Annotated in this window: 58 protein-coding genes and 1 pseudogene; 33 read left to right on the top strand and 26 right to left on the bottom strand. The window is 67.1% G+C overall.

All coding sequences use genetic code 11. The features are described 5' to 3' along the window. Window positions 1-5: 5 nt before the first annotated feature. The 16 genes from GO308_RS14690 to GO308_RS14615 are packed head-to-tail and all read right to left on the bottom strand — an operon-like array spanning window position 6 to window position 14,029. Entirely contained in the window at window positions 6-1,892 is a 1,887-nt protein-coding gene (locus tag GO308_RS14690; protein WP_240885996.1) for a conjugal transfer protein TraN, read from the bottom strand. Continuing rightward, on the bottom strand, window positions 1,889-2,635 hold the full coding sequence (gene trbC / locus GO308_RS14685) for a type-F conjugative transfer system pilin assembly protein TrbC (RefSeq protein WP_240885995.1): 747 nt from the start codon (window positions 2,633-2,635) through the stop codon (window positions 1,889-1,891). The genes GO308_RS14690 and trbC overlap by 4 nt, the downstream gene beginning before the upstream one ends. Window positions 2,636-2,645: 10 nt before the next feature. Then, on the bottom strand, window positions 2,646-3,662 hold the full coding sequence (traU, locus tag GO308_RS14680; RefSeq protein WP_240885994.1) for a conjugal transfer pilus assembly protein TraU: 1,017 nt from the start codon (window positions 3,660-3,662) through the stop codon (window positions 2,646-2,648). Next, window positions 3,662-3,931, bottom strand: a complete 270-nt coding sequence (locus GO308_RS14675; protein ID WP_240885993.1) for a hypothetical protein — start codon at window positions 3,929-3,931, stop codon at window positions 3,662-3,664. The genes traU and GO308_RS14675 overlap by 1 nt, the downstream gene beginning before the upstream one ends. Next, window positions 3,931-4,605, bottom strand: coding sequence for a type-F conjugative transfer system protein TraW (traW, locus tag GO308_RS14670; protein WP_240885992.1), 675 nt, complete (start codon window positions 4,603-4,605; stop codon window positions 3,931-3,933). Before traW ends, GO308_RS14675 begins: the two co-directional genes overlap by 1 nt. Next, entirely contained in the window at window positions 4,602-5,135 is a 534-nt protein-coding gene (locus GO308_RS14665) for a S26 family signal peptidase (protein WP_240885991.1), read from the bottom strand. The genes traW and GO308_RS14665 overlap by 4 nt, the downstream gene beginning before the upstream one ends. Beyond that, complete coding sequence (locus GO308_RS14660) at window positions 5,116-5,808, bottom strand: type-F conjugative transfer system protein TrbI (RefSeq protein ID WP_240885990.1); 693 nt, start codon at window positions 5,806-5,808, stop codon at window positions 5,116-5,118. Before GO308_RS14660 ends, GO308_RS14665 begins: the two co-directional genes overlap by 20 nt. Further along, the gene (locus GO308_RS14655; RefSeq protein WP_240885989.1) at window positions 5,801-6,160 is read right to left on the bottom strand and encodes a hypothetical protein; all 360 of its coding nucleotides are present in this window, start codon (window positions 6,158-6,160) and stop codon (window positions 5,801-5,803) included. Before GO308_RS14655 ends, GO308_RS14660 begins: the two co-directional genes overlap by 8 nt. 5 nt (window positions 6,161-6,165) lie before the next feature. Then, the gene (traC, locus tag GO308_RS14650; protein WP_240885988.1) at window positions 6,166-8,757 is read right to left on the bottom strand and encodes a type IV secretion system protein TraC; all 2,592 of its coding nucleotides are present in this window, start codon (window positions 8,755-8,757) and stop codon (window positions 6,166-6,168) included. Between the two features lies 1 nt (window position 8,758). Next, window positions 8,759-9,799: a TraV family lipoprotein gene (locus GO308_RS14645; protein WP_240885987.1), complete on the bottom strand. Its 1,041-nt coding sequence runs from the start codon at window positions 9,797-9,799 to the stop codon at window positions 8,759-8,761. After that, window positions 9,796-10,674, bottom strand: coding sequence for a DsbC family protein (locus GO308_RS14640; protein ID WP_240885986.1), 879 nt, complete (start codon window positions 10,672-10,674; stop codon window positions 9,796-9,798). Before GO308_RS14640 ends, GO308_RS14645 begins: the two co-directional genes overlap by 4 nt. Next, window positions 10,661-11,989 (bottom strand): TraB/VirB10 family protein, encoded by a 1,329-nt coding sequence (locus GO308_RS14635; protein ID WP_240885985.1) that lies wholly within the window; start codon window positions 11,987-11,989, stop codon window positions 10,661-10,663. Before GO308_RS14635 ends, GO308_RS14640 begins: the two co-directional genes overlap by 14 nt. Before the next feature lie 3 nt (window positions 11,990-11,992). Beyond that, window positions 11,993-12,796, bottom strand: a complete 804-nt coding sequence (locus tag GO308_RS14630) for a type-F conjugative transfer system secretin TraK (RefSeq protein ID WP_240885984.1) — start codon at window positions 12,794-12,796, stop codon at window positions 11,993-11,995. Further along, window positions 12,793-13,359 (bottom strand): type IV conjugative transfer system protein TraE, encoded by a 567-nt coding sequence (locus tag GO308_RS14625; protein WP_240885983.1) that lies wholly within the window; start codon window positions 13,357-13,359, stop codon window positions 12,793-12,795. The genes GO308_RS14630 and GO308_RS14625 overlap by 4 nt, the downstream gene beginning before the upstream one ends. A 1-nt stretch (window position 13,360) precedes the next feature. Beyond that, entirely contained in the window at window positions 13,361-13,651 is a 291-nt protein-coding gene (gene traL, locus GO308_RS14620; protein ID WP_064311467.1) for a type IV conjugative transfer system protein TraL, read from the bottom strand. 57 nt (window positions 13,652-13,708) lie between these two features. After that, complete coding sequence (locus tag GO308_RS14615; protein WP_114688912.1) at window positions 13,709-14,029, bottom strand: TrbC/VirB2 family protein; 321 nt, start codon at window positions 14,027-14,029, stop codon at window positions 13,709-13,711. A gap of 351 nt (window positions 14,030-14,380) precedes the next feature. Here GO308_RS14615 and GO308_RS14610 point away from each other — a divergent pair, with 351 nt between their 5' ends. Both GO308_RS14610 and GO308_RS14605 read left to right on the top strand, forming a co-directional pair. Further along, entirely contained in the window at window positions 14,381-14,830 is a 450-nt protein-coding gene (locus tag GO308_RS14610; protein WP_114688911.1) for a hypothetical protein, read from the top strand. A gap of 78 nt (window positions 14,831-14,908) precedes the next feature. Next, window positions 14,909-15,463 (top strand): XRE family transcriptional regulator, encoded by a 555-nt coding sequence (locus GO308_RS14605; RefSeq protein ID WP_240885982.1) that lies wholly within the window; start codon window positions 14,909-14,911, stop codon window positions 15,461-15,463. A gap of 13 nt (window positions 15,464-15,476) precedes the next feature. Here GO308_RS14605 and GO308_RS14600 read toward each other — a convergent pair whose 3' ends face one another. Beyond that, entirely contained in the window at window positions 15,477-16,607 is a 1,131-nt protein-coding gene (locus tag GO308_RS14600) for a lytic transglycosylase domain-containing protein (RefSeq protein WP_239017971.1), read from the bottom strand. On the opposite strand from GO308_RS14600, the gene GO308_RS14595 reads away from it, so the two are divergent. Continuing rightward, on the top strand, window positions 16,597-17,892 hold the full coding sequence (locus tag GO308_RS14595) for a hypothetical protein (RefSeq protein WP_240885981.1): 1,296 nt from the start codon (window positions 16,597-16,599) through the stop codon (window positions 17,890-17,892). The two genes, GO308_RS14600 and GO308_RS14595, sit on opposite strands and share 11 nt — an antisense overlap. A gap of 4 nt (window positions 17,893-17,896) precedes the next feature. On the opposite strand, the gene GO308_RS14590 is transcribed toward GO308_RS14595, so the two are convergent. The 3 genes from GO308_RS14590 to GO308_RS14580 all read right to left on the bottom strand — a co-directional run bounded on the left by GO308_RS14590 (window position 17,897) and on the right by GO308_RS14580 (window position 20,213). Beyond that, window positions 17,897-18,166, bottom strand: a complete 270-nt coding sequence (locus GO308_RS14590) for a hypothetical protein (RefSeq protein WP_240885980.1) — start codon at window positions 18,164-18,166, stop codon at window positions 17,897-17,899. Between the two features lie 275 nt (window positions 18,167-18,441). Next, a complete protein-coding gene (locus tag GO308_RS14585; protein ID WP_114688907.1) occupies window positions 18,442-19,359 on the bottom strand; it encodes a nucleotidyl transferase AbiEii/AbiGii toxin family protein in 918 nt (305 codons plus the stop codon). Further along, complete coding sequence (locus GO308_RS14580) at window positions 19,356-20,213, bottom strand: type IV toxin-antitoxin system AbiEi family antitoxin domain-containing protein (RefSeq protein WP_114688906.1); 858 nt, start codon at window positions 20,211-20,213, stop codon at window positions 19,356-19,358. Before GO308_RS14580 ends, GO308_RS14585 begins: the two co-directional genes overlap by 4 nt. Before the next feature lie 853 nt (window positions 20,214-21,066). On the opposite strand from GO308_RS14580, the gene GO308_RS14575 reads away from it, so the two are divergent. Both GO308_RS14575 and GO308_RS14570 read left to right on the top strand, forming a co-directional pair. Continuing rightward, window positions 21,067-21,408: a hypothetical protein gene (locus GO308_RS14575; RefSeq protein WP_147276294.1), complete on the top strand. Its 342-nt coding sequence runs from the start codon at window positions 21,067-21,069 to the stop codon at window positions 21,406-21,408. Between the two features lie 394 nt (window positions 21,409-21,802). Next, complete coding sequence (locus tag GO308_RS14570; protein ID WP_114688904.1) at window positions 21,803-22,048, top strand: hypothetical protein; 246 nt, start codon at window positions 21,803-21,805, stop codon at window positions 22,046-22,048. On the opposite strand, the gene GO308_RS14565 is transcribed toward GO308_RS14570, so the two are convergent. The 3 genes from GO308_RS14565 to GO308_RS14555 all read right to left on the bottom strand — a co-directional run bounded on the left by GO308_RS14565 (window position 22,045) and on the right by GO308_RS14555 (window position 25,754). Continuing rightward, the gene (locus GO308_RS14565) at window positions 22,045-23,070 is read right to left on the bottom strand and encodes a ParB/RepB/Spo0J family partition protein (RefSeq protein WP_114688903.1); all 1,026 of its coding nucleotides are present in this window, start codon (window positions 23,068-23,070) and stop codon (window positions 22,045-22,047) included. The genes GO308_RS14570 and GO308_RS14565 overlap by 4 nt on opposite strands. Window positions 23,071-23,115: 45 nt before the next feature. Continuing rightward, window positions 23,116-24,315, bottom strand: coding sequence for an AAA family ATPase (locus GO308_RS14560; RefSeq protein ID WP_114688902.1), 1,200 nt, complete (start codon window positions 24,313-24,315; stop codon window positions 23,116-23,118). 164 nt (window positions 24,316-24,479) lie between these two features. After that, entirely contained in the window at window positions 24,480-25,754 is a 1,275-nt protein-coding gene (locus GO308_RS14555) for a replication initiation protein (protein WP_239017970.1), read from the bottom strand. 471 nt (window positions 25,755-26,225) lie between these two features. On the opposite strand from GO308_RS14555, the gene GO308_RS14550 reads away from it, so the two are divergent. The 11 genes and pseudogenes from GO308_RS14550 (at window position 26,226) to GO308_RS14500 (ending at window position 39,157) form a co-directional block, all read left to right on the top strand. Next, the gene (locus GO308_RS14550) at window positions 26,226-27,089 is read left to right on the top strand and encodes a toprim domain-containing protein (RefSeq protein ID WP_114688901.1); all 864 of its coding nucleotides are present in this window, start codon (window positions 26,226-26,228) and stop codon (window positions 27,087-27,089) included. 35 nt (window positions 27,090-27,124) lie between these two features. Then, on the top strand, window positions 27,125-31,345 hold the full coding sequence (locus GO308_RS14545; RefSeq protein WP_240885979.1) for a strawberry notch family protein: 4,221 nt from the start codon (window positions 27,125-27,127) through the stop codon (window positions 31,343-31,345). A 65-nt stretch (window positions 31,346-31,410) separates the two neighbouring features. Continuing rightward, entirely contained in the window at window positions 31,411-33,552 is a 2,142-nt protein-coding gene (locus GO308_RS14540; protein ID WP_240885978.1) for a ParB/RepB/Spo0J family partition protein, read from the top strand. 89 nt (window positions 33,553-33,641) lie between these two features. Next, window positions 33,642-34,598, top strand: a complete 957-nt coding sequence (locus tag GO308_RS14535) for a zincin-like metallopeptidase domain-containing protein (RefSeq protein WP_240885977.1) — start codon at window positions 33,642-33,644, stop codon at window positions 34,596-34,598. Further along, a complete protein-coding gene (locus tag GO308_RS14530; protein ID WP_240885976.1) occupies window positions 34,595-34,912 on the top strand; it encodes a hypothetical protein in 318 nt (105 codons plus the stop codon). The genes GO308_RS14535 and GO308_RS14530 overlap by 4 nt, the downstream gene beginning before the upstream one ends. A 23-nt stretch (window positions 34,913-34,935) precedes the next feature. After that, window positions 34,936-35,205, top strand: a pseudogene (locus tag GO308_RS14525) (hypothetical protein); the annotation flags it as partial. 612 nt (window positions 35,206-35,817) lie between these two features. Then, on the top strand, window positions 35,818-37,740 hold the full coding sequence (locus tag GO308_RS14520) for a reverse transcriptase domain-containing protein (protein WP_240885975.1): 1,923 nt from the start codon (window positions 35,818-35,820) through the stop codon (window positions 37,738-37,740). Then, window positions 37,737-38,102: a hypothetical protein gene (locus tag GO308_RS14515; protein ID WP_346769093.1), complete on the top strand. Its 366-nt coding sequence runs from the start codon at window positions 37,737-37,739 to the stop codon at window positions 38,100-38,102. The genes GO308_RS14520 and GO308_RS14515 overlap by 4 nt, the downstream gene beginning before the upstream one ends. Before the next feature lie 40 nt (window positions 38,103-38,142). Continuing rightward, window positions 38,143-38,346 carry a hypothetical protein gene (locus GO308_RS14510; RefSeq protein ID WP_240885974.1) on the top strand — a complete coding sequence of 68 codons (204 nt, stop codon included), beginning with the start codon at window positions 38,143-38,145 and terminating at the stop codon, window positions 38,344-38,346. Next, window positions 38,337-38,873 carry a thermonuclease family protein gene (locus tag GO308_RS14505; protein WP_240885973.1) on the top strand — a complete coding sequence of 179 codons (537 nt, stop codon included), beginning with the start codon at window positions 38,337-38,339 and terminating at the stop codon, window positions 38,871-38,873. Before GO308_RS14510 ends, GO308_RS14505 begins: the two co-directional genes overlap by 10 nt. Then, window positions 38,870-39,157, top strand: a complete 288-nt coding sequence (locus tag GO308_RS14500) for a hypothetical protein (RefSeq protein ID WP_240885972.1) — start codon at window positions 38,870-38,872, stop codon at window positions 39,155-39,157. Before GO308_RS14505 ends, GO308_RS14500 begins: the two co-directional genes overlap by 4 nt. Here GO308_RS14500 and GO308_RS14495 read toward each other — a convergent pair. After that, the gene (locus GO308_RS14495) at window positions 39,111-39,608 is read right to left on the bottom strand and encodes a hypothetical protein (RefSeq protein WP_240885971.1); all 498 of its coding nucleotides are present in this window, start codon (window positions 39,606-39,608) and stop codon (window positions 39,111-39,113) included. The two genes, GO308_RS14500 and GO308_RS14495, sit on opposite strands and share 47 nt — an antisense overlap. Before the next feature lie 106 nt (window positions 39,609-39,714). Between GO308_RS14495 and GO308_RS14490 the strand changes: the two genes are divergently transcribed. From GO308_RS14490 to GO308_RS14470, 5 genes are all read left to right on the top strand, one after another. Further along, entirely contained in the window at window positions 39,715-40,317 is a 603-nt protein-coding gene (locus GO308_RS14490; protein ID WP_240885970.1) for a hypothetical protein, read from the top strand. Further along, window positions 40,314-41,327: a hypothetical protein gene (locus GO308_RS14485; protein ID WP_240885969.1), complete on the top strand. Its 1,014-nt coding sequence runs from the start codon at window positions 40,314-40,316 to the stop codon at window positions 41,325-41,327. Before GO308_RS14490 ends, GO308_RS14485 begins: the two co-directional genes overlap by 4 nt. A 75-nt stretch (window positions 41,328-41,402) precedes the next feature. Continuing rightward, complete coding sequence (locus GO308_RS14480) at window positions 41,403-43,895, top strand: DNA cytosine methyltransferase (RefSeq protein ID WP_240885968.1); 2,493 nt, start codon at window positions 41,403-41,405, stop codon at window positions 43,893-43,895. Next, window positions 43,892-44,149 carry a hypothetical protein gene (locus tag GO308_RS14475; RefSeq protein ID WP_240885967.1) on the top strand — a complete coding sequence of 86 codons (258 nt, stop codon included), beginning with the start codon at window positions 43,892-43,894 and terminating at the stop codon, window positions 44,147-44,149. The genes GO308_RS14480 and GO308_RS14475 overlap by 4 nt, the downstream gene beginning before the upstream one ends. Before the next feature lie 24 nt (window positions 44,150-44,173). Continuing rightward, window positions 44,174-44,668, top strand: coding sequence for a hypothetical protein (locus GO308_RS14470; protein ID WP_240885966.1), 495 nt, complete (start codon window positions 44,174-44,176; stop codon window positions 44,666-44,668). Here the strand turns inward: GO308_RS14470 and GO308_RS14465 are convergent. Continuing rightward, entirely contained in the window at window positions 44,665-45,300 is a 636-nt protein-coding gene (locus GO308_RS14465; protein ID WP_240885965.1) for a hypothetical protein, read from the bottom strand. The two genes, GO308_RS14470 and GO308_RS14465, sit on opposite strands and share 4 nt — an antisense overlap. Window positions 45,301-45,512: 212 nt before the next feature. On the opposite strand from GO308_RS14465, the gene GO308_RS14460 reads away from it, so the two are divergent. The 10 genes from GO308_RS14460 to GO308_RS14415 all read left to right on the top strand — a co-directional run bounded on the left by GO308_RS14460 (window position 45,513) and on the right by GO308_RS14415 (window position 53,415). Continuing rightward, entirely contained in the window at window positions 45,513-46,157 is a 645-nt protein-coding gene (locus tag GO308_RS14460; protein WP_240885964.1) for a hypothetical protein, read from the top strand. 11 nt (window positions 46,158-46,168) lie between these two features. After that, window positions 46,169-46,633 (top strand): hypothetical protein, encoded by a 465-nt coding sequence (locus GO308_RS14455; RefSeq protein WP_240885963.1) that lies wholly within the window; start codon window positions 46,169-46,171, stop codon window positions 46,631-46,633. Beyond that, window positions 46,630-47,091 (top strand): hypothetical protein, encoded by a 462-nt coding sequence (locus GO308_RS14450; RefSeq protein ID WP_240885962.1) that lies wholly within the window; start codon window positions 46,630-46,632, stop codon window positions 47,089-47,091. The genes GO308_RS14455 and GO308_RS14450 overlap by 4 nt, the downstream gene beginning before the upstream one ends. Window positions 47,092-47,093: 2 nt before the next feature. Further along, window positions 47,094-48,401: a hypothetical protein gene (locus GO308_RS14445; RefSeq protein WP_240885961.1), complete on the top strand. Its 1,308-nt coding sequence runs from the start codon at window positions 47,094-47,096 to the stop codon at window positions 48,399-48,401. A 10-nt stretch (window positions 48,402-48,411) separates the two neighbouring features. Further along, on the top strand, window positions 48,412-49,248 hold the full coding sequence (locus GO308_RS14440) for a hypothetical protein (RefSeq protein ID WP_240885960.1): 837 nt from the start codon (window positions 48,412-48,414) through the stop codon (window positions 49,246-49,248). Beyond that, on the top strand, window positions 49,245-49,442 hold the full coding sequence (locus GO308_RS14435) for a hypothetical protein (protein WP_240885959.1): 198 nt from the start codon (window positions 49,245-49,247) through the stop codon (window positions 49,440-49,442). Before GO308_RS14440 ends, GO308_RS14435 begins: the two co-directional genes overlap by 4 nt. Before the next feature lie 72 nt (window positions 49,443-49,514). Beyond that, window positions 49,515-50,726: a DUF87 domain-containing protein gene (locus GO308_RS14430; protein ID WP_240885958.1), complete on the top strand. Its 1,212-nt coding sequence runs from the start codon at window positions 49,515-49,517 to the stop codon at window positions 50,724-50,726. A gap of 1 nt (window position 50,727) precedes the next feature. Further along, the gene (locus GO308_RS14425) at window positions 50,728-52,131 is read left to right on the top strand and encodes a hypothetical protein (protein WP_240885957.1); all 1,404 of its coding nucleotides are present in this window, start codon (window positions 50,728-50,730) and stop codon (window positions 52,129-52,131) included. 13 nt (window positions 52,132-52,144) lie between these two features. Beyond that, window positions 52,145-53,056: a hypothetical protein gene (locus tag GO308_RS14420; RefSeq protein ID WP_240886056.1), complete on the top strand. Its 912-nt coding sequence runs from the start codon at window positions 52,145-52,147 to the stop codon at window positions 53,054-53,056. Further along, on the top strand, window positions 53,056-53,415 hold the full coding sequence (locus GO308_RS14415; RefSeq protein ID WP_240885956.1) for a DUF3768 domain-containing protein: 360 nt from the start codon (window positions 53,056-53,058) through the stop codon (window positions 53,413-53,415). Before GO308_RS14420 ends, GO308_RS14415 begins: the two co-directional genes overlap by 1 nt. A 16-nt stretch (window positions 53,416-53,431) precedes the next feature. On the opposite strand, the gene GO308_RS14410 is transcribed toward GO308_RS14415, so the two are convergent. Continuing rightward, window positions 53,432-54,151, bottom strand: a complete 720-nt coding sequence (locus GO308_RS14410) for a type II CAAX endopeptidase family protein (RefSeq protein ID WP_240885955.1) — start codon at window positions 54,149-54,151, stop codon at window positions 53,432-53,434. 75 nt (window positions 54,152-54,226) lie between these two features. Here GO308_RS14410 and GO308_RS14405 point away from each other — a divergent pair, with 75 nt between their 5' ends. Beyond that, window positions 54,227-54,424, top strand: coding sequence for a hypothetical protein (locus GO308_RS14405; RefSeq protein ID WP_240885954.1), 198 nt, complete (start codon window positions 54,227-54,229; stop codon window positions 54,422-54,424). Beyond that, window positions 54,421-54,741, top strand: a complete 321-nt coding sequence (locus GO308_RS14400; RefSeq protein WP_240885953.1) for a hypothetical protein — start codon at window positions 54,421-54,423, stop codon at window positions 54,739-54,741. The genes GO308_RS14405 and GO308_RS14400 overlap by 4 nt, the downstream gene beginning before the upstream one ends. Window positions 54,742-54,908: the final 167 nt, after the last annotated feature.

Here is a 54,908-nt window from a genome sequence, read left to right as displayed (position 1 = left end):
CCCGATCATGGCTGACCCCCGTGCAGGTCGTAGTAATTCTGGATCTTCTGCTGGATCTCGGTCATCGTCTGGACCTCGTCCGGCAGCTTCGCGGCGTCGATGAACTCGGCGTAGACTTCGGTGAAATCCATCACGGACAGGTCCAGCCGAGCGAACTCGTCAATCGTGAAGCCCTTGCACTGCTCCTTCTTCGGGGCACCCCAGGGCTTGTTGATCTGGGGGCGGCCCTGCTCCTGAAGGATGCGGCTGAGCTTGCTCTCGAAGCAGCAATAGGCGGTCGACTTGGAGGTGCAGACGCCAAGGAAACTGTCGCTGCAGTAGGTGCCGACCTTGTGGCAGAACCCCATGCGGTCCTTGATGTCGAGCTGCATCTCCTTCTGCGAGCACATGAAGGTCGTGAGGAACGGGGTCGCGAGCGCGGCGATCGCCGCCGGCCCGCCGGCGAGAGCGGCGCCGCCTGCTGCGGCGGTCAGCAGTCCGGACGTCTTGCCGGCACAGCAATTGACGAGACCGAACACCGGCTTGTGGCAGGTATTCCGCTCACCGGAGAAGACCGTCAGGTTGTTGGGGTCGAACTCCTTGCCGGCCTGGTCGATCGAGTGGAGCGCCACCAGCGCATCCTTGAACTCGGTTGAGGCCTCATGCGTGATCGGCTCGCAGTCCCCGTTGATGCAATAGACGTCGTCGCCGCAGATATACTGCTTGTCGGCGGGGTTGGCGCCATCCGGGATCGGGCACTTGTAGACCTTCTCCGTGACCTTGCACGGCCCGTCCTGCGGATCGTCGAGGCACTCGTCGCGAAGGTAGGTGCATTGGCGGTTGCCCTCGAGATCGCCGCAGTCGTTGCCCGCGGTGAACACATGGCAGGAGAAGTCCCGCTTCCACGCCCAGCACGCCTGGGTGACGGACACGCCGTCGAAGACCCGCGTTTCCGGTCCCTCGGTGCAGACATCCTCGCCCGAGGTCTGGGTACACATGCCGTCGGAGGCCAGGGCGGCGCAGCCGCTCTCCTCGCGCGTCACCGTGACGGAGGATTCGCCCTCCTTCTTGTAGTATTTCGTGCCGGTCTTATAGTTCTGGTGGGCAGGGATCTCGCCGTCGGGGATAGCGGACGAGCAGGAGTAAAGCTGCGCCGGCCCCTTGTTCATCGAAGACAGCCGCTTGCAGTAGCGCCGGTAGCCCTCGACGTCGTCGCCACCGGCCCCAAGCTCGATCTGCGCGTCGCAGACGTGCATGGAGACGGGCTCCGAGCGGCAGATCCCCTGCGCGACCTTGGCCTGCATCACCGAGTTCTTCGCGAACCCATTGTCCTCGTTCGAGTCCGGCGCCCCGAAGTAGAACCAGCGCTCCGTGTTCACGATATGCGGAACCATGCGGATGCTGCAGGATCGCGGCTCCTCCGTGACCTTGGTGCCCTGGTTGCACGTCGCCTCGTAGTAGCCGTTGGTCCCCGATCCTGGCGGCAGCGGCTGGCACTGCCCGCTCTCGGAGCCGATGCTCTGACCCTGCAGATAGGCTTGCGGATCGTTCTCGACCGCGGTCGCACGGCTGGTCGTCGCGAGGATCTCGGAGTTACTGAACGTCGCGCGCGTGTGGCCCTGGTCGGTGGCCGTCCGGTAGGCGTCGTTGGTCGACCGCTGCGCCGTGCCGGCCGCGACGAGCGCGTCCGGATCGTCGAAATAGGTGCTCTGCGGCTGGTCGGTCCCGGTATAGCCCGGCACCGCGCTCGCCTGGGCGTCGGTGGTCGGGACGAGGCTTCCGTCCTGCCGCTTGGCGTTGCCGAGCGCCTTCCCCTCCTCGCGCGCCTGCTCGGCCGTCATCTGCTGCGCGGCTGCGGGACCGACGACCAGGCAGATGCCGAGCAACGTGCTGAGGAGTGGGCGGAGCTTCACTGCTGGCGGCTCCGCGCGAGATTGCCGAGCGCCACCGACGCGATCCGCGCGCCTGGCCCGTTCGCACCCGCGAAGGTGTTGAGCGCATAGTCGACGGTGACGTTGCCCTCGATACGATCGTAGGGAGGCACCTTGGTCTGGCAGTGGAAGCCGGCGCACAGGTCGAACGTCGACGACACCGCCACATAGGTCGGCACGGCCTGGACGTTGAAGGCACGGAACAGCCGGGGATCGATGCCGATGTTCGGCATGTCGTCCTTCTGGACCACCTGGCCAAGGCGGTTGACGAACTCCTTGGCCGAGTTGTTCGGGAAGCCGCGGAAGACGACCACGCCCCCTGCCCTCGCCGTGTCGGCGATCAGCTGCTTGAGCGACGCCGGCGGCATGGAGAGGCTCGCAAAGACCATGAACTGCGGAGCGTCCCCGCCCGGCGTGTTGGCGTTCGATGCCGCGCCCTGCACCAGCTCGTCGAAGTCGATCTTGCCGTCAGGTCCCTTCGGAAGGTCGGTCGCCGCGACCCGCTGCATGTTGTCCATGCCCGACTTGCGGACGACGGTCGCCTGCTCGCGGAACTCGTCGCCACGGTCCTTCACCTGGTCGACGAAGGCCTGCGCTTCCGCCTGCAGGTCCGCCGCGCGCTTCTTCACCGCCTGGACGTCGAGCCCGTCCACGGTCTGCGCGAGGATCGCGGACACGCCCGCGGTGCCGAGAAGCGCGGCGAGCCCTAATGTCAGAAAGCGCATGCTTCTCTCCTCACAACACGCAGCAGTTGCGCTTGCGCCAGACGAGGTAGCCCATGTCCTCGCCACCGGCCGGGAAGGCGCGACCGGCCTCGGGCGGCATCGTCGACGCGCCGATCGCGGAGCAGGCGAACCGCCCGCTGACCGTCGGGATCGGGTTGACCATCTGGAAGCGGTATTGCTGCTTCCGCATGATCGGCATGAGGTACTTCTTGCAGAGCCCCTCCGAGCCCATCGTCCCCCACGCGAGACCCTCGCGGTGCATCTTGTAGGCGAACCGCGAGAGCGCGAGCCGCGACGACTGGACGTGGCCGATGGAGGCCGGGACGTTGCCGTTCAGCGGGTACATCGGCCCCTGACAACCCGCGCACCAGAACAGCGAGTCCAGCGGCAGGTTGGCGGTGCCGGCGACGCAGTCGCCCGCGCATGCCGCCTGCGCGATCGGGTTGGCGAAGACGATCGCCTCCGGATTGATGATCGCGGTCAGCGAGTCATCCTGCCAGAGGGGGTCGACCTCCGTCATGTAGGCGATGTCGAACGACGCCTGCTCGAAGCAGACGAAGTCGGTCAGGATCTCCATCCAGTAGAGCAGCGGGTAGACGTACCAGTGGATGTGCCACTTGGCGGTGCTCTGGGAGCGTCCCCCGACCATCGATGGCCCGGCGAGATAGCCTTGGCCGATGTCGAAGCCCGGGGCGATCCGCATCCCGCCCAGGTTCGAGAAGCACCACGGCTTCATCGTCACGTCCGCGAGGCGCGCCGGCTCCCAGAACCCGACCGAGATGCCGATGCGCGGCAGCGGGTCGGCGCAGGCGCAGATCGGGGAGGCAGGGTTCTTCGGATCGGGGCGGTTGCCCGGCCAGATCTTCGCGCCTCCGATCGAGAGCGGGAACAGGCAGCTCCAGCAGACGTCCGTAATCGGATTGACGAATTTGCCGGTGCAGGTCGGCGCCGCCTCGGCACGCGGCGTCAGCGCGACCGTCACCAGCAGCAGTCCCAGGACGCCCATCAGGGCACGCAGCCAGCGCATCAGCCCGGCTCCCCTGCCCGCTCGAGGAACGCGGTGTCGGCCGCGTTCTTCCGGCGGAGGTAAAGCGCGGTATAGAGGCCCGCGCCGACGAGCAGCGCGGCCGCGAAGCACGGGGCGGCGCGGCCGATCGCAGCGTGGATCTGCGCGAAGAAGCCGACCATCAGCGCGACCGATAGGCACAGCCCCTGCCAGGTGCGTCGCATCCGGCGAAGCGCGGGCGTTTCCGGAGCAGCCATGGGCGTCCGGAGCAGGTCCAGCCACAAAGGCATCAGCTCTTCGCTCCCGGCTTGAGGACGGTCTCTGAGACGTGCAGCAGCTTGCCCGTCTGGACGACGACCGCCGGCGTGTGGCGGATGCCGAACTTGCCGGTCAGGCGGCCCTCCTGGTCGAAGAAGAACCGACGCTTGCGCGAGGTCATGGACTCAATCGGCGAGCCGCTGACGAAGATGATCTTCGCGTTGAGCTCGGTGTACCGTTTCGTGGCCCAGTCGACCTGCGCGGCGTCATCGCCGTCCACGAAGACGAGGCTCTGGCGCATCGAGACGAAATCGAGCGGGTTGATCCGCTGGCCCGCCGCCGCGATCAGCTGGCCCTTGTGATCGCGGATCTCGCGCTCGAGGGTGATGGTCGGGTCATAGTCCCAGGTCCGCGGCTCTTCGGCCGCGGTGATGCCTGCAACAGCGGCCGGACGCCGCACCTTCGCCTCGACCCGCTTGGCGAACGTCGCATTGACGCGGTCCATCTCGCCAGACGCCTGCGCCCGCTGAAGGCGTGCCTCGATGGTGGTGAGGAGATCGGCTTCGGCGATCGGGAATGTCTGCCCGAGCTGCCCGAAGTCACGGGCTTGGCCGGGCACCGCGCCGACCAGCAGAAACGCCGCCGCAAAGAGCAGCCCGCCGCCAAGGCCGGTGCCGCCGAGGTACAAGAGCGTTGACCGCTTCATAGGATCGCCTCGCCGGTGCCGACGATCTGGCGCTGACACGCGAACCCGATCGCCGCGTACCGGGAGTCGAAACCGTCCTTGTGCGGTGTCCCGACGTAGTAGCAGCCCGACGGGATGACCCCGCTCGGACCGATCGCCAGCGGCTCACCCGCCTTGGTGAAGGGCTTTGTGTACGCGACGACACGGTGGTTGACCGTGACCAGCCTGCCCCAGTGCCGGACCGTATCCCCGGGCATCCCGTAGACGATCTTGCCGAACATCTCCGGCTTGGAGCCGAAATGCCGGCGGACGAGGTCGCTCCTGGGAGGCAGGAAGAAGACGTATTCGCCGCGCGCCGGCACTTGGTTCTTGTGGATGACAAACGCCCAGTTCGGCAGCGAGTCCGTGGTGTTGATCAGGAGGGCGTGCTTGTCGCGCCAGTCGCCGATCGCACCGAGGATGACGCTGCCGGCGACGAACGCGCCGAACAGACCCCAGAGCAGCTTGCGGCCGCTGGCCCGGGGCGCGAGGTCACTGACCGCCGTTGCCATTGGGACCTCCGAAGGTCGAAGTCATCGCCGCGGGCACGCCCGAGGGCACCCCCTGCATCGCCGACGGCATCTGCATCGGCTGCTGTCCGCCGGAGACAGGTGGCGCCGCCGACATCGGATCGATCGTCGCGCCGGCACCGGCCGTCGCGGGCGGGACGGCATAGGCCTGCGGAACCGCCGCCGCGGCCGGGGCGAGCTGCTGCTGAAGCTGCTGCATTTCCTCCGCGCTCGCCGGACGCGGCTGACGAATGCCGCTCGCATAGACCGCCTTTTTCAGGCTGTCGGTGATGTCCGGCACGTTTTCGGTGAGCACCGCCTCGCCGACGAGAACCACCTGACCGTTGGCGCTGCGCCGCTGGATCTCGTGCTTGAGCGACGACATGAAGGTCCGCATCTCGGCCTCGACCTGCGCGGGTGGCGACGCGGCGCGGGCCTGGGCCGTCACATACTCGCCGACGATGCTGGAGAGGCTCGCCTTGACGATATGCTCCTCGCGCGGCGCGACGAGCGCCTTCGTCACCCACATCGACCAGATCAGCGCGACCACGAGCGCTGCGCCCAAGACGAGCTGCGCGCGGGTGAACCCGCCGAACCCACGCTTGGCGCGGACGACCGGCGCCGGGGCGGCGGAGGTCGCGGGGGAAGGGAGGTCGAGTTCGGGCTGGTCAGCCATTGGCCTTGCTCCGCTTGGGGTCGCGCGAGGGGAGGATGCTGTGGCGGCGGAAGAAGATGACCGCGGCCGACAGAGCCAGGTGCGCGACGATGAGGACGTGCTTGAAGGAGGCAATACGCGCCGCGTCGGCCGCGACGTACCGGCTCGCCATGTTGTTGAGCTGGTGCATCATGCCGTCGACCGAGAGACCGCCGATCGCGAGGAAGAACAGGACGAACAGCCCCCAGGTGATCAGGAGCGTGGTCGCCAGGAACCCCGCCATGTGCAGGTAGAAGTAGAGGAGGAAGCCGACGTCGACCTTGGGCCGGGAAGCCTTCGTCGCGCCGTCGAAATCTGCCGGGATCGTCGCCATGAAGATCACTCCGCCGCGATGGCGGCCGGTTCATCGGCAGGCACCGCCCATTTCTCGGGGTTGTCGGGGTAGGCGATCCGCTCGATCGCCTGGTCCATCGTGAGGCCTTGCGCCACCAGCGCCTCGATCGCCGCGAACGTGCGCGGGCTCGACGAGAACAGCGCGGCCGAGAAGGGGTCGAGGACGAGCCGGCCGACCGCCAGCGTCTCCGGCCCCTTGATCATGATGTCCGAATATTCGAAGCCGTTGCGCTTGAGCGAGCGCAGGAGTGCGTCCGTATAGTCGTCCATCTCGAAGCGATCGTGCTTCTTGAAGTCGGCGATGGTCTCCGGCTTCTGCTGGAGGATCACGAACCAGTCGCTGTTCTCCAGCGCCGCGATGCTGCCCGCCGACTTGTAATAGTCGTTGAGCGACTGGGTGGCGGTGACGAGCGACGCGCCATACTTGCGGCAGGTACGGGCATAGGTCTCGATGAAGTCGGCCATCGCGCCGCCCCGCAGCATCTGCCACGCCTCGTCGAGGAGCAGTGCCTTGGGGATCGAGCGATCGACCTTTCGCATCATCTGCTGCGACATGAACATGATCGCAGTCAGGACGACGCTGCGCAGTTCCTCGCGCGAGGACAGGTCGGACAGCTCGAACACCGTGAGCTGCGCCTGCAGCTCGAAGGACACCTCGCCCTTGAAGAACTTGCCGTAGGTGCCCGCGCTCGAGAACGGCATCATCGCGATGGCGAGATGCGACGCCAGCTCGTTGCCGGTCTCGTTCAGTGCGGCGATCACGTCGTCGATCGAGCCGTTCCGCCCCTTCGCTTCCCAGACCCGGTTGACCGCGCCGTCGATCAGGCCGCGCTCTGTGTCGGTGAGCCGGTCGATGTGGCGGGACATCTGGTTCACGATCGCCTTGAGCATCGCCATGCAGTCGAGGAGGTAGTCCTCGTCCTCAGCCGCCTGACGCTCGTCGATCATCGAGAACGGGTTGAGGCAGAAGCCCGAGCTCATCGTGAACTCGACAAAGGCCCCGCCCTGGAGCTTCGCCGAGTGCTCGAAGCTACGACCGTCGTCGATCACCACCACCTTGGAACCGGCGCCGCACAGGGAGGCGCAAAGCTCCTGCAGAGCGACCGACTTGCCGCTGCCGCTCTTTCCGAACACGGCGACGTTGTGGTTGCCGGCGGCGTTCTCGAACGGGCTCCAGAAGAACGGTTGCCCGCGCCGACCGATCAGGAGCAGGTGCGGCGTGTGGCCGCCCAGATACTCTCCCTGGATCGGCGCGAGATTGGCCGCGGTCGTGCTCAGCATCGTCCGCATGCGCTTCATGCGCTCGAGGTCCTTGGATAGCCCGTTCGCCATCGTCATCGGCATGGCGCAGAGCAGCCCCATGACCTGCAGGTAGCGATCGTCGAGGAGGTCCCAGCCCGCTGCCCGGTACACCGACTTCAGGATGCGCTCGTTCGAGTCACCCTTACCCTTCGGCGAGAAGGACGTGACGCTGTAGAACAGGCGCACCAGCTTGCGACCCTGCCGGATCTCGTCATTGACGAACTTCCACTCCTGCGACTGATCGCGGAGCTGCGGGAGGAAGCGGGCGGACTTCGAATCCGCGAGGCTCGTCGTCCGCATGAACTTGTAGCTGGCCTTGTTGGTCGTGGCCTGCGGGTCGGGGAAGTCGAGGCACAGGTTCGTCGACACCGGGCACGGCATGCGCAGCTTGTCCGCGAACATATCGCCGATCAGGCGCGCGCAGTCCCAGGGCGCCCAGCGCTGGGGCAGGTTCCGAACCGAGAAGGACCGGACGTCGAAGACGTCGGGATAGATCTCGCCGATCTCCGGCGCGCCCTCGATCTCCTTGCCGGTCGGCCGGAACCGCTCGGTGCGCAGCAGGATGCGGTCGGGATCGATCTTCATCTCGATGTCGCGCCGCACTGCCTGGTCGGAGATCGGATCGAGGGGGTTGTAGCTGACCACGTCCTCGCCGGCCGCGGTGGTCGGCGACGTAATGTCGTCGATCCAGCCGATCAGCGCGACCGGATCCATCTTGCGCGCGGAAACGCCGATCGACCCGAGAACCGAGATGAGGCCTTCCATCACGGCCACGATCTCCTCGTTCGACACGCTCGAATTTTCAGGCGTCGAGTAGGAGATCGCTACGCGGTGGTTGCGAAGGCAGAACGGCGCGTCCGCCGAGAGCGAGTTCCAGACGCCGTCGGTCAGGAAGTCGACGCGGTGCTTCGCCATGCGCTCGTACACGCCGCTCGCGGAGTAGCGCGGCAGATACCACTTCGAGAGGCGCTCGCTGATACGCGGGCTCATCCAGTCGTGGAACTGCAGGCACCCCGGCGCCGGGATGCCTTCCGAGAGGAACTGCGTCAGGATCTCGCCTGTCCGCTCGTCCGCCCCGACCAGCGGCGACACCTCGATCACGAAACCGCGCGACGCCGAGTTGTAGAAGATGCCCGTCTTCGGATCGTAGCTGCGGTAGGGCAGCCAGTGCGCGAGCATGGGCACCGCCAGGTCGGGCCGCTGCGCATCGGGACGCTTGCTGTCTCCGAAGACGCCGGAGAGCAGGCTGTCGAAGAAGCCGGGCTTCTCGCTCATCTCACTTGTCCTCCGGAACCGACGCGGGGAAGCTCGCGGCGCGAATGGTTGGGCTGGCCAGGCTCTTGAGCCCGGCCGCGGGGTCCGCGGCGCCAGCGCTGCGCGCCGTCTCCCCGACCTGCTGCTGTGCGGTGCGGTACGCCTCGCTCGCCTTCACGCGCTCCACCGCCGCGGCCCCGACCGTGGTCTTGGGCGCTGGGGCGAGCGGCGTCTGCTGCCCGGTCGACGCCGGGGCTGAACCGCGATGGACGGTCACGCCGCCCTGGTTGGCGACCTGAAAAGGCTTGGGAGCAGGCTCAGCGCGAGCGGCGACCGGGGCTGGCGCGCTCGCCATCGGCCGGACGACGGGGACCGCCGACGACGTGCGCGTGCCCGACAGGGGCGCCCGCCGCCTGCCGCGCTGGCCGAGACGGGTCTGGACGTCCGCCTTGATCGCCTCGACCGGGTCCGGCTTGCGCGCGCGGGCGGCCGCGACCACCGCGGGGTCGGGCAGGTTGGGATCGATCGCCGCGACGTCGAGATAGCCGGGCGCGTCACGGTCGACGGCGTCGGCCAGGCTCATTTCCGTCGCGCGCGCCGCAGGGTTCCGGTCGGGGATGGCCGTCGCGTCAGCGAGCGCCTGTGCCTGCCATTCCGACTGGACGACGGTGTGGACCGCGGTCGCCTCATGCAGCCTGCCGCGATCGTCGATGTAGGGCTGGAAGACGACGCGCAGGACCTTCTCGCGGGTCCGCGACGCAGCGGCAGCGCTCCGGTCCGCCATCGGCGCCGGCGTCGTCATCGCGGTCCGCATCGCGCGGGGCTGCGGGGCGGGAGCCTGGTACGGACCCGCCGGGATCACCGTGTCGCCCGCGTCGCCCGAGATCATCGCCAGCGCGCGATCGTCAATCGTCGAGGACGGCGCGCAGATGCCGTCCGGCGCCTGGCACGAGAAGCTCCCCTTAACGTTGCCGCCGAGGGTGGCGCAACCATTGAGGGCGGCGAGCGCAGCGAGGCTCACAGCGGCGAGGGCGACCTGACGGCCGTGGCGACGCCCGCTCACGAGCGACCCCCCTTGATCCAGCTCTGCAGGAACTCTTTGGGCCGGTAGCCCTCGAGCATTGCCCCGTCGGCCCGGACGATCACCGGCGTCCCGCTGAGCCCGTGCTTGTGCGCGAAGGCCTCGTTTGCATCGAGCCCCGAGGTGTTGCAGCTCGCGCCAGTCTTGAAGGGCTCGCCGGCATAGGCCGCGTGGAGCGCCTCTTCGCGGTTCTTGGCGCAGTAGACGCGATCGGCGATGTCGCGACTGCCGAGCACCGAGATCGGCCGCTCCACCACCCGCACGTTCATGCCGCGCAGGACGTTGGTGAGCGCGCGGCAATAGCCGCACCGGAAATCCGTGAAGACGGTGACGGTCTCGCCAGCGGGGTTGCCCCACACGATCGCACCGTCCTTCGGAAGCCCGTCGAGCGAGAGGACAGCCGGTCGGGTCGGCACGGAGGTCTTCTGGACCTTGCCCGGCGTCGGCGCGATCGCGCCTTCCGCGTCCCCGCCCCCTTCGGCTGCTGCGGCGTTCGCCTTTGCCGCCCCGCCGACCAGCATGTCGGGATTGATCTCGAGGAGACGCGCCGCGGTCAGGTCCTGGCGCGTCTCCATGTCGTAGACGCGCCCGATGATCAGGTAGCGCGCGCCCGCGTCGACATAAAACAGGTTCGACCCGGCCGTGACCTCGCAGAGGCCATGCACCTTCTCGCAGTTGACCTGGCTCAGCTGCGTCTTGGGCAGACGCGTCTTGAGAAGGTTCGTGACCTGAACGCTGCTCGGGCTGGCGATCTGGCCGGCGACGGCCATGCTAGCGGCGCCGATCACCGGCACGGCAACGAGCAACGCCGCCACCTTGGTCGGCAGGCGCCGACGGAGTCGATCAATTCCGAACATAGACACCCTCCAGGAAGACAATTTCCACGTCGATTCCGGTCGGCATCTCGATGACCGGCTGGTACTGCTCGGCGCGCTCGATCAAGTATTTCGAGACCATGTCGCCGCTCTGGGAGACGCCTTCCCCGAACCCGCCCTGGGCGATGTCGCCGAGACCGAGCTGCTCGCGCCGGCCGTTCACGGTGACGTTGGGCTGCGTCAGCAGGGAATTCGCATTGGCCGAGAAGCCGCGGCCGAAGCCGCCGACCAGACCGGCGATGAAGGCCTGGCTCACCAGCCCGCCCTCGCGGGACACGACCCGACCGCGCACGCCCGTCTTGCCACCGAACGCGATGAAGCCCTTGACCTCGGAGACGGCGTAGCGGCCGCCCGGCTGCGGGCACGTCATCTTCTGCAGCTTGACGTACACCTTCTCCGAGCTGAGCTCCCCACGGGCGGCACCGTTGATCAGGCAACCCTGGATCTTGGTGGTCAGCAGCTTGCCGTTCTGGAGCACCGACCGCGCCGGCCCGGTGACGCGAAGCACGACCGGCAGCGGATCGGTCTGGCTGTTGACGCCTGCTGCGGCGTCGACGCCGACGATCACCTTCGCCGACGCAAAGCTGTTGGGCGGCAGGTAGTTCGGGCTGTCGGTATAGACGGTGTTGCCCTTGGCGACCTTCGACGCGGTGCCGGTGTCGGTGGTCGAGAAGCTGACCATCTTCACCTCGGCGGGTCGGCCGACCGGCACCGCGCTGTCGCCCCCGGCCCCCGCCCCGTCCGGCCGCTGATAGGCCTGCGGACCCCGCGGGCCGTACATCGCGGCAGGCCCGGGGGCAGGCGCCACGGCCGCGGGACGATCGTTGATCTGCTTACGGAGCTGCTCGTTCTCCGCCTGGTAGGCCGAAAGGACGCGCTGCCCGTCGGCCTGCATTGCCTGGTTCTGGCTCTTCAGCGCCTCGATCTGCGCGGCGAGGTTGTCCACGCGCGCCGTCTGGCCGTTGACCGACTTCAGCTGGTTTTCCGTCGACTGAAAGCGATTCTCGGAGAGCGCCATCCACTCCTGTTGCGACAGGTTGCGGTTGACCATGTCCTTGGTCGAGACCTCGACTTTCTCCGCGCCATCGGTGTCGGCGACCTTCTTCCCGTCGTCGCCGCTGAAGATCCACATCGAGGAGACGACCAGGCCGACGCCGGCCACGCCGGCGAGAAGCATGCGCTGCTTGCGCCGCACCGCCTCGTTGCCGGCGAGCTCGCCGCCAACAGGGGAGACCCCCTCCCCTTCGGCCTCGTCGAGAGGCTTGCGGGAACGCTTGAAAATGTCGGCGAAGGCCATGGCTTACCTCACGTTCTGGGAGACGAGGTAGGCCGTCGTGACCTTCCCCGGGGCGAGCTTGGGCTCGGCGATGGAGACGGCGAGCGCGCTTGGGGGTGCCACCGTGCGCTCGGTGAGCTCGGTCGGAGCGTCGCCCGTATTCTCGATGCGCAGCACCTTCCCGGTCAGGTCCTGACCGCGATATTCGGCGATCATCTGCACCTTGAGCTTGCCGACATAGACCGGCTTGAGCGCGCGCTGGCGCATCTCGTAGCCGTCGGCGACGCTGTTCGAGTACATCGCCTGAACGAGCTCGACCGCCGCGTCCTGCGGCCCGGCCGCAACCTGCTGCGGCGCGGCTTCCGCGGCCTTCTCCTTGGCGATTGCCGGGTTCGACACGAACACCTGTGCGGCCGCGTCGCCCTGGATCCGGCACATGAACTTGTAGACGTAGCCCCGCTTGGTCGTGCCAAAGAACGAGAGCGCCTGCCGGCCGTAGCCCTCGGGAACGCTCAGGTAGATGTCGCCGCGCACCGGCTCGTTGACGACCGAGAAGTCGTCCTGCGGGTTGCCGGTCGAGATCTTCGACACGCTCGCGAAATCGTCCTCGACGAGGCTGATGCGCGTTAGGTCCTTGGCGGACGCCTGGCAGTCGACCTGCGCGTTGTCGGCCGCCATGATCGTCTGATCGGCCCAGGCCGGCTGCGCAAAGAAGAGGACGGCGAGCGTGAACAGGCAGGCGCCGATCATCCTGCTCAGGATGCAGCTGATCCGGGACATCAGAACGGTGCCAACTGCCGCACTGCCGACGGCGTAGATAGCGGTCATTGGTCTAGCTCCTTGCCCTTGCGGACCATTCCGAAGCCGACGAGACGGAGGGACAGACCCTCGTACTCCCAGTCGTACCGGAAGGTGCGGCGCTCGTTCGAGATCACCTTGTTGCCGACGATGGTGTGCAACTCGCCCGTCACCTCGGAGCGGAGGTTCTTGGGGTCGATCTCCATCGACTGGATCGTGAAGAACTGCGCGATGGACGACCCGCGCTGCTCGTTGACGATCTTCAGCAGGTCGCCCTTGATCTTGCCTTGCGCGCGGGGCGAGGTGATCGCGAGGACCTGGTTCATCCAGTATTCGAGGTTCTGCGGGCTGCGATCGAGCGTCAGGACGACCACGTCGCGCGTGATCATCTCGAGATACTGGCGCGAGACACCCGCGCTGCTGACCGTCACCGGCGACTGCAACACTGGTTGCAGCACGACCTCGCGATCGCGCGAGATGCCGAGGGTAAGGAGGAGCGCCGCCAGCCCGGCGAGCGCGGCCGCGACAACCACCAGGAGGTTGCGCTGCTTGAGAACGCGCTGGTTCTGCGCGTGGCTGTACGAGAGATCCATGTTACCCCGCCATCAATCGAAGGTATGAGGGCGGCGTGGCTCTCAGGCCGGTGAAACCGGCCGGCAGATGCCAATAGGCCAGGTGAAGCAGCCAAGACGCGGCACGACCAGCTTTCGCTTTCTTCAATCCCCACCAGCCCGCGAACGCCGCGATGATGCCGATGACGATATGCTGGGTCATGATCCCCCAGACGAATGGCAGAACCATCGCCAGGAACTCATCCAACGTCCACAGCCCGATCAGCTCAGGGTCGTCGAGATGAGATGGGATCGCGTACTTGTCTGCTGCCATTGCGCCGCCCTCCCCGCGACGCGACCAGGGCTGCCACCCTGACCGCGCGTGGATGCGTCAGATCGTCGCCGTCACCGTCGAGGTGACGATCGGAATGCCGGTCCCGGCACCGACGCCGACGCCGACCGGGATCGCGATCTGGCCCATGGAGAAGCGGCCCGAGGCCAGCGCCACGATGCCGCCCGCGAGCGACAGCACGGTGATGATCTTGCCGCCCGACCCCTCGAGAAAGTCCGTGAACTTCGTAAGCGCGGTATCGAACGTGGTGTCGGCGCCGGCGAAGGCCGGGCCGGCAAAATAGAAGAGCGCGAACGCCAGCATGGCGAGGGCGAAGATCGCCATCTCCATGTGACCGCTCCGCCTGAGCGAGTAATGCATGACGACTTTCCTTTCGAGTAGGGCGCGCCAACGTCGCGTCCGATTGAAAGGTGAGATCGCCGCGATCGGGCGGGCAATACGAAACAGCTTCTTCCGACAGACGTTCTTCACTTTACCGCACTGCACTCGTGATTTCGGCTCAACAACGGGACGGGCGTCTCAAGTTGCTGATGTCCTCGGCCGCGAGCGCGACGGGCGGTCGCTAATCCGCGTCTCCCTGTCCCTAATTTGAGACATTGCCGCACTTGGATTCGAGGCATAGCTTCCGCAGCGCCGGAGGTGATTCGGGGGTGTTGCTTACGGCAGCTGGTGCCGCTTGCGTGATGATGGCCATTATTGGGGGACGGGTGGATGACTGGGGTCGACACACCGCGCGTGCTCAGCGTGTCGACACACCTGTTCCGCCTGATGACCGAAGCGATACGCTTACGCTCAAACGAGGTGGGGAGATTCGTGTGCCTGACGTCAATCATCGCTGATCGTGCGGAGCTAGCGCGAAGCGGCTTCGAGCAGCACGATGCGACCACCCTCCGCGGGCATTTCGCGACGGTGCCAACAAACGGACCAGTGAATATCGAAGTCCAGGTGAGCCGCTCAGCCGCCATTTGCCTCGACGAAGCCGCTGAGCGGCTTGGCACTCAGCTTCGCTTCGTCGCCACCTTCGATGATGCCGTTTCAGCGACGCTGTTCGATTACCTCGTCGATAAGAAAGCGGCGGAGATCCTCGACGGTTTGGGTTTGCGCAAAGGTGCTCCTCACCGACAAGGATCGGCGCACGTCCAACCCGTTGCGCAGCCATAGTGGTCCCTTTTTGTTCTCTTTTCGCTTGCGTCGAGTCCGAGCCCCCGACTACCGTTCAGCGAATCGATCGGGGGTCGCATGGCATCCGCAGAACGGATGCGAGAGCCGGTCTGCGCTGCTGAGGCAGACGAGGGCTCTTGCGTCGGACAAAAGATTGGGACTGGGTACATCGGGCTGATCCAGCATGCGCTGGAGGTCAAGCAGATGCGCCTTCGCCAGCTTGAACTCAGGACCCGGATCAATCGGGCGCGGCTAGGCCGCATCCTGCACCGCGATGCGGCGAAGCGACACGCGATGACATTGGTCGAGTTCCGCACGCTGCTTCACGCCCTCGACATCGACCCCGTCCAAGCGATAATCGCGGCGGAGCTCATCCAAGACCCGGTGATCGCGAATGACGAGCGCTTCGCCAATCTCGCCGTCATGCTATCAACGCTTTTGAAGGGCCTGCCTCAGCGCCTCGTGGGCGCCCTCTGCGAGGTCGACGGGATGGACGGCTCGGAGATCAGGCAAGAGTGGGGTATCTACTTCCAGAGCGCCGTCGTAAATCGGATGGTGCAGGAAATCGGCGACATCCTTGAGCGACGGTCACGGATGTCCAAGGACGCGGATCCTTTCGTGTTTGACCGGTAAAGAACGCTGAGCCTCAGAACACCGCCACGTTCGCGGTACGTGGTCGCTGCATAGGTGCAGCGGTAGCGACATCATAGCGGCGTCTTGTGTCTTGGCGTCCCGCAACGCCGCTGAGCCGTGACCAGTTCAACAGGATGTTCGACACGTAATCCTGCGTCTCAGTGATGCGCGGCACACGGCCGTTCTTTACTCTCCCCGGCCCCGCATTGTAGGCGGCGAGCGCGAGGTGATACTGACCGAACCTATCGAGCTGCTGGCGCAGGTAGCGCGCCCCGCCCCTGAGGTTCTGCTCGACGTCGTAGCGATTGACGCCGAGCCCCGCGGCCGTGTCGGGCATCAGCTGGGTCAACCCGAACGCGTTCTTGGGCGAGTAGATCGAGGCGTTATAGCGGCTCTCCCGGATGATCATCGCGTCGAAGAGGCCGACAGGGAGGCCGTACTCGCAAGCGACGTTCGACATTATGGTGAAGTAGACGCGGCGCCGGAACTCGCCATCGGGGCGCAGTAGCCCGCTCGGCCGGTAGTCCGTTGGGACGCATCCTGGCACGTAGGAATTCGCCGCTGCGGCGAACACCTGGCCCCCACGCATCCACAAGGGAACCGAGATGGCCGAGACGGGCGCGACGCTCACGGCAGAGGCGTAGGCCGGGACGCCAGGCTGTGCGACCCCGATCGGAGCGAAGGGATCCTCGTTCCCGATCGCGCCCGCCCCTGCCCCTGCCCCTGCCACCGCCGGTCGGGGCGCGAGGCTGTTCGCCATTTGGTAGGCGACCCACTGCCGGCTGAGATCGTGGACCCGGAACGCCTCGGGGAGCGCCGCGGCCTCGGGCGGCACGGCTGCAAGGGCAGCGGCCGGCGCCGGTCCGGAAGGTTCCTCTGGGGCCGCCTCCGGTGCGAGCGAGGGCGCGCCCGTCATGCTGATCAGCTGGACAGTCCGGACGGATCGGGCGGGCTGCGCCCCCGCCGCCGCGACGGTCGGCACCATCGAAATCAGTGCCGCTCCGGCAAGAAAATACGCTCGCATTTGGTCCTCCCGACCCCGTTCCTGACGAGTGAGATCGACGGATTCCCGGTTGTCAATCCCCCCGGCCTGGGTGAGACTGGCTTCAAATCGAGCCGTTGGACCGATCGAAATGTGGCTCATCGACCGCGACACGACCGGCGTCGGAGGACGTCGCATCCCCCTCCCCCCACCCCTGCGGGAGGCTTTGGTGCGCTGGTACGTCGGCGAAGGATCCCGCGGTGACGAGGAAGCCGGCATCACGCTCGTCCAGAACGCGCGCATCGGGGCGAAATGGATCGCATGCGACTGCCGCGCGGCCGAGGATGCCCCGCCGATCCTGACGCCGGCGTTCCTCTCGGAGGCGGAAACCTACTATCTACGGCGCCTCACCAGCACCAAGCGGCCCGAACATCGCGAGGAGTGCCCCTTCTTCCGCGACCAGGTGACGCATCGCATCACCGAGATCCGCTCGCGCGAGACACCGGCCGACCCTCCGTCAGGCTTCTTCGAGGTGTTGCGCCCTGCCCCGGAGAAGCTCGCTCAGAGGCCGGATGAGGCCGCCAGCGACGATCGGACCCGCCACGCGTCTGTACCGCGTCTGGCGCGGCTCCTGTGGCGGCTGATCGATGCTGCCGGCACCAACCGGATCCCTCCCTCGCAGCACGAACCTGAGCCCGCCTCGATCAAGCGCGAGTTCGAGGCTCTCGGCCGAGCCGCTGCCAAGATCGAGATCGCTCCCGGTATCCAGCTCGGCCGAGCGTTCTGGACACACGCCAACGCCCTGCACAGCCGGCGGGCCTATGCCATGCTGCGGCAGCTTGCGAAGAGCTGGCCGAGCGGTCACGCACCGCAGGGTTTCTTGGTGCTGTTCTCGCCGCACATCCGCGGTCACATCGTGGACGTTCCCGGCGCGGAGCCCATCCAGGTGGCGAACCGCGTCCAGTCGCCGTCCGTGCGCGGCAACCTCATCAAGGGACCGTTCCTGGTGATGATCGTCGCCGGCGAATATCCCGAGGCTCACGGCTATGCGCCGCTGCGCGCCTACGCCCAGCCCATCTTCTCCGGGCACCGCTTCATTCCGGTCGACTCCGAGTTCGAGCGATCGGTGCTGCGCGAGCTCTTCAAGGCGCGGCGCCAACTGGACAAGGCCGGCGTCGACCTCGCGATCGAGAAGCCCATCTTCGACCGGCTCACCTCTCAGGGCTCCTGCAGGCCGGACTTCCTCCTCGAGGCGCGCTCGCGCCTCACGGGAGAGATCAAGCAGCTCGTCGTGGAGGCCATGGGGTTCAGCGACGAGGAGTATCTGGCCTCGAAGACGACGACGCACCCCCGGATGCGGCTTCTCGGTCCCCTGCTGACGATCCAGCCCAGCGACGTCGAGGGCGACCGCGTCTGCGATCAGCTCGCTAGCGCGCTCGACATCTGACGGGTCAGCTCCAGGTCAGGCTCATCCCGAACGAGACGACGATCGCCAGCGTCACCGGCGTCGACAAGAGGTAGAGCTTCTGCCAGCGCCACCAGGTTTTCGGCAGGAAGAGCACGGCGCCGCGAAGGGTGCGGACCTCCTGCCAGGACTGCTCGCGATAGAGGCGGATGCCGGCGACTGACACTGACAGGACCATCGCGATCGCACAGCACAGGCCGGTGGCCGTGTAGAGCGCGACCCAGTTGGTCAGGTCGATTTGGGTCAGGTGCGCCATGGTCAGCCTTATAACTCGCCCTCGAGAACGATGCCGCCGACCACTGGCCGGTTCCGGGCAGGACCGAGGCGTGTTGATCCCTGAACTGAGCAAATGCTGCGATCCGCTTGTGAACACAAGCCACACCGCTGCTCATCGGGGGCGCAGATAGAAAGACAAACGGTCGACCTCCCGCGCAAACATCGTGTCGTACTTAGCGCCTCGGTCCTATACCGCCGTCGAAAACACCGAGGCTGTTCCAGCCTCGGATCACAGCGCTCAGAGATTTCTCCACTTCACGCCCCTAGGAAATCGTCGAGTGCCGTTACCTGATCCTTAAACTTTGCCGGCTGCTCGGACGCGAGCTTCGCCAGATTGAGAAGCTTCCAGCGCACTGCCGGAAGTGCTGCGACATCCGTGTCGAGGCCGAGCAATGTCCATTCCGGCTGGCCCGAGTAGAAGCTCCGCAGGAAACCGCGCGCCGGCGGCTGCCGGCTGCGATGGCTGATCTCCGTGATCAGCGTGTCGCGCGCGCCGAGCAGCTGCTCGAGCGAGACCTCCTCCAGCGTCATTCCCGCAAACTCACCGTGGTAGGCCGCTGACAGATCGAGCAGGTGCGGCGCCAAGAGTTCGTGCGGCGGACGATTATGGCTTACGAGATAGACCAGGAAGGCGGTGAACAGGTCGTCGGTGATCCCCTCGTTGGAGAGGAGGTAGAGGATGTCGAACAGGTCGCGGGGATGCTGCCGGTCAAGCGCGGCCGCGATCTTGCCGGCATAAAGGTCCGGGATCGAGACCACCTGGATCTCCGCATAGCCGAAGCGATCCTCGACCGGCGCGCGGACGCTGCGGAGCTCGGGTTCGAACACCGTTCCGCGAAGCACAGGGTTCGCCTCGATCTTGACCGCAGTCGCCCCGCTTCGAACCAGGAGGCGCGTGCCGTCCTTCGCTCCCTGCTGCTGGACCTCGGCGCCGGTCCTCGCGCGCACGCGGTCGGCAATGCGGTTTAGGGCGGAGGTCACCCCGGCCAGCGACTCCGCGCGCTCGGCGACAGGAAGGTATGTCAGGTCGATATCGACCGACAACCGTGGCAGGTCGCGTATGAACAGGTTGATGGCGGTGCCGCCCTTTAGCGCGAAGCTTTCCTCCTCGGCGATTTCGGGCAGCATTCGGACGAGCAGGGCCACCTGCGCCGCATATCGCTCGACCGTCATGGCTTGCGCCTCCTGGCCCCCGGGCCGCGCTCATGAGGAACCGTGATGAGGTAGTCCGGGTCGAGCCGGCCACCGATGACGATCTGCCGCTTGCCTGATCCGATATCCACCTCCTCGCGCCGGACCGAACGTACCCAAGCGTAGCTGTGCTGGCTGGCGAAGTAGAGGAACAGGCGCTTCGCCTTCACGCTGCGGCATGCGTGCAGGAGAGCAGTGGCGAGGCGCGGCCGCAGCGTCGTCAGGCCCTCGAACAGCTCGGCCGCATGGTCGAAGCTTACGGTGCCGGGGACCTCGTCCAGCGTTTCCAGGATCGCCCGCTCGAGGCTGGAGGCGCGGAGCAGCTGGAGGTGCGACACGGGCGACTTGTCCCCCGCGAGCATCTCCGGGCCGAGCGATCCGGTGACGAGGTCCAGCGCCCGCGTGGCTACACCGAGTTCGGGCTCGCTGAACAGCTTGCGCGAGCGCACAACAGGGTCGGCGTCAAGCGTGAGCCGGTTGAGCAGAGTCCGAGTCCGCTGGCTATCGCTGTAGATCCACAGTCGCCGCCGTCCCACAATCGCGTAATGCCAGTATCCCGCGAGTTCGAGCGCGGTCAGACCGCCGACGTGCAGCGGCTCGTTGAGCAAGTTCATCAGCGATAGGAGCGTCGTCTCCCAGCGAAGCGGCGATGTGTCGTTTGCCGAGTCTCGCCGGTAGAGACGTGGCCCGACCCGCTCGAGCCAGTCGCGTTTCACATAGTCCCGTACCGAGGATGCCGAGAGGCCTCGCTCGCGCAACCAGGCGGTGTCGACCAAATAGCCGCTTGGTAGGTCCCGCAGGAGACGGTTCAGCAAATGGCCGCGAACTGCGCTCATGACGCATCAACCTAGCAGAGTGCTAAACCAAGCGATACTACCGGTTTATCAACCAGGCCGTAAGTGCATCATGGCCGCATTCCTGATTGCATCGCACAAACCAAGCTGGACCTAGGCGAGTCGAGTTCGCACCACCTACCACCGGTAACTCTAAAGCGTGTGCCAGCGCCACGCACACCGACCGCGGAGGGCCGACGCCCGGATCGTTCCCCCGGCTTGATCGGTCTTTGCTGCCGGCCCACCCTCGCACGATGGCATCGCCAAGTATCCATTTCGAGCGCACCGGCGGCTATTGGGTTTCGGAGCGCAAAAGCGTCGGCTTCTCGGGCGAGACCGAGATCGGACCAGTAGAGTTTCTGATCACCAGCGAGGCGCTCGCTTACCTGGTCAGTCCGAGTCTCGATGCGATCGGCCGCGCCGTTCGACCACCGTTGACGAGTTCGCTTCCTATGCAGGGTGGACCGGACGCTTCCGGGACAACGGCCGCCGTCACTGGACTGATGGGCTTCCGTTCACGCCCGCATCGGTGTCGGACGACCCCCCTTCCCCTTCTCCTGCGAACCTTCGAGCTTACCCGCTGCCACGCCCTCGCCGATCGCTCGATCGCTGCGTGGCTCGAGCTCCCGCTGATCCTCCAGCGCATTGGTTTCACCCGATCGGTCCTGCCCTGCCTCGTTATCGGCGACAAGCGGCTGAGGCTCGGCGGAGCCCCGCCCGAACTGATCGCAGCACGCTTGCTGGACGCGGCGGAGGCAAGCGACAAGGCCTCGATCGACTGCTCGCCCTTGAGCAACATCGTGCACGCAGCGTCGCGGCCATTGTGCAGGAACGCCGTCCCGGGGCACTCACCAGGTTGCTGGCGCTTGCACAACTGCGGCCCTTGCTCAGCCCCCAGAGCGCCGCGCACGCACTGGGACTGACGCTATCAGGGGCCGGGAAGCTGCTAGCGAGAGCTGCCGCGCTGGAGCTGCTGGTCGAGGTGAGCGGGCGGCGGGCCTGGCGCGTCTACCTCGTGCCCGATGTCGCGGTGGAGCTCGGGCTCAAGCCGCCGCGACGTGGCCGACCGACGAGCCGGCTTCCGACGCCTGACCCTGCAGGGCCACTTTCCCACGTGATCGCCGCATTCGACCGTGAGATGGCCGCGTTCGAGGCTCGCTACGGCGCAGCCCTCACGATCGATCAGGAGAAGACCTGAGCGCTTCTCAGGTCGAATTGACATAGCGGCAATCTAGATGTCCAGGGCGGGAGGTTCCAAGCCAGGAGGGCCTTTCGACGGGTTCGATACCAACGTCCCGTTGCGGGTTCCAAGATCAACGACTGCCCCGACCAGCCCTCCTCGGCGCCTCTGCCGCGGCTTTTCAAGACGGCAATCATGACCTAGGCTGACCACTCCTGCGGAGACGCAGGCGGGGCGTGGAAACCTCGAAGAGCAAGAGCCGGTCTCTTTTTGACCGGGTGGCGGACGCGCATGTCCAGGCCACCCGGCTAAAGGCGTTCGCGCCTAGCTTGCTCTAGGTTTCCAACACCCGGTTCCGAAGTGACGACGCGCCCCGCAACGGGCGCGTCGCCGGCTTTGGCGGGGAGACGAAATGGACGACCAACGACTGGCTCATGCCCTGGCGATCGGCCTCATGCGGAAGGCGCTCGCGATCATCGACGAGCACAAGGGATCGGCCGCAGGCGCGCAACTTCAGCACGCGATCGACTGCGCGCTCGTGGAGGATCCACTCGGCCCCGAAGAGCATATCTCGCCCGACGAGGCCGTGCTGATGGTGGCGATCCCGCTCGAGGAGCCGCACGGCCACCGACTAGAGCACCAAGCTTCGGGCGGTTAGTCCGGCGACGCCGGCCAAACGCGGTCGAGTAGCTCGCGAAGGGCTTCCTCTGCTTCGAACCGAGTAGCACCACCACGCGGAAGCAGCGTTATCGTGACGCCCTTCCGACCCTGCTTGTCGATGCGCATGACTTCCGCCCCCGACGTCCCCGTCACGGCGCTCGGCGCCTTTCCTGTCTTCTTGGGGGTTCCTGTCTTCTTGGGGGCGTCAGCAGCAAGCGCCAGTAATCTCACGACATCCGCAGGGGCTTGCGGCACGCTCTCGCCATCTGCCCTCGCCTGCGCGAGGCGGCGACCCTCGGAGAGTACCCGATCTCGCCGGTCCTCGGGCTTCAGCAACGGCTTGATTTGGGTAACGTGCTTGATGCCGAGGTCATGCGGTGATGCGAACGCACCCGTGATGTCGGACGGCAATCTCGCCAGGTCGAGATAGCGGCTCAGCCAGCTCGTCGAGACGTGGATCCGCTCTGCCATCTCGAGCTGCTTGCCGCCATAGTAAGCGTCCAGCGCGCGCAGGTAGTCGCGTGCGCGCTCGTAATCCGAGATGTCCTCACGTGCCCGGTTCTCGATATCCGAGAGCCGAAACGCTTCTTCATCGGTGAGCTCGCGAATCTCGACGAGAAACCGGAAATCAGGATAATTGTGGCTGCGCAGCCAACTCACGGACCAATGCCGGCGAGCTCCGGAGATCACCTCGAAGTCATGATCCGGGTCGTCGCGTATACGGCGGACGAGCGCCGGAACTTCCTGCTTGCCTTGCGCCTTGAGGCTGTCGATCAGGTCACGGCAGCGCTCCTCGGAGAGAGCAGCGTAATCGCGATTGTGACCGTGCCACATTCGGCATCGCGCCGGGTCGATTAGTTCGACGGCTCGATTGACCAATGTTCCGGTGGCCAATTCCGCCAACCGGTTCCCCCGCCCGGCCAGCACGCCCATGCCAAGTCGCGACGACCGCGGCTGATCGCCTGGGCTCTCGATCGCATCCGCGAGCCCAGCAGCGAAATTACGGTTCTTGGCGGCCATCAGCCCCCTCCTTCCTGCGAAATTGCACCGGTGCAATTTGACCCATTACGCCAGCCCCTCACGCCTAAGCCGGCTGTCGTGGCTGGGCCACATCGAGCGGATGTCGACCTCGATCTCGCTGTTCACCCCGTCGAGATACGTCAGGCAGCGCTCACGTACCGAGCGGCTCGTTGTCGGCCCCTCGAGTTCGTAGACCGTCATCAATCGCGCGCTCGCGTTGTCGATCTCTGCGGAGTCCTTCAGCGGCGTGCGAACCAGCGCATTGCCATAAAGTTGGCCCATGAGCCCCATCAGTTCACGCTGCATCGACTTGTTCTCGTCGACCTTCGATGCGACGAACCTCAAGAAGTTGAGCTCGGTGTTCATGCCATGCTCGAGCAGCACCTGCATCGTTTCGTCGAGCATCGCCAGGAACGCGGCCGTCGAGGAGAAATCCATCACCGTCGGCGGTACCGGCACGACCAACGCGTTCGCCGCGCGCAGCACCGAGAGCGAGATCGCGCCCAAGGCGGGAGGCGGATCGATGACCACGACATCGTAGCGACCCGCAACTGAGGCGATCCCCTGCTGCAAGCGATCGAGCAAGGCCCCCTGCCCCCGCGCCATTCGCGCCGCCAGCTCGTACTCCGACTGGAACAGGCGCAGGTTCGCCGGAATCAGGTCCAATCCGTCGAAGTGTGTAGGACGGATCGCATATTCGAGACTGGTCAGCTCATCCTGCCGCAGGAAAGGGTAAAGCGTATCGCCCTCTTCGAGGTCGAGATCGGGAATATAGCCGAAGAGCGTCGACGCGGACGCTTGGCTATCGCAGTCGATCAGCAACACTCGATAGCCTTTAATGGCGAGATACTGAGCCAAGTGAACCGACAGCGTCGACTTCCCAACCCCGCCCTTGAAGTTCTGGACCGCTAGGATGGCGCACGGATCATCAGCGGCGCGCCATGGTCGCGTGCCAAACACCCCCCGCATATCATTCAGCTGTGCGAGCGTGTAGCCCACCCGCCGGTTGCTCTCCGTCCGGTCGACCTCGGGCAGCCGACCGTCCTTCTCGGCTTCTCGAATAGCCGCCGGCGTTCGGCCGACAAGATCCGCAGCCCGACCGATGGTAAAGGTCGGTTGGCGCCGATCGTCGGCGCGTCGGCTTTGCGCCCCATCGCGCAGACGTTCGAGAATGCTGGAACACCGTTCCGCCAGTGCGCTGACACGCGATTGATCCGGTCTGACGCGCGAAATAGCGGTTGCCATGCTTCTCCCTTTCGCAAGTTGAAGGAGACCTGCCGGATTTGCGCTTTTTGGTCAACGGTACGCCGCCTTTCGCAAGTGGCGGAGCGGGTGCGTCGGGAATGCCGCAAACCTGTCCGTATGGGGGCCCACCAACGGCGTTCTAAAGCGAATTGCACCGGTGCAATTTACGTCGGACGACCCTTCCGAGTGACATAGCTCTCGCAAAAGCCCTGCCAAGATTTCTGCAGTTTTGTGCCGCTGAGTTTGGCAAGCCGATCGCCCATATGACCGCGATACGCCTCCGCGATCATGTCGATGTCCCACCCGCCTCCGTGCGAGCGCCCGACCGCCAGGAATTCTTCTCCACCGAGCCAGCGAAGCGACCCGGACGGAAAGCTCGCGAACTTCGGACGGGGACCAGCGTCGCTCGCGTTCATGCGTCCAGCAAGTTGTTTGACGATGCTCGAGACTTCGGCCGCTCGTTCCCCCGACGGCTCGTCATCGGTCGCAGCTCGCGCGACCGCGCCGGGTGTCGTGCCTCCTTTAGCCTTCCCGACCGGCGCAATCGTATCCGGCGTTTCAATCAGCAGCTGCTCTACAGTTCCTTCTCTCCGCGCCCGCCGCCCCGCCGAATGGCGATCAAGCTCGTCAACGGTCCCGATCTGGGCCGGTGCATCCTTCGCCTCGAAGCGAAACTCGACCTCCGCAACCGCCCGCCCTTGTCGCGTCTCTTTCCACTCGACGCGAAAATGCGCGAGCTGGTCGATCTCGCTCTTGGCCGTTTGAAGAACCTTTCGGCGCAACTGCGCGAAATCTTTGTAGACGTCGGGAGCAATGCCCAGTGCCGCGCGCAAGGCAGTAATGTCGCAGCGCCACGTGGGCTGCCGCCGGTGAATTCGGAGCGCACCGATCTCGTAGAGCTTCAATGCATAGCTGGATCGAAAGCCCAGCACGGCTTGGCGGTTGAGGACCGCATAGGTCTCCGACTCCTGGATCAGCTTTCGTGCGTCCGGCGTGAATTCCCATTCGATCCAGCCGCTCTCAGCGCCGTCCTCGTCCTCAACTTCCTCCTTCGACATCTGGATCAACGAAAATCTGCGCGTTGCCTTCCGGCCTCGCCAGCTTCGATCGTCCTCCGCGAACAGCGTCCGGTGCAGCTCTTCGAGCATGTCGGAGATGCGCTCGTTGCCTTTGTGCCCGCGGCGGATGTCAGCCTTCCGCATGCGATGCGGCACATCTCGCCAGGCATCACCACCAGCCGTGAGGATCATCAACGCGAGCAGGCGGGAGGCCGTCAGACTGAGCGATTGTCCCTTAACGAACCGGACTTCGACAAGCCTGCCCGGCTTCGCAAACTCGTCCGTCTGCTTAGAAGAAAGAGCCTGAGCGACACGCATTGCACGACCAGCGCGCTCCTGCTCTTCTTCGGTATCTACTTCGACCAGCTGCGAATCGCTCATCGCACACGCTCCCACGCGATGGCTGCCTGACCTGACCGCCCGCGTCAAGACAGGACAGGTAAGGCGCCCTAGGCTTGCCCCCCAAGAGGTCAGGAATGTCGGCAGAAGCCAAGGGGGCGCGATCGACGGGATTGCGCGAGTCGCTCGCTGCGGCTGTTTTCTTGTGCTCGGGGACTGTTTGGAGCGAATATAAGCCGAAGCGAATAGTCGACCCCAAGAGGACAGGATGTCCCCAGCCGGTCAGGATTGTGCCCCCGATTCGGCAGGTCAACGCCCCCGAAAGGTCAGGTATAATCCCCCATCCGGTCAGGTAGGAGCGCACAACCGCCTGAAAACGCGCCGCTAATCTAGCCCGAATCAGAATCTGGAGAATCACTGAATCACTTCCGCTGCTGGCGCAGCGGCGGTTTTAACGATTTTAGAGATGAAGAAGGGGAGGGGGGGTCGAAGGCATGACCCAGGAGATGAGCCATGCCGCTGACCGCAAGACCACCCACGCAGCACCTTGTCGATCTAGTCGGCGCTCTCGGCGGCTCCTGGCACGGTTATGTTGCGACTGCTCGATGCCCAGCTCACACGGATCGGACGCCGAGCTTGTCCATCCGGCAGGGCGATCGCGGGATCTTGGTCACGTGCTTCGCCGGCTGCTCACCTCAGGACATCCTGCGCGAGCTGCATCGCATACCGCTCAGGCAGCGCTTCGACACGCCCAAAGCCGACCTGCGGCGCACCGGCAACGTGAAGCGGCTGTGGGACCAAGCGCTTTCGATCAATGGAACGCTCGCGGAGCGCTACCTTCAAGGCCGATACATCGCTCACGGTCCGGCAGATCTCCGCTTCCACCCGCGCTGTCCGCTAGGGCCCAAGCCCCGCACCGTCTTCCGACCAGCGCTGCTCGTCGGGGTTCGTGAATCTCGCCGCCTTGTGGCTTTTCAAAGGATCTTTATCGACCCGGCGAGCGGTCGCTACGACTGCAAGGTCATGCTCGGGCAACCGGGGCAGGGGGCATGGCAAGGTTATGCGCCCGCCGGCGACATCCTCGCGATCGCCGAAGGTTTCGAGACCGCCGCGGCCTTCACAGCGATTCATGGCGTGCCCTGCTGGGCAAGCCTCGGCGCACGGCGCCTTGACCAGCTCCGCTTGCCGTCAGGCGTAGAGACGCTCCTGATCGCGGAGGACAACGATCCCGAAGGCGCGAGTGCGGCCAACCGCGCTGAAGCGCATTATGCGCGCCCTGACCTGACCATCCGGCGCGCGCCGCCTCCCAAGCCTCTCAAGGATTGGGCGCTCGTTCTCGAGCGCGAACGGGAAAGGGGAGGGGGGTCGAGAGGGTAATGCTGCCGATTTGGCGGCCGATCCAGGAGACCCCCATGACCGACCTTTTCTCGACGGCAGCGAACGCCGACCGATGCGCCGCGCTCCTGCTGCAGGATCGATTCCGGTCGGGTGAGACGATCACCCGCGCCCTTCTCAACGCTGCGATGACGGAGGCCTATGGCGGCAGCGACGCACAGGGCCGCTGGACACAGCGCGAAAGTTTCGAGGTGCTGGAGCACGCCCTCGCGCTCCACCTGCGGACGCGGCCCTATGAGCTCCAGGCGCTCGCCGACGTCAGGGCTCCGATCCGGCTGATGGCGAACCTGCCGACCCAGACGGTCAGGAGCGAGGAGCAGCTCGAGTGGCAGCAGTTCTCGACGCCGGCCGACATCGCGGCGCTCGCCGTCCTCCTCGCCAATGCACAGCCCGGCGACGTCGTGCTAGAACCCAGCGCCGGCAATGGCCTCCTCGTGGCCCAGCTGCGCCAGGACGTCACTCTACAGCTGAACGAGCTCGACCCCGCCCGACGCTCCCGGCTCGCCCACAGCTTCCCCGGTGCCCAGATTTCGGGGCACGACGGCGCGGCGATCACTTCGCTGATGGCGGCATCCGAACGCCCGACACTGGTGCTGATGAACCCGCCGTTCTCCCGATCGCTCGGCCGCGGGGCCGACGATCTCGCGGCCGTGCGCCATCTGCAGGCGGCGTTGCGCCGGCTCCGGACGGGCGGTCGCCTCGTGGCAATCATGTCCGACTGGTTCGGCCCGAGCGCTCGCCTCCGCGACCTCTACGGGGCGACGCTGCGCGACGTGGCGGTGCGGACCTCCCTACGCCTCGAGAAGTGCTACGCCAAGCACGGCACGTCGATCGCCGTGCGCCTCTACGTCATCGACAAGGCGCCCGGGACCAATGTGCCGTCCACGATCCAGAGATCCTCCGTCGCGGAGTTCCTCGACGTCCTCACGATCATCGACCGGCTGAAGCCGAAGATGGTTGTGCCGGCGCCCCCGGTCCGCAAGACCGGGACCACGACATTGTTCCGAGCCGTGAAGAGCACCCGCCGGGCCGAGCCCCGCGCGTTCCACGCCCCGACCCGCAACGAGGTCCTGCCCGTCGAGTTCACGCCGCTGGACACCCCCGCGCCGATCCTCGAGCAGACCGGCGTCTATCTCCCATACCGTCCGAGCCGCCTCGTGTTCACGACCGCCGGCGAGCATCCGACGGCGCTGGTCGAGTCCGTCGCGATGGGATCGATCCCGGCGCCGGTCCCCCACCATGTCCCGCGCTTGCCCGAGCGCACCGTCGCCGATCGGCTTCTGTCCGCCTCGCAGCTCGAAACCGTCGTCTACGCCGGCGACGCCTGGACCCAGATACTGCCGGGCAAATTCCGCCCCAGCAAGGAAGGCGTCGGGCTTGAGCTTGCCGACGACGGCCGCGAGTACCGGAAGGGCTTCTTCCTGGGTGACGGCACGGGCGCGGGCAAGGGGCGGCAGATCGCCGCCTGCATCCTCGACAACTGGCTCCAGGGCCGGCGCCGGCACATCTGGATCACCAAGAACGAGCCGCTGCTGGAGGACGCGCGGCGCGACTGGACCGCATTGGGCGGCATGTCGGCCGACATCCAGCCCCTCACCAACTGGAAGATCGACGACGTGGTCAAGCTCGACCAGGGCGTCATCTTCGTGACCTATCCGGCGCTCCGATCGGCGAGGAGCGACCACACCCGCCTGAAGCAGCTCATCGACTGGGCGCGCGAGGACTTCGACGGCGTGATCGCGTTCGACGAGGCGCACGAGATGGGCGGCGTCGCCGGCGGGGAGGGCGCGCTGGGGGCCAAGAAGGGGTCGCAGCAGGGGATCTGCGGAGTGCTCCTCCAGAACCACCTGCCAGGCGCCCGCGTGCTCTACGCATCGGCGACCGGGGCCAGCGACGTGAACAACCTCGCCTACGCCGTGCGGCTCGGGCTCTGGGGGCCGGAGACCGCCTTCGCCGACCGCGAGCAGTTCATCAGCGGCATCCGCAAGGGCGGGATCGCGGCGATGGAGCTGGTCGCGCGCGACCTCAAGGCGACCGGCCTCTACATGGCGCGCGCGCTCAGCTTCGCCGGTGTCGAGTACGACATCCTGAAGCACGCGCTCACCCCCGACCAGATCAAGATCTACGACACCTATGCCGATGCGTGGGGGATCATCCACCGCAACATGGAGCAGGCGCTCGAGCTCACCGGCGTCGTCGACGCGCTCGAGAACGCGACGCTCAACAGCGGGGCGAAGGCGTCGGCACGCTCGCGGTTCGAGTCGACCAAGCAGCGCTTCTTCGGCCAGGTACTTCTCAGCCTGAAGCTGCCCACCGTCATCGCCGCGGTCGAGGAACACCTAACCGATGGCAAGTCGGTCGTGCTCCAGCTCGTCACCACCGCGGAATCGATCCTCAACCGGCGTCTCGGCGAACTCAGCCCCGACGAGCGCGCGGACCTGGAGATCGACCTCTCGCCGCGGGAATACGTCATCGACTACCTGCAGCGGGCTTTCCCGACCCGGCAGATGAAGGTCTTCACCGACGACACCGGCACCGCGCGCTCGATGCCGATGGTCGATGACGACGGCAACGCGGTCTACAACCCGGAGGCCGAAGCGGCGCGCGAGCGCCTGATCGAGCACCTCTGCGCGCTGCCCCCGATCATGTCGGCGCTGGACGCCATGCTGGAGCATTTCGGGCACGACAACGTCGCCGAGATCACGGGCCGCACCAAGCGCCTCGTCAGCCGCGGCGATGGCGGCCAGAAGCTCGAGTCGCGCTCGACGCGGACCAGCCAGGTCGAGGCATCGGCGTTCATGGAAGGGCGCAAGCGCGTCCTCGTCTTCTCGGACGCGGGTGGCACCGGCCGGTCCTACCACGCCTCGCTCGATGCCAAGAACCAGCAGCAGCGCGTCCACCTCCTGCTGGAGCCGGGCTGGCGCGCCGACCGGGCCATCCAGGGCCTCGGGCGCACCCACCGCACGCATCAGGCCCGCTCGCCGCTGTTCCGGCCCGTCACGACCGACTGCAAGGGCGAGCTGCGCTTCACCAGCACCATCGCCCGCCGCCTCGACAGCCTCGGCGCGCTGACCCGCGGCCAGCGGCAGACAGGCGGGCAGAACCTGTTCGACCCGGCCGACAACCTCGAAAGCGAGTACGCCTGCGCCGCGCTCATCAGCTGGTTCCACCTGCTCCACGCGGGCAAGCTGACCAGCACCACGCTCGGCGAGTTCCAGGATCGCACCGGCCTCGAGCTCTGCGACCAGGATGGCGTGCTGAAGGAGGAACTGCCTCCGATACAGCGCTGGTTGAACCGCCTCCTCGCGCTGCCGATCGACCTGCAGAACCGCATCTTCGACGAGTTCCTGGCGCTCGTGGAGACGCGCATCGCCGCTGCGCGGGATGCCGGCACGCTCGATGTCGGCGTGGAGACGATCATGGTCGACCGGGCGACGGTCCGCGACGACACGCTGCTCCGCACCGACCCGGTGAGCGGGGCCACGTCCCACCTCCTGACGATCGAGATCGAGCGACGCCGGAACCCGGTGACGCTCGAGCGGATCCTCCGCATCGTCGAGACGGACGCGACGGCGATCCCGATGAAGAACGCCAAGTCGGGAAGGGTCGCCGTCCAGACCCGTGCCCGTGCCGGAATGAGCGAGGATGGCGCACCGATACCCCGTGTCGAACTGCTCCGCCCAACCCGAAAGGAGTATTTCCGGGAGGAGGACCTGTTCGAATCCGCATGGGAGCCGATCAGCCATGACGAGCTGGTGGACCTATGGACTGCCGAGATTGCGGAGGCGCTCGACACGGTCGACACCGAGACGATCCGGCTCGCGACCGGGCTTCTCCTGCCGATCTGGTCCTCGCTCCCCTCCGATCACCTCGTCGTGAACCGCATCGTCGACGGCGAGGGCAATTCCTGGCTCGGACGCCTCGTCTTCGACTCCCACGTCGTCTCGCTCTTCACCAAGCTCGGGATCGACAAGGCGGACAACATGCCGCCCGCCGACATCGCCGGGTCCGTCCTGGGTGGGAGCAGCGTCGACCTCACCCGCCCGTTCCCGATGACGGTCAAGCGCGCGATCGTGAACGGCAAGCCTCGCGTCGAGATCAGCGGCGCCCCGGCCGAGCAGATCGCATGGCTCAAGGCGCAGGGCTGCTTCACCGAGATCATCCAGTACCGCACGCGCGTCTTCGTGCCCGTCGACCGGGCGGCCGACGTCCTCTCCGCGGTGCTCAAGGACGCCTAAGGGAAAGGGGAGGGGGGTCGAGGAGGGTGTCCGGAATGGACCGGATGCCAGAAGGAGTTGCCCCAATGTTTCAGACCGTCAAGCTGGCGAAGCTCCGGCTTTCGCCGATCAACGTCCGTACCGTTTCCGATGACCAGCTGCGCATCCCCGAGATGGCGGCCGACATCGGCGCGCGCGGCGTTCTCCAGAACCTCCTCGTCACCCCCGTCACCAAGCCCCGCGGCATGTTCGAGGTGTTCGATGGCGGCCGCCGCTGGCGCGCGCTGTCGATGCTCGCCGAGAGCGGCGCCATCAACCCGGAGGAGTACGACGTTCCGGTCCTCGTCGTGAAGGCCGATGTCGCGGCGCTCAGCGAGACCTCCCTCGCGGCCAACTTCCACCAGCTCAAGCTGACGCCGGCGGAGGAGTGCCGCGCGTTCCAGCACTTCCTCGGGGTCGACGGCGACATCGACGCGGTCGCCAAGCGGTTCGGGCAGACCCGCCGCTTCATCGAGGGCCGTCTCCGGCTCGCCACGCTCGCGCAACCGATTTTCGACGCCCTCGCGGCCGGAGAGATCAGCCTGGAGATCGCGAAGGCCTACGCCTCGACCGACAGCCAGGACAAACAGCTGCTCGTCTGGAACAGCTACAGCGGTCACAGCTACGTGAACGCCGACACGATCCGACGCGCGATAGTCCACCAGACGATGAAGGCGACCGACCCGGTCGCGCTGCTGGTCGGCGACGCGGCCTATCTCGCAGCCGGCGGCAAGATCGTCGCGGACCTGTTCTCCGAGGACGGCGACCGCTGGGTCGACCCCGAGATCGCCGAACGCCTCGCCGCGGCGAAGCTGGAGACCGAGGCGACCCGCATCGGCGAAGAGACCGGCTTGGCCTGGATCCGTCCGATCGCGACGCACCACACCTACAACGCCGCTTCGGGCCTGTATCGGGTAATCCTCCCGACCGTCCCCATGACGGAGGAGGAAGACGCGCGCGTCACCGAGATCGAGGACCGCCTCGAGGCGATCCAGTCCGAGATGGAGGACGAGGACATCACGCAGGAGGCCTATGCCGAGCTGGATGCTGAGTTCGACCGCCTCGACGAGGAGCGCAACACGCTCAACAGTCGCCCGAGCATCCTCACCGACGAGCTGCGGCCGCTGGTCGGCGCCTTCCTGACCCTCAGCCAGCGCGGCGAGATGGTGCTCGACACCACCTACTACAGCGAGAAGCCGATCCGGCTCGGCGCCGACGGCAACGTCGTGCCCGACGGGGAGGCAGGCGGCGCCGGAGGAGGCGATCCCACGGCGACCGTCACCGGCGGGAGCGGCGCTGTTGGCAGCGACCCGGCACCCCGTCCCGAGACCATCGCCCCGGGCGGGAAGCCGCTGACCGCCCGCCTCCAGGACGAGCTTGCGGTGCAGCGCCGCGACGTGCTCGCCGCGAACCTCGTCCAGCATCCGGGACTCGCGCTCGATTACGCGATCTTCGTGATGATCGACGCGCGCAACAACGGCTCGACCTACTACGGCACCACCGTCCGCGCCCGCGGGCCGATGGACCCGTCGGTGGGCGAGATGCCGTCGACCCGCGCGCGCGAGTATCTGGCCGAGTGCCACGACGGGCTGGTCAGCGACTGGATGGGCCACGCGACCGCGGTCGAGCGGTTCGAGGCCTTCCGCGAGCTCGACGACGACAGCAAGGCGGCGTGGCTCGCCTATGTGGTCGCGGTCTCGCTGGAGGCGAAGGACGGCTTCTCCGGCCCGTCGCAGAACCCGCTTCAGAACCGGCTCGCCTCGATCATGGAGGTCGATGTCGCGGCCTGGTGGCGGCCCACCTCGCAGAACTTCTTCGACCGGGTGCCGAAGGGCTCGCTGCTGACCCTCCTCCACGACGTCGGCGGTCCCGCGCTTTCGGGTCGGTACGCCGCCTCGAAGAAGCCCGACATCTCGGCGTCGTGCCACAAGCTGTTCGCCGGCGAGGCGCTGGTGGAGGCCGACGTGAAGGAGGCGGCGCTCGCCTGGGTGCCGGCGACGATGCGCTTCCTCGACGATGCGACCGACGACACCCTCTCCATCGCCGATGACGAGGACCTCGACCAGTCCGGTGCCGGCGACGACGCCGACGGCGAGAGCGTACCGCTCGAAACCGCCGAGCGCTCTGACACGCCCGACGCCGGCGACGGCGAGGACCTGCTCGAGGGCGAGACCGCCGAAGCGGCCTGACGACCCACCTACCTCCTCCTGGGCGACTGAGCCGCCGGCGCTTCCCCGCGTCGGCGGCTCTTTTTTGCCCCCAGATCGGACAACAGACCATGCCCGGGCACAACAAACCGAGCCGCGATGTGGCGGCCGAAATCACGAACCTCATCATCGAAAAGCTGGAAGCCGGCGTCGCCCCCTGGAACCGCCCCTGGCGCTCGCGTGGGGGCAGCGGCGGGTTGCGCCCGCTGCGACACTGCGGCACCCCGTACACGGGAATCAACACGCTCTACCTGTGGGCGCTGGGCGACGTTCGCGGCTACTGCTCGCGCTTCTGGATGACCTTCCGCCAGGCCGAGGAGCTCGGCGCGCACGTCCGCAAGGGCGAACGCGGCGCGGTCTCGGTCTACTATTCCTCGTTCAAAAAGACCGAGACGAACATCGTCACCGGCCAGGAGAGCGAAAAGAACATCCGCTTCCTGCGCCATTACATCGTGTTCAACGCGGACCAGATCGACGGCCTGCCGGCCTACTTCTACGCTCCCCCGCCGATCGAGACGCCGATCTCGCCGTCGGAGCGCCAGGCGGCGATCGACGCCTTTGTCGATCCCATCCCCGCCGATGTACGCCACGGCGGTAACGAGGCGTTCTTCTCGCCCACCTTCGACTACATCCAGATGCCGTCGCCAAGCGCGTTTCGCTCGATGGACCATTATGCCAGCACCCGACTCCACGAGACGGTCCATTGGTCGGGGCACGCTTCGCGGCTCGGCCGCAAGTTCGGCAAGCGGTTCGGCGACAAGGCTTACGCCTTCGAGGAGCTTGTCGCGGAGATCGGTGCTGGCCTCGCATGCGCCGAGATCGGGCTCCCCAACGAGCTTCACGACAATCACGCCAGCTACGTCGCGCACTGGCTCGGCATCCTCCGGGCCGACAAGACCGCCATCATCCATGCGGCCTCGAAGGCGGAACAGGCCTACAACTATCTCCGCGCCTTCGGCGAGCCCGCCGCAATCGTGACCGACCAGGCCGAAGACCTCGAGGTGCCGGCTCTTCTGGAGGCGGCATGATGGACACGATCGAGATCCAGCGGCTCGCATGTCTCTCGACCGCCCACCTTTCCGCCGATGTCGCCCGCCAGCTGGACGGCGTGGTTGCCGGCATCGTGCCGATCGCCGGAGGCGACGCGACCTGGCACAGCCTCATCGTCGCCGAGCGCTGGCGCGACTATGGCTGGTGGATCTGGGTCGGGTCGGACGGCCGCGACCGGATGCCCGACACCCTGCGCGCCTGCCTCGATGCGGCCGAGGCCGCGGGCGCCGACTGGCTTCAATTCGACCGGGACTGCGAGCCCATCGCCGCGCTCCCGACGCATGACTGGTAATCCGATCCTGCAGGAGACCCGACATGGGATGGTTATACATGCCGCGTTGCTCGATGGCCGGGCACGCCTCGCCGACGGCCTATCTCGACGACCAGTTCACCTACACCCGCGACCAGGACGACGGCTCGACCCGGGGGCTGAAGGTGATCGCCTCGTCCTGCCCCGGCAACCGCGTCTACTACGCCGCTGCGCAGGTCCTCGCGAACGGCATCGGCGGAGAAATCTTCGCGATCGTCTGCCTTGTCCGCTGGAACCCCAACGACAAGGAGGGGATGATCTTCGGCTACAAGGACAGTGCGCCGTTGCGGCGCTGAAATGGAGTATCAGTGATGATGAGGTAAGTTGAGAATGCCTCTGCTCGCCGGACTAACCTCGGGCCTCACAAGGTCTGAAATCCCGAAAGGGACGGGGAACAATAGCATGTTCGGAAAAGGCCAGATGCGTCTTAGTCGCAAATGGAGGCGATGACGGTCAGGGCAAGGTGCGTATGGTGAAGGCTACACTGCTTAAATCCCAGTCTGCAGCAATCTATATAGCGATACTGGCGAAAGCGACTGTCACGCCAGGTCCGGATGATGACAGCGGTCTCATGTCTTGGCCGCCTGTTTCTCAGCCCATCCGGTGCGCCTCTCGTCGAGGGGTTTAGTGGACGAACGGGACACCTAACCGCGCCGCATCTCCATTCAGCGTAACTACGGGATGCCCTAAACAGGCGGCTTCTGCCGGCCTGCATGGGTACGGAGCCGCCATATTACTCAAATGCCCGGGGTAATGCCCGGGACATCGACCTCTTCGGAGGCGGCGGTGCAACTGTATAAGGTCTCGAGCGATCGGGCCGAAAGCGGGGAAGACCGGGGGAAGGGCGGCAGCTGTGATTCTTCAACCACCGATCATGGGGTGTGCTGATGCTGCCAGAAACTGTGAAAGGCCGGTTGGAGGCCTTTCCGGCGCTCGTTGCGTCGGGCAAAAGGGTGAATGGACTCTATCGTCTGATGGGGTCTCGCCTCCTTTGGGAGGAGGGGCTCCAGAAGATCGGATCCAACAAGGGTGCGATGACGCCGGGTATTGACGGCGAGACCTTCGCGGACTTCGGACCGGAAGACCTCGACCCGATTATCGCCAGCGTGACGGCAGGGACCTATGATCCCAAACCAGTGCGTCGGGTGTTTATCCCGAAAGGCAAGGGCAAACGGCGTCCGCTGGGCATTCCCACGCGCGACGACCGCCTCGTTCAGGAAGTGGCGCGGCAACTGCTCGAACGGATCTATGAACCGGTGTTCTCGAACGCCTCCCATGGATTCCGGCCGGGCCGGTCGTGTCATACGGCGCTTGAACACGTCAAAGCCGTATGGACGGGGGTGAAATGGCTCGTAGATGTGGATGTCGCGGGGTTCTTCGAGAACATCGACCACGACATCCTCCTGCGGCTGTTGCGGAAAAGGATCGATGACGAGAAATTCATCGGCTTGATCGGCAGCATGCTTAAGGCGGGTGTTATGGAAGACCGGGTTCACACCCGGACCTACAGCGGCACTCCGCAGGGCGGTATCGTCTCTCCAATCTTGGCCAACATCTACCTCCATGAACTCGATATGTTCATGGCGGAACGGATCGCGGCTTTCGAGAGGGGGAAGGTCCGTGCCACGAACCCGGAATATGGGCGACTGGCTGGGCGCATCCAGAAACAACGGAAGCGCGTCACCATGCTGCGGGCCAAAGACAATGTCGACGAGGTGAAGGTTGCGGCCTCCTTGGCCAAAATCCAAACCTTACTGCCGCAAAAGCGGTCCATCCCGTCGAGAGACGCGATGGACCCCGGTTATCGCCGACTTCGTTACTGTCGCTACGCGGACGACTTCATGATTGGGGTTATCGGTAGCAAGGAGGATGCACGAAGCGTGTTCGCCGAAGTCAGGGCATTCCTGACCGAGGCGCTGGCGCTCACGGTGTCCGAGGAGAAAAGCGGTATCCGCAAGGCGAGCGATGGAGCCGCCTTCCTTGGATATGAGGTCCGCACATATACGACACGCCAACGGGTTGTCCGGAGCCGACAAGGTTCCGTCAGCTTCCTTCGTAGGCCGCCGTCGGAAGTGATGCAGCTGCATGTCCCTTGGGAGAAGGTCCACGCGTTCGCTTCTGCAAAAGGTTATGGTGATCTGTCGGTGTTGAAGCCGCGTCATCGTAGCCTGCTGCTCAGCTGCAGCGACGTTGAGATCGTCCTAGCTTACAACGCCGAATTGCGGGGTTTTGCGAACTACTATGCTCTCGCCAAGGATGTGAGCTTCAAGCTGAACAGGCTTGAGTTTCTCCAGCGGTGGAGCTTGTTCAAGACCTTGGCCAGCAAGCACAAAACCAATGTGCGAGCGGTCTTGGCCCGCATGAGGACGGGGCAGGAATTCACCATCGGCTACGACGTCGATGGCCAGCCCCGATCGGTCAAAGTCTGGAAACTGGCTCATCTGAAACGTGATCCGGCCACCTCGTCCAGGATTGATATCCAGCCTTGGACGCAGGTGTTCACCCACTCACGTACGGACTGGGTTGATCGTCAGAATGCCAAGCAATGCGAGGCTTGCGGTCGATCCGATGTTCCGTGTCAGGTGCACCATATCCGGGGGATGGCCGATGTTTCGCACCGCGGTTTTGTCGTGAGAATGAAGGTGGCACGCGCCCGCAGGACGGTGGTCCTGTGCGAGCAATGCCACTGGGATACTCACAGAGGCCGCCTGCCCGATCTACGGCAAAGTGATGGTTCGTCACAGTGGAGAGCCGCATGCGGTGAAAGCTGCACGTGCGGTTCGGCGGGGGGATCAGGGCTGACTCCATGAGCAGCACCAATCCTACCCGACTGGACGAGACGATGGGGCCGAACGAGGCATCGTGCCCCGAGACGATCCTCAAGCTGCTGACGCCGACCCAGAACGAACATGCCCTCGACTGGCGCAAACGCTGCCTCGCCAACCTGCAGCGCCGATCGCGCAAGCTCCAGGATGGGGACCGGATCAAGCTGGCCCAGCCGATGAAGTTCACCGACGGCCATGAGGGCGACGAGTTCATCGTCGAGAAGCGCGGCCGCCGGGTCGTGCTCCGCGATCCGACGAGCCGTCTCGGCTATCGCATCGGCGGCTTCATGGAACGCGCGTGGACCGTCGTGCCCCAGACCAAGGTCCACAAGACGATCTTCGCCTGACGCTCACCATCTGCGACAACCCCCGGCTATGAGACCCGCCATGACCCAGCTCGCTTCGATCCCGATCTTCTCGACCAAGCGCCTGTTGCTCTGCAGCCGCGAGAACGCCGCTCGCGTCGCCGCGCAGATCTTCGATCAGAACCGCCGTGCCTGCGTCGTGCGGACCGGCCATCCGCTCCAGCCCTATCGCGCCGTCGAGGTGCCGACACGGAGCGACGAGGTGGAGATGGTCCTGTGCGCCTGACCTCGCTTCTCCTCCTGCTCGGGACGCTGGCGTCGTGCGGCGCAGCGGACAGCCGCGGTGCGGCCCGTGGCGATGCCGACAGGCGAGCGCCCCGGTTCGAGGCCGAAGCGCGGGCACTGGACGGCGACACGGTGAGCGTCGACTTCCGCCTGCTCGGCGTCGATGCTTTCGAGCGCAAGCAGCTCTGCCAGCGCGACGGCGCGTGCTGGGCGTGCGGGAAAGCCGCGCAGGACCTCGCCGCCCGGCAGGTCCGCAACGCCTCGGCCGCGTTCACGCTGACCCCCGAAGAGACATACGGCCGCCCCGTCGCCACCGTCACGGTCGACGGCAAGGACCTTGGCGAGTCCATGATCCGCGCCGGTCTGGCGATCCCCGCGATGAAGTATCTCCGCCACGACCCCGAACGGGCGTCATCCTATGCTGCCGCCTACGATGCGGCCGAGCGCGGCCATGTCGGTGCCCATGCCGGAACCTGGCTCGATCCCGCGAAGTGGCGGCGCGGCGAACGACTGGAGTGCGAGCCATGACCCTCGCCGACATTCTCGGCCAGATCAGGAAAGGCGCCCGCGCGCGCCGCCCCGCCTGGCACAATGGCCTGATCTACATCTACGTGCCCGAAGGACAGGGCATGGCCGAGCCGATGCTCCGCTACCGCCAGGGCAGCGCGATCCTCGACCAGCCCTATTCGCCGCGCCGCGCCGACTGGTTCGCCGACGATTGGACGATCCTCTCGGTCGAAGAGCTGCCGGCGCTCGAGGCGCCGGTCACTCCGCCAGCGTCGGGTCCATCCACCACGACGGACCCTGCCTGAAGTCGTCCGACACGACCCCGACCGGGCCATCCGGCTCTGCCGACACGTAAGGATCCATGGCGGGCATCTGCCGCACCTTGGCGCGCATCAGCTTGCCGGCGACGATGCCGCGCGCCTCCAGCAGGTCCTCGAGCCACATGAGATCGTCCAGCATCGCGACCACCCCGCGGCCCGCGAGGCAGTAGTAGATGCAGCGCTGATAATCGTCGGTCCCGTCGTTGCTGAGGATGCTCGCCAGGCGCGGCTTGCCGTCGGGATCGCCCTCATGCACCCAGACGGCCGCCTCCCGCAGCTCGCGAACCGAGTAATAGGCGTCCTCCACCGGCTTACCGATCGACGCACCCGCGATCATCCGCTGCGTGGGCGTCAGCTGCTCGTCGCACGACGCGTCGCGCAGCGTCACGTCGAGATCGAAGCGGTCGTGGAAACGCGTAGCCTTCAACTTACCCATGGCGGACCTCCTGGCGCGCAGAACGTAACGTGAACGCCTCCAACCGTCAAGCGATCCGACGAGAGGGGAGGGGGAGGGCGGCTGTGAACCTGAAGGGAGAGCAGAGATGCCGTTCGCCACGTCACCACAGCCACGCGATAGCCTCTGGGGCGCCATCGAAACCGCCGAGCAGGTCCTGCCCGGGATCTGGCGCGTCGAGACCTCCACGCACGGGGGCCTGGTCCTCTCCGACGAGCGGCAAGCCGCGATGCCCGACGCGCTCCGGCACGACACCCCGCAATATGAGGAAGACGTGCTCTGGTCGCTTCCGGTTCTCGCGTTCGAGGCGGAGTTCGCTGGCGCCGCCGCGGTCGGCACCAGCACCATGCTCCAGCTTGCCCACGACATCGCCCGCAACTGGCGGCCGGACGCCTATGCTGCCTTCACCGGCACGACCATCGAGCCGCGGGACAGCCACGTCGTGCGCAGGCGCGCCGCCTACGAGGCCTTGATCGGTAGCGTCGTCGTCACCTCGGCGTCCGGCTCATGGGCGGAATGGGTGCCGGAGGGCAAAGTCGGCGTGATCGGCCGCAAGGTCGCCTCTGTCGATCACCTCGGGTGGCCGACCTACGAAGGTCCGGAGCATCGCGGTCTCGTAGCAGCCGATCGCTACGACAGCGGCAAGAGCCCCAACGCATTCGCCGCGCTCGACGTCGAACCACTCCCATGACGATCGAGATCGTCGTCGGGCTCCCGCACCTCAATGAGGGGCCGATCCTGCAGCGCGCGCGCCTGCTCCAACAGCCGGTGCTCATCTCCGCGAACTGCCTGTCCCGCTGGTCCCGCGCGCGGGGCTGGCCCGATTGGCAGGGTTTCCAAACGCAGACGCTCCGCAACGCGCACGGATTGCCGAGCCTCGACCTCGACAGCGGCGGCTATGTCTGCGCCGTCCGGTATGGCGGAATGCCGTGGACTGTCGATCAATACATGGCGCTCGCGGCTTCATACCCATTCCGCCGTTTCGCCAGCATCGATTGGTGCGTCGAACCCGAGCTCGCCGGCGACCGCGAGGCCGTCCTCGATCGTATCTCGCGCACCATCCGGGCGAACCGCGACTGCCGCGATCGCGCGCTCGACCTCGGCATCATCGACCGATTCATGCCGGTGATCCAGGGCCGTCGCCCCGAGGATTACATCCGCTGCGCGGACGCGCTGAGCTGGTCGCTCGTCCCCGGCACCGTGATCGGGGTCGGAAGCATGTGCCGGCGTGAGATCAGCGGACCCGAAGGCCTCGTTGCCGTAATCGAGCAACTCGACCGGCATCTACCGGCAACGATCCGGCTGCACGCCTTCGGCGTGAAGGGTTCCGCGCTGCCGTACCTGACACCCTTCGCGCACCGGCTCGCATCGATCGACTCCCAGGCCTACGGCATCGCCGCCCGTCACGATGCGCGGCGCCGGAGGGTCTCCAAGAGCGATGAGCTCGTCGCGACCCACCTGGAGCGCTGGACCCGCACCCAGCTCGCCCGTCTCAGCGAACCTGCGAAACGGCTGCCCCTCGTCGCCCAGCCGACCGACGTGCCATCGGCAAGCGATCCTTGGGAGGCCGCCATCGTCGCGGCTCGGGCGGAGATCCGCGGGCTGATCGAGAGCGGCGACCTGGACCACGACGAGGTCACGGAAGCCTGGGTCGAGCAATGGGCGGCCGACCTCTATCGGGACCGCCGGTTGGCGGCCTGAGCGAGGCGAGGGGGAAGGGGGAAGGGCGGCCGAGGAAGCGGGGAAGAGTCCGCGCCGGACCCCAAGGAGACCCCCATGCACTTCTCTCCCGTCACCGAGCGCGTCTTCCGGCACGCGCACATGGCTTGCGGCATCGGCTCAGGCGCCCGCGGCTTCAATGGCGCGCAGCCGCGCGTCGGCCATCTGCGCGCCCGCTTCGAATGCGCCGGCGGGATCGACGTCGACCCCGGCGCGATCCGCAATTTCGAGCGCCTGACCGGGGTCAAGGGCACGGTCATGGACCTGTTCAACAGGGAGCAGTACCGCGCGTTCCACGGCCGCGACCCCGGACCCGATTGGCGGGAGGCGATCCCCGCCGACGTCCGCGCCGTGTTCGGCCACGTCGACGTCTGCCTCGCGTCCTATCCATGCAAGGGATTCAGCTCCCTCCTGTCGCAGGCGGTCAGCCTCACCGCCAAGTACCAGGCGCTGAACGCGCTGACCTTGCGGGGGATGTGGCTCACGCTCGAGGCGTACAAGGACGACCCGATCCCGATCCTGCTGTTCGAGAACGTGCCTCGGATCGCCACGCGTGGGCGCTGGCTCCTCGACCAGATCATCGCCCTGCTCCACGCCTACGGCTACAGCGTGAACGAGGATGTTCACGACTGCGGCCTGATCGGCAACCTTGCGCAGAGCCGCAAACGCTTCCTCCTGATCGCGCGCCATCCCGATAAGGTGCCGCCGTTCATCTACCAGCCCCGGCTCTATCCCTTGCGCGGCGTCGGCGAGGTGATCGGCGAGCTGCCCCTCCCGGGCGACCCGCGCGCAGGCTCGATGCACCGTGTTCCCGCGCTGCAGTGGAAGACCTGGGTGCGCCTCGCGTTCGTCGAGGCCGGCTCCGATTGGCGCTCGCTCAACCGGCTCCGCGTCGAGAACGGCGTCCTCGCCGATTACGGCATCGTCCCCGAGCCCGACATGCGCGAGAACGCCTATGGCGTCTGCCACTGGGAGGACCGCGGCCCGCTCGTGACCAGCGCACGCGCGCCGGGGCAGGGTCGCTTCTCGGTCGCGGACCCCCGGCCGTTCACGACGCGCGAAGGATCGGGCTTCCTCGGCGTGAACAGCTGGGTCGGCCATGTCGGGACGATCAGCAGCCGCGGGGGGCCGACCAACGGCAGCTACGCCATCGCCGACCCGCGTCCGGGCTATGGCCCCGCCACGCACACCAACCTCCTCTCGGTGACGTCGTTCGACCAGTCGACCCGCGTCGTCAGCGGCGCAGTCCACGTCGCGGGGGGCGCGCTCAGCGTCGCCGATCCGCGCTATGGCGAGAAGCGGGATTGTACGCTCGGCGTCCTCTCCTGGTCGATGTCGACCGGCGTCGTTCAGGGCAAGAGCGGTCCGACCAATGGCACCTTCTCGATCGCGGACCCTCGCCCGGCCTACGGGCCGGACACCCACCGCCATGTTCTCGGAGTCCATGCCTGGTCGGCCGCGAGCGGCGTGGTCACGGGCAATCCCAAACCGACGGGCGGCGCGCACTGCGTCGCCGACCCCCGGATCGACGGACATCCGTCGAGCGTCCAGTGCGGGGTCCGCGAGTGGGCGAAGCCTGCCGGCGTCGTCACCGGCAATATGTGGGTCGGCTCAGGCCCGAACGCGATCGCGGACCCACGCATCGAGGGCAAACCGCGCTTCAACAACACCTTCCGCATCGTCCCCTTCGACGGCGCCTCCGCGGCCGTTGCCGGCCCCGGCGGACCTGGTGGAGGCCTCGCCGTCGCCGACCCGCGCGCCCCAGAGGGTCGCCACGTCAACGGCAAGTACCGGGTCACGGGCTATCGCTCGGCCGCGAACGCCGTCATCGGCGCGAGCACGACCGGCATGGGTGCCTTCGTTGTCGCCGATCCCAAGTACGCCGGCGTCTCGCTCGGCGCGCACGCCAACAAGATGCGCGTCGTGTCGGCCGCCGCCGCCTGCCCGACCGTCACGGGATCGGACAGGGTCGGCTCCGGCGCGCTCTCCGTCGCGGACCCGAGGCCGACGTGCCTGATGCGCGCCGATCGCGACAAGTACCTGACCCAGGGCCACTACGGCGTGGTCGACTGGAGCGGCTCGACCGGCGCGGTGCCCGCGTCCGCCAAGGACAACTCGGGCCCATGGTCGATCGCCGACCCGCGCGAGCCGATCCTCGACGAGACGCCCGTCGCGCTCCCGAGTCCGGACGATCGATTGGTCGCCCGCATCGTCGCGATGGATCAGACCTGGCACCGCCCGTTCACCACGCTCGAGCTCGCGGCCCTGCAAGCGATCGTCAGCGCGCGCGACTTCTTCGACCTGCTCGGCGGGTCGGACGCCCAGCGGCGCGAATGGATCGGAAACGCCATTCCCGCGGATTCCGCGCGCGGCATGGCGGAGACGATCGGCGAGACGCTGCTCCTCGCCGGGACCGGCAAGACCTTCACGCTGTCGGCGCGCGACATCTGGGTGAAGCCGGGCGCGCTCGCGCTGACCATCGACAGCCGGCAACCCGCGTTCGAGATGGACGGGTTCGACACCAGCGCGCTTGCGGGAACGCTTCAATGAGCGCCCGCAGCAACCGCGCCGAGGTCCGCAACCCGGTTCTCCTCCTGCCCGCGGTTCAGGCACTCCGTCGCCTCGATCCCGAGGCCAGGGTCGCCCTTCAGCGGCTCCTCCTGGAGATCCGCGACGAAGCGCGCCTGAAGGCGGACAAGAGCTGGCACACGCGCAAGCCCCCCGTCGCCGCCTACTGGGCGGCATGCGCGGTCTACGCCGGCCACATCGCTCGAAGCATCGGCCCGGCCCCGCGCCGCCGGTGATCCGCCACATTCAAGGAGAGCACCATGCACATCGAACTGCGTAAGCTGCGCGTCGTCGCCGCCCTGTCCGAAGAGACCGCCTGCTATACCGCCGAGGTCTGGATCGACGGTGTCCGGAGCTTCGCCGCCAGCAACCGCGGCCATGGCGGCGCCGACGACTATCACCGGCTCGGCTCCGTCACCGAGGCCGAGGTCAACGCATGGCTGCGGGCGAACAGGACGGCCCGCGTCTACCGCGGCGTGACGCTCGAACCGAGCCTCGAGCACGAGGTCGCGCACCTGATGGACGTCGCCGAACAGACCAAGGCCATGAGGCGGAAGCTGCGGACCAGCGTCATGACCATCGAGAGCGACACGGTCTACACCTACCCTCTGAGAGGCAACTCGCCCGCTGCCGTGATCGCAGCGATCCGCAAGGCCAAACCCGACGCTGACGTCCTCAACGATGGGGACGAGGCTGTCATCACGCGCGCCGTCGAGCTGCTCCTAGCCCAGGACGACGCCGCGGACGGCAGTTAGAGCCCGACCACCTTGAAGCACGGGCAAAAGCCCTGGCTTACAACGCCGTACTGGCTTTCCGGATAGACCGCACACCCCAGCGCCGCGAGGACGTGGATCACGTCGCGCGACAAACGTGCCGCCTCGCGGCTCACCGGCCGCGCCGCGGACCCGGAGGGTGATACCGGGAACGTGCCGTCGCACGTACAACGCATCAGCGTGTCGCCCACGACGCAGAACTGCTCGGGAGCGACGTGGAGCGTCGCCGTGACCATCGCGTCGATGACCAGGTCGCCGCGCTGGCGGGCTGCGAAACTCCGATGCACGCCCTCGCCGACGATGTAGTGGTCGGGCAGGTTGGGGATCACCACCCGGCTTACCCTGATCGGCCCCGCCGCGATCTCCCGCTGGCGAAGCTGGACGGCCCGGATCATCCTGTCGTGGTTCCAGGGCTGCGCGAGGACGAACTTCGCCTCGATCTCCATCGCGTCGGTGCGCAGCGGCACGATCCTTTCCACGACCAGCGCCTGCAGCGCGTCGGCCACCACCTCGACGTGGAACGGTCCCACGACCGTCAGGATTCCCGTGGCGGCAGGTCCCAGACTTCGCGCCGTCTCGCCCTCTGCGGTGATCCCAGGCAGGCGGACGTCCATGACGCCTCCGTGCCAGCACGACATCAGGCTCAGCGCGGCCAATCCGTACCCCCCAAGAATAGCATCCGATCTGGATGTAACTTTTTAACGCGCCTCAATCCACTGACAAGAGGTTCATCTTCTCTCCACCTTCACGGGTCCCGGAGGACCGTGCCGAAAAGGGAAGGGGGGCCTGGCCGATCGAGCTCGTGAGGAGCTCGAGGAGCTTCGGTATGACCTACGACGTCGCGTTCCGCCACCAGCAGGCGCTCGATCCCAGCGCCCTGACCACGATCACGACGGCGCTGCACGCCATCCAGGCAGCGATCACCGACTGCCGGAACGCCGGCAAGGATGTAGAGACGGACAGCGCCGTCATCCTGCTGACCCGTCATCTCGCCGCCGTCTCCGCCGATCGCGCCGACGACGCCGTGCTGCGCCAGCGCTGCATGACCGAGATCGCCGAGTTGCGCCGCTTCCCGGCGCTGCGGACGCTCGCCTATCGCGGGGTCGCCTACGACGAGGCGGCGAAGCGCGTCTTCCATGCCGAGGGACGCACCGCGATGCGCCGCCTGGCGGAGGCGCTCTGCCTTGACGAGGGCAGCTACGACATTCGCTCGAACAAGGCCGGTCCCGCCGTGTCGGGCGAGATCACGCTCCACGGCGAGGAAGTCTGGGTGCAGCTGTCGCTCAGCGCGCTCGGGCCGGACAACGAGATCATCTACCGGCGCGTGCGCGGGCGCAGCGACCATCTGGGGGATCGGAACCGACGGGCCTGTGTCCGGGATCTGCTCGCCCCCGACAGGTTCGCGGCACGCATCCGCACCGAGCTCGCCCTGACCCCGCCGGTCGCCGAGCCGGCACGCCTTTTCGCCTGACGGAGGTCCCCATGCAGATCGTCTGCACGCGCACCCGCTCCGCGGGTGCCGAACCCCTGTACCAGTACCTGCTCCTCGTTCCCTTCGACCAGCTCTCCTACGAGCGGCAGGATCGCATCCATTACCGGACCGATTTCGGGGGCAAGCGCCACGGCGGTCCGCATGCCCGGCTGCCCGAGGTCATCGCGCCGATCGACTATCTCCGCCTGCCTCCGGGCCTTGAGAAGCACCGCCTGGGCGGCGAGATCTACCGTGTCGGCCGGCGCATCGAGGCGCTGCTCGTCGCGGGCCTCTACCCGGAGATGAGCGACCCCATCCTCCCGACGCTGTTCCGGGCGCCGGAGGAACTCGACGACGGCCAGATCTTCACTCGAACGGACGACCTGACCGGCCGCTTCGTCGAGCTTGCCGCACGGCTCGATACGCTCACCGTGGCCGACCTTGGCCTGGACCGGCTGCGAAAGGTCGCGGCATGACTCCGCCCGACGCCGAGGCGCAGATCACGGCCGACTTCTGCGAGATGGTCCGCCTGCTCCGCCAGATCGACCCGCCCGAGCGGCACCGCTGGGAGGTCGACCCGCTCGCCCTGCATTGGAACCGAGGCGACGCGATCGCGTCGGTCGCTCACGGCGCGCCGATCACGCTGCGGCTCCATCCTCGCAACGACGACAGCCCCGCGCAGCTGCGCGTCGAACTCCGCCTGTTCTCGCGCATCGCATCCAGCCCCGAGGCCGAGGGCGCACCACTGCGCGCCGTCCTTCGCGCGGAGCATGGTCGGCAGATCGGCCACCAGGCCACGTCGCTGCTCGACGCCCCGCAGCTGCAGCTCGCCGGCGACGACCCCGCCATGCTCTACGCGCGCGCCGCGCCCCACCTCGATCGTGCCCTCGCGCGCTACCGCGCCTTCGAGGCACGTCGGTTCAGCAGAGATTGACCATGGACGATCGCTTTGACCCAAGCGACGCCGCGACCTGGATCGCGCGCGGCCGCTCGCCCGAACACGCCGAGGCCCTGGCGCAGGCGTGGCGCGACTTCCCAGACCTGCCGCCGACTGCCGCCCTCGAGGACCGCATGGCGCGGACCCGCGCGCGCGTGGGCGCCATGCGCCCGGTCAACGACGCTATCCAGCTGGCATCTGAAGCCGAGCGACAGCGGCGGAACTTCCTCCACGTCGAAGGCAAGGCAGCCACCGGCTCGATCGGAGATAGCGATCTCGCGATCCTGCGCGGCCGCGACGCCTATGGCTACGACTGGGATACCGCCGTCTGCTACAGCCGAGGATGGTACGCGGCGCATGCCGGATGGACCTATGGCGGACCGGACATCAGCAACCGGCTCCCCGCGCACCGCGCCGCCTACGACCGCGGCTTTTCCGATGGCGGGGGTGACGCGCACGACTTGTTCGACGCCGCGCGCCGGAGCAATGTAGCCGCCGAACGGACCGGCAACCAGCCGCGCCCGCTCGCGCCCGCACTCGCGGCACGACCCCTTCCGAGCAGCTGGCCCAAGCCGTTCGACGAACCGCGCCCGGCACGCTGGACCCGACGCCTTCTGGTCCTCGCCGACGATCCCGGGCTCGGGAACGGGCCGACCGCGTCACTGGTCGACCAGATCCGCGCACGGCCCGAGGCCGACGGATTGAACATCATCGTGCTGAGCGCTGCCGCTGGCTTCTGCCCGACGGTCCCGCCGGACGCGCCACCACTGACCAGAGGCCGGTGTGAGGCCCTGGCACGCGACCCGCGACAGACGGCCCGCCTCCGGGCGCTCGTCGCCGACATGACGATCGACGACATCCTGATCGCCGCGCCCGACGAGGCGATGGCCGTCGTCGACGCCCACGCAGCCGCGCTGCCGCTGTGCCGGACGATGGAGCGGACCCGGAACACGATCCTGCAGCAGCGCGCCCACTTGCGGACGTGGCTCGATCGCGCCGCGACGGGCGACGGGAATGTCGGCGCGGGCCACATCCGCTGGAGCAAGCTCGCCAAGGGGCTGAGCGGCAAGCTCGGCGAGTTCACCGTCCGCTATGCCGGCAAGGGCCAGGACAGCCCCGGCCACATCATCGTCGTCGAAACATCGGGAACGCCCGCGGTCGGCTTCGTCACAGCGGATGGCCGCTCGCTCGATCCGCACATCACCTTCGGGAACAAGTCGCGCATGCGTCAGGAAATGGCGACGGCGCTGCGCGCCTTCGGTGGTGCGACGAGACTCGCGCCGACGCTGTTCGCGACCGCCGCCTGAGGACATTCCCATGGACACCAGCCGTAGCCAGCGCTGGCGCGAACGCCGGGCGCTCTGGACCAATGACGAGACCGTCATCGATCCGCGCGCCTACAGCGTCGACCTGATCGCGCACGACGTCGCCAGCGCCTTCATCAGCGCGCACCATTACCTGCCGAACTATCCCGCGGCGCAGGTCGCCGTGGGACTGTTCGGCCCACGCGGGACGCTCGCCGGCGTCGCCGTGTTCGCGCGCCCCGCCGTCGACGCCGTCATCACGGCGCATACCGGCTTCACCGACCCGGCCAAGGGCACCGTCCTGGCGCGGCTCCTGCTCCTCGACGGCGTTCCCCAGAACGGCGAGAGCTTCTTCGTCGCCCGCGCCTTCGACGTGCTGCGCCGGGAGCGCCCGGCCGTCGAGGCCGTCGTCTCCTACAGCGATCCCCAGGCGGGTCACATCGGCCGTGTCTATGCCGCACTGAGCGGCGCTCACCGCGGCGTCACGAAGCCCCGGATCGTCCTCAGACTGAACGGCACGACGCTCTCGGGCCGCACACTGTCGAAGATCCGCACCGGCGAACGCGGCGCTGCCGGAGGAGTCGACCAGCTCGTCCGTCTCGGGGCTCCCAGACCGCGCCTCGAAGAGACGCCCGCGGCATGGCTCGCCCGCCTTCAGCGTGAACGGGTGCTGCTCCGCCATCGGCAGGACGGACTCTACGCCTACTGCTTCGAGTTGACGAGGAACGCCCGCCGCGAGGGCCGCGGCCTTCCCCGGCTGCCCTATCCCAAGGTCCTGCCGCGACCGCACCCGATGCTCCCGATCTTCTCGGGCGCGCCAGCCGAGATCGACAGGGGCATCGCCGCATGAGACTGGACCTCATGGCGCTGCTCGCGCCCGCGCCGCGTGACCCCGAGTGGGAGGCCGAGAAGCTCGGATGGCGCTGCTTCGTCTCCGGCAACGCGAACCCGAGCTACCGCCGGGGCTCCCGCCTCCGAGCAGCCTGGCAGCGTGGCTATGACGCCGCCGCACGATCGGAGCGTCCCGACCTCCACATGCTCTGAGACCCGACGAAAGGGGAGGGGGGTCGGAAGTTCGGGCTCGCCTGGAGTCCGAGCCTGCCAAGGAGCCTCGCCATGGCCACCGTCCACACCCTTCATCCCCAGGAACCCGACAATCGCGTGCCGATCGGAAGCCATTCCACCGGCACCCTCAGCCTCGATCTCGATCGCCTCCTCGCAGGCCGCCTGCTCATCCAGGGCAGCTCGGGCGCCGGCAAGAGCCGGACCCTGCGCCGCATCATTGAGGAGGCGTTCGACTTCGTGACGACGATGATCGTCGATCCCGAAGGCGAGTTCGGCAACCTCGCCGAGCATATCGGCGCCACCACGCTCCGCGCTGCGGAGCTGACCGCCGACGGACTGACCGCCGCCGCCACGCGCGGCCGTCGCCACCGGCTCCCCCTCCACCTCGACCTGACCGACCTTGATCCGGATCAGCGGATCATCAAGGCTGCAGCCTTCTTCGCCGGGCTGATCGGCGCACCGCGCGAGGACTGGGCGCACACCGTCCTCGTTTGCATCGACGAAGGCCATCTCCTTGCCCCGCATCACGCGGGATCGGCTCGCGACGCGGAGACCCGCCGTCTCGGCGTCGCCACCCTGACCGATCTTGCGGCCCGAGGCCGCAAGCGCGGCATCGCGCCGATCATCGCCACCCAGCGCCTCGCGAAGCTGTCGTCGTCGGTCGTGTCCGAGCTGCAGAACTTCCTTGTCGGCCTTAACGTATTCGATCGCGACATCGCGCGCGCGGCCGACCTGCTCGGCTTCTCGGCCAAGGACGCCGACCAACTGCGCAAGCTCGCACCGGGCGAGTTCTTCGCCATGGGCCCGGCGCTCGCCCCGCTGCCCCTCCTCGCTAAGATCGACCCGACGATCACCGAGCACCTCGGGGCGACGCCCGAGCTGAAGGGCGCGGCCGACGTGGACGGCGACGAGGCCGCGCGCCTCCTCGACCTCGCCGCCTTGAAGGAGGTGCAATCGGGCGCCCGCAATTCCAGCCTCACCATGAAAGGCCTGCGTGCGCTCGATGCCTTCCTGCTCGAACCTGCAGCACCGACCGCGGCCGCCATCGTCGGCGTCCTCCGTCGCATTGCGCCGAACGCCACCACCGCCGCGGATCTCGCCTCGCACCTCGGCGCCGAGCGCGACGCGGTCGACGCGGGCCTGGACATCCTCGCCGCCCTCTCCGCGGTCGATACCATGCCTCGCGGCGACGACCGCATCGCTCGCCTCCATGCCCGCCTTCGCGCGAAGATCAGCGACGTCGCCGTCGTGGGACTGGCGTGACATGCTCGACCTAGACGCCACCATCGTCGAGCTGGAGCCCTGCCCGAGGCCCAGGACCGCATCAGCCCCGCTCCGCGAGATCGCCTTCCGGGCGAACGCCTGGACCTCGTCCGAGATCGGGCGCCTCGTCACCCTGTTCCGGCAGGACGTCTCGCTCGAAGAGATCGCCGACGCCATCGGGCGCGGCCGTGCCGGCGTCGCCGACAAGGTCGCGACGCTCGGCCTACGGCGCAACTCCACGAGGCCGTGGACCGACCTCGAGGATGACGAGCTGCGCCGACGCTACGGCGACGAGGCGACCGCCACCCTCGCGCTCGACTTCGGCCGATCGTGCAGCGCGATCTACGCGCGCGCCGGCTGTCTCGGACTGACCGAGGGCAACGCCCCGGAATGGACGGCATGGGAGGACGCCCAACTGCGCGCTGGCTACGCTCGCAGCGTCCCGCTCCTGCAGCTCGCCGCGCTGATCGGCAGACCGCTCAGCGGTCTCTCCGGTCGCGCCGGACTGCTCGGGATCACTCACGCCAGCCACCCGCCGGACTGGGGGCAGGCCGAGATGGCGCGGGCGCTCTATCTCGCGACCGAGGGCTATCGCTACACTCAGATTATCACGATGATGGCCTCGGAAGGCTTCCCCGCCCGAACCCTCTCCGGCTTCGGGCAGATCATCCGCAAGCTCGGTTACGGTCGCGGCTGGGGCCGCGCCTGGACGCCCGACGAGGACGCGCTGTTGCGCCACGCCTACGAGGCGGCCGCGAGCCTGACGCCGCTGCGCGCGAGGCTCGGCCGTACCGCCTGCTCGCTTCGCTGGCGCGCGGAGTATCTCGGGCTGCGCGGCACCCACGCCAATAGGAACGGCTGGCGCATGGGCCCGGACTGGACCGAGGCCCAGGAGGCACTCCTGCGCGAGCGCTACGGCAAGATGCCCAACGACGCGCTGGCCGCGCAGCTCGGCCGCACCAAGGCCGCCATGTTCAGCCGGGCCAACCTGCTCGGGCTCGTCCACGGCTATATCCGTCCGTTCAGCGCCGACGAGACGCGGGCGCTCGATCTCGCGTTCCGCCACGGCATCGCCATTGCCGATCTTGCGTCCGCCCTCGACCGCAAGGCGTGCTCGGTCAGCAAGTACGCGACCAACCACGGCATCCGCTTCGGACGACGGCCGCTCCGCACGCCCACGCCGACGCTAGACGACATCCTGGCGCTCGACGCGCCAACGGAAAGGGGAGGGGGCGCGGGCTTGGGCGATCATGTGATCGAACAGAGCCCGGAGCGCCCCCATGCCGACGACCAGCACGACGCCCGCGATGCGCGCCGCGAACGACGCACTCGCCGCCTTGGCCGTCGACGCCCGCTCCGGCACGAGGCCCGACGTCGGGAACGACGGCTCAACCGCCGCCCGTAACCCCGACATCATCATGGTCGCCGCGCCGCCCCCCGTCGTCCTCGCCTATGGGGTCGGCGTCGACAGCACCGCGCTGCTGGTCGAGAAGGTCGCCCGGGGCGAGGCTCCCGACCTAGTGCTGACCGCAGACACCGGCGTCGAGAAACCCGAGACCTACGCCTATCTCGACGTGATCGGCCCCTGGCTCCGCTCGCATGGCATCCGGCATGAGATCGTGTCGTACACGCCCAAGCGGTTCAAGCACTGGCCGCCCTATTATTCGCTGCTCGAGATGGCGCTCACCAACGCCACGCTGCCGAGCAAGTCGCTGGGCGGGTCGAGCTGCAGCCTCAAATACAAGAAGGCGCCGCAAGACGCCTTCCTGCGCACTTGGCAGCCAGCGATCGACGCATGGGCGCGCGGCCAGCGGGTCGTGCGGCTGATCGGGTTCGACGCGGGAAAGCGCGACACGATCCGCTACACCCACGCCGCGACGATCGACGATCCGCTCTACGACTGCCAGTACCCCTTGCGCGAATGGGGCTGGGACCGGAACGCGTGCGAGCGCCGGATCGAGGCCGAGGGCCTGCCGGTGCCTCCGAAATCGAGCTGCTGGTTCTGCATCGGCATGACGCCGGACGAGGTTCGCGCGCTCCCGAGCTGGTGCCTGCGCCTGATCGTACTCGTGGAGGCTCGCGCCGCCCCGCGGCTCCGCACGGTCGAGGGGCTCTGGCGGAAGACAACCCGCGCGCGTCCCGGCCGCATGAGCGACTTCATCCGCTGGGAGGGGCTGCTCCCCGCCGCCGAGATCGACGCGATCGAGCGCGACGCGCCGCTCGACCTGATCCGGTTCCAGGACGTCGCCGCCTCGATCCCGCTCGAGGAGCGCCCGACGATGCGGGAATGGCTCGACCGCTTCAACGCCGGACTGAAGGAGGCCGCATAATGGCAACGCTCGCACCGCCCAACACCCGCATCGCCGACCTCAACGATCGTTGCCGGATGGGACTGGACCGCACCGCGCGCATCGTCGCCACGCGCGACTGCCTCGCCACCATCGCCAAGGGCGACAGGAACATTGACATGATCATCGCCCAGGCCCGCCTCCTGAAAGCGGTCCGCGACTATCGCTTCGCGCCGGAGGACCGCTCCGAACGGGACTTCGGCTCGCTCGAGCTCGACGGCGAGACGATCTTCTTCAAGATCGACTATTACGACGCGGCGATGGAGTTCGGCTCCGAGGACCCGGCCGACGCCTCGATCACGACGCGCGTCCTCACCATCATGCTCGCCCGCGATTACTGACCCGAGGCCGCGGACCTCATCCCGCCGCGAGCGACAGATACCACAGCCCGAACGCGTTGCTCGCCATGTGGACGATGATCCCGGGCAGCAGCGATCCGGTCCGCAGCGCACACCATCCCGTCGCCAGCCCCAGGCAGAGCGCCGCGACGAGGTTCGCCGGCTCGAAGTGGAGCACGAAGACGAACAGCAGCGCCGACACCAGCACCGCGGCGAACCCAGGCATGCGCTCGCGCAGCGCGCCGAGCAGATAACCGCGGTAGAGCAGCTCCTCGACCATCGGCGCGACGACCACGGTCGCAACCACCAGCGCGATCGACGACGCGCCGCCCGAGGCCGCAAGCGCCTTCCCGATCGCCAGCTTCTCGGCCGTACCCATCTGCCAGATCGTGTTGCCCTGGAGCGCGAGGATCGCCAGCGGGATCTGGCTGATCGCCAGACCGCCGACCGTCGTCAGGACGGTCCTGCCGTGCGCCCTTGGCAGCACCGCCAGGATTCGCCGCCGGCGATCGGCAGCGCCAAGGTCGCGGACGACGAGCGCCAGGACGACCGCCGCGCCGATCACGATCGTCGCCGCGATCAGATCGGGCGATGCCGGCGAGAAACCGAGCATCGGCCCGGCGACGTAGTGGACCACCGTCAAGGTGACGAGATGCAGCGCCAGAAGCCCTGCGACGATCCACCCCGAGAACAGCTTCGCGCGGCCGGTCCCCGGCACGCTCATCGCATTGGTCGCCATGACCACCCTCCTGAGAAGCGCAGCCTATCACCGGCACGCGCATCGGCAATGTCCCATCAGCGAAAGGAGCAGCCCATGTCCGCGATACGACCCGCCACCGAGCAGGACGCGACCGCGATCCTGACCTCGATCGACTGCCTGCGCGAGGCTCGCAACCTCCTCCGCCAGGCCGGCGCATCCAAGGCCGCGCGCGCGGTCGCGACCGCGATGAAGGGCGCCGAAGGCGCCGAGCGCCACGTCCGCCACCGCATCCACCGGACCCAGGCAGCATGAGCCGCCACATCCTGCAGCCGCGCGCCGACCGCCCCGACGTGGCCGAAGCCGCAATCGGGTGGGACCGCCCGCTCGCGACCTTCTTCTTCCAGGCGTTCGCTGCAGCGGACGGCGATGGCGAGGACCGTATCCTCGAATGGTGCGGCACCGCGCCCGGCGAACTTCCCACGCCCGAGGCCGCGATCGCGGTTGCGGCGGGCTATGCCGACATCCCCGAGCACCTCGCAGCGACCCTCGACGCCGACCGAGCCGCGACCGCCAATCAGGTCGACAGCCCTTGGCAGACCCGCCTGAAACAGCGGCTCTTCGGCCCCTGACGCCTCGCTGGCGACGTTCATCGCCGCGCGAAGGGCGCTGGCGATGAGGGCGCTTATCGCGCCTGCCCGGCCGACGGCCGGGGAGAGGAGTGGGTGAGAGTGAGGTGTCTCGGACAAGGGGTTCGAGAGCATCGACCAGGAGGTTTTCGCCATGAACATCGGTTCCA

It is taken from the genome of Sphingomonas sp. SFZ2018-12, assembly GCF_022496715.1.
Classification (GTDB): domain Bacteria; phylum Pseudomonadota; class Alphaproteobacteria; order Sphingomonadales; family Sphingomonadaceae; genus Sphingomonas.
The sequence above is the reverse complement of the archived record's forward strand: the minus strand, read 5'-3'. Positions and strand labels throughout refer to the sequence as shown.

Excerpts from the sequence above, each read along its gene's own strand:
- trbC (WP_240885995.1), bottom strand. The coding sequence starts at position 2,635 with ATGCGCTTTCTGACATTAGGGCTCGCCGCGCTTCTCGGCACCGCGGGC.
- traU (WP_240885994.1), bottom strand. The coding sequence starts at position 3,662 with ATGCGCTGGCTGCGTGCCCTGATGGGCGTCCTGGGACTGCTGCTGGTG.
- GO308_RS14675 (WP_240885993.1), bottom strand. The coding sequence starts at position 3,931 with ATGCCTTTGTGGCTGGACCTGCTCCGGACGCCCATGGCTGCTCCGGAA.
- traW (WP_240885992.1), bottom strand. The coding sequence starts at position 4,605 with ATGAAGCGGTCAACGCTCTTGTACCTCGGCGGCACCGGCCTTGGCGGC.
- GO308_RS14665 (WP_240885991.1), bottom strand. The coding sequence starts at position 5,135 with ATGGCAACGGCGGTCAGTGACCTCGCGCCCCGGGCCAGCGGCCGCAAG.
- GO308_RS14660 (WP_240885990.1), bottom strand. The coding sequence starts at position 5,808 with ATGGCTGACCAGCCCGAACTCGACCTCCCTTCCCCCGCGACCTCCGCC.
- GO308_RS14655 (WP_240885989.1), bottom strand. The coding sequence starts at position 6,160 with ATGGCGACGATCCCGGCAGATTTCGACGGCGCGACGAAGGCTTCCCGG.
- traC (WP_240885988.1), bottom strand. The coding sequence starts at position 8,757 with ATGAGCGAGAAGCCCGGCTTCTTCGACAGCCTGCTCTCCGGCGTCTTC.
- GO308_RS14640 (WP_240885986.1), bottom strand. The coding sequence starts at position 10,674 with ATGTTCGGAATTGATCGACTCCGTCGGCGCCTGCCGACCAAGGTGGCG.
- GO308_RS14635 (WP_240885985.1), bottom strand. The coding sequence starts at position 11,989 with ATGGCCTTCGCCGACATTTTCAAGCGTTCCCGCAAGCCTCTCGACGAG.
- GO308_RS14630 (WP_240885984.1), bottom strand. The coding sequence starts at position 12,796 with ATGACCGCTATCTACGCCGTCGGCAGTGCGGCAGTTGGCACCGTTCTG.
- GO308_RS14625 (WP_240885983.1), bottom strand. The coding sequence starts at position 13,359 with ATGGATCTCTCGTACAGCCACGCGCAGAACCAGCGCGTTCTCAAGCAG.
- traL (WP_064311467.1), bottom strand. The coding sequence starts at position 13,651 with ATGGCAGCAGACAAGTACGCGATCCCATCTCATCTCGACGACCCTGAG.
- GO308_RS14615 (WP_114688912.1), bottom strand. The coding sequence starts at position 14,029 with ATGCATTACTCGCTCAGGCGGAGCGGTCACATGGAGATGGCGATCTTC.
- GO308_RS14610 (WP_114688911.1), top strand. The coding sequence starts at position 14,381 with ATGACTGGGGTCGACACACCGCGCGTGCTCAGCGTGTCGACACACCTG.
- GO308_RS14605 (WP_240885982.1), top strand. The coding sequence starts at position 14,909 with ATGGCATCCGCAGAACGGATGCGAGAGCCGGTCTGCGCTGCTGAGGCA.
- GO308_RS14595 (WP_240885981.1), top strand. The coding sequence starts at position 16,597 with ATGTGGCTCATCGACCGCGACACGACCGGCGTCGGAGGACGTCGCATC.
- GO308_RS14600 (WP_239017971.1), bottom strand. The coding sequence starts at position 16,607 with ATGAGCCACATTTCGATCGGTCCAACGGCTCGATTTGAAGCCAGTCTC.
- GO308_RS14590 (WP_240885980.1), bottom strand. The coding sequence starts at position 18,166 with ATGGCGCACCTGACCCAAATCGACCTGACCAACTGGGTCGCGCTCTAC.
- GO308_RS14585 (WP_114688907.1), bottom strand. The coding sequence starts at position 19,359 with ATGACGGTCGAGCGATATGCGGCGCAGGTGGCCCTGCTCGTCCGAATG.
- GO308_RS14580 (WP_114688906.1), bottom strand. The coding sequence starts at position 20,213 with ATGAGCGCAGTTCGCGGCCATTTGCTGAACCGTCTCCTGCGGGACCTA.
- GO308_RS14570 (WP_114688904.1), top strand. The coding sequence starts at position 21,803 with ATGGACGACCAACGACTGGCTCATGCCCTGGCGATCGGCCTCATGCGG.
- GO308_RS14565 (WP_114688903.1), bottom strand. The coding sequence starts at position 23,070 with ATGGCCGCCAAGAACCGTAATTTCGCTGCTGGGCTCGCGGATGCGATC.
- GO308_RS14560 (WP_114688902.1), bottom strand. The coding sequence starts at position 24,315 with ATGGCAACCGCTATTTCGCGCGTCAGACCGGATCAATCGCGTGTCAGC.
- GO308_RS14555 (WP_239017970.1), bottom strand. The coding sequence starts at position 25,754 with ATGAGCGATTCGCAGCTGGTCGAAGTAGATACCGAAGAAGAGCAGGAG.
- GO308_RS14550 (WP_114688901.1), top strand. The coding sequence starts at position 26,226 with ATGCCGCTGACCGCAAGACCACCCACGCAGCACCTTGTCGATCTAGTC.
- GO308_RS14545 (WP_240885979.1), top strand. The coding sequence starts at position 27,125 with ATGACCGACCTTTTCTCGACGGCAGCGAACGCCGACCGATGCGCCGCG.
- GO308_RS14540 (WP_240885978.1), top strand. The coding sequence starts at position 31,411 with ATGTTTCAGACCGTCAAGCTGGCGAAGCTCCGGCTTTCGCCGATCAAC.
- GO308_RS14535 (WP_240885977.1), top strand. The coding sequence starts at position 33,642 with ATGCCCGGGCACAACAAACCGAGCCGCGATGTGGCGGCCGAAATCACG.
- GO308_RS14530 (WP_240885976.1), top strand. The coding sequence starts at position 34,595 with ATGATGGACACGATCGAGATCCAGCGGCTCGCATGTCTCTCGACCGCC.
- GO308_RS14520 (WP_240885975.1), top strand. The coding sequence starts at position 35,818 with ATGCTGCCAGAAACTGTGAAAGGCCGGTTGGAGGCCTTTCCGGCGCTC.
- GO308_RS14515 (WP_346769093.1), top strand. The coding sequence starts at position 37,737 with ATGAGCAGCACCAATCCTACCCGACTGGACGAGACGATGGGGCCGAAC.
- GO308_RS14510 (WP_240885974.1), top strand. The coding sequence starts at position 38,143 with ATGACCCAGCTCGCTTCGATCCCGATCTTCTCGACCAAGCGCCTGTTG.
- GO308_RS14500 (WP_240885972.1), top strand. The coding sequence starts at position 38,870 with ATGACCCTCGCCGACATTCTCGGCCAGATCAGGAAAGGCGCCCGCGCG.
- GO308_RS14495 (WP_240885971.1), bottom strand. The coding sequence starts at position 39,608 with ATGGGTAAGTTGAAGGCTACGCGTTTCCACGACCGCTTCGATCTCGAC.
- GO308_RS14490 (WP_240885970.1), top strand. The coding sequence starts at position 39,715 with ATGCCGTTCGCCACGTCACCACAGCCACGCGATAGCCTCTGGGGCGCC.
- GO308_RS14485 (WP_240885969.1), top strand. The coding sequence starts at position 40,314 with ATGACGATCGAGATCGTCGTCGGGCTCCCGCACCTCAATGAGGGGCCG.
- GO308_RS14480 (WP_240885968.1), top strand. The coding sequence starts at position 41,403 with ATGCACTTCTCTCCCGTCACCGAGCGCGTCTTCCGGCACGCGCACATG.
- GO308_RS14475 (WP_240885967.1), top strand. The coding sequence starts at position 43,892 with ATGAGCGCCCGCAGCAACCGCGCCGAGGTCCGCAACCCGGTTCTCCTC.
- GO308_RS14470 (WP_240885966.1), top strand. The coding sequence starts at position 44,174 with ATGCACATCGAACTGCGTAAGCTGCGCGTCGTCGCCGCCCTGTCCGAA.
- GO308_RS14465 (WP_240885965.1), bottom strand. The coding sequence starts at position 45,300 with ATGGACGTCCGCCTGCCTGGGATCACCGCAGAGGGCGAGACGGCGCGA.
- GO308_RS14460 (WP_240885964.1), top strand. The coding sequence starts at position 45,513 with ATGACCTACGACGTCGCGTTCCGCCACCAGCAGGCGCTCGATCCCAGC.
- GO308_RS14455 (WP_240885963.1), top strand. The coding sequence starts at position 46,169 with ATGCAGATCGTCTGCACGCGCACCCGCTCCGCGGGTGCCGAACCCCTG.
- GO308_RS14450 (WP_240885962.1), top strand. The coding sequence starts at position 46,630 with ATGACTCCGCCCGACGCCGAGGCGCAGATCACGGCCGACTTCTGCGAG.
- GO308_RS14445 (WP_240885961.1), top strand. The coding sequence starts at position 47,094 with ATGGACGATCGCTTTGACCCAAGCGACGCCGCGACCTGGATCGCGCGC.
- GO308_RS14440 (WP_240885960.1), top strand. The coding sequence starts at position 48,412 with ATGGACACCAGCCGTAGCCAGCGCTGGCGCGAACGCCGGGCGCTCTGG.
- GO308_RS14435 (WP_240885959.1), top strand. The coding sequence starts at position 49,245 with ATGAGACTGGACCTCATGGCGCTGCTCGCGCCCGCGCCGCGTGACCCC.
- GO308_RS14430 (WP_240885958.1), top strand. The coding sequence starts at position 49,515 with ATGGCCACCGTCCACACCCTTCATCCCCAGGAACCCGACAATCGCGTG.
- GO308_RS14425 (WP_240885957.1), top strand. The coding sequence starts at position 50,728 with ATGCTCGACCTAGACGCCACCATCGTCGAGCTGGAGCCCTGCCCGAGG.
- GO308_RS14420 (WP_240886056.1), top strand. The coding sequence starts at position 52,145 with ATGGTCGCCGCGCCGCCCCCCGTCGTCCTCGCCTATGGGGTCGGCGTC.
- GO308_RS14415 (WP_240885956.1), top strand. The coding sequence starts at position 53,056 with ATGGCAACGCTCGCACCGCCCAACACCCGCATCGCCGACCTCAACGAT.
- GO308_RS14410 (WP_240885955.1), bottom strand. The coding sequence starts at position 54,151 with ATGGCGACCAATGCGATGAGCGTGCCGGGGACCGGCCGCGCGAAGCTG.
- GO308_RS14405 (WP_240885954.1), top strand. The coding sequence starts at position 54,227 with ATGTCCGCGATACGACCCGCCACCGAGCAGGACGCGACCGCGATCCTG.
- GO308_RS14400 (WP_240885953.1), top strand. The coding sequence starts at position 54,421 with ATGAGCCGCCACATCCTGCAGCCGCGCGCCGACCGCCCCGACGTGGCC.